The sequence below is a fragment of the Mucilaginibacter sp. PAMB04274 genome (assembly GCF_039634385.2).
In the GTDB taxonomy this organism is placed as follows: domain Bacteria; phylum Bacteroidota; class Bacteroidia; order Sphingobacteriales; family Sphingobacteriaceae; genus Mucilaginibacter.
In genome coordinates this window covers 4,671,111-4,728,781 of record NZ_CP155081.2, presented here as the reverse complement: position 1 = coordinate 4,728,781, position 57,671 = coordinate 4,671,111, and the positions used below count along the sequence as shown (strand labels likewise).

General features: G+C 43.9%; 51 protein-coding genes and 1 tRNA gene (2 of these 52 cut by a window edge). 26 read left to right on the top strand and 26 right to left on the bottom strand.

Annotated elements, in window-relative coordinates; genetic code table 11:
• Together ABDD95_RS20125 and ABDD95_RS20120 are read right to left on the bottom strand one after the other, a co-directional pair.
• Window positions 1–563, bottom strand: partial view of a Crp/Fnr family transcriptional regulator gene (locus tag ABDD95_RS20125; RefSeq protein ID WP_345949147.1) — the 5' portion only. 25 nt of this gene lie to the left of the window's left edge; 563 of the gene's 588 nt are visible here — the first part of the coding sequence; the start codon lies at window positions 561–563; the stop codon falls past the left edge of the window.
• 9 nt (window positions 564–572) lie between these two features.
• On the bottom strand, window positions 573–1,775 hold the full coding sequence (locus ABDD95_RS20120) for an MFS transporter (RefSeq protein WP_345949146.1): 1,203 nt from the start codon (window positions 1,773–1,775) through the stop codon (window positions 573–575).
• A 395-nt stretch (window positions 1,776–2,170) separates the two neighbouring features.
• Between ABDD95_RS20120 and ABDD95_RS20115 the strand changes: the two genes are divergently transcribed.
• From ABDD95_RS20115 to ABDD95_RS20105, 3 genes are all read left to right on the top strand, one after another.
• On the top strand, window positions 2,171–3,658 hold the full coding sequence (locus tag ABDD95_RS20115) for an alpha-amylase (protein WP_345949145.1): 1,488 nt from the start codon (window positions 2,171–2,173) through the stop codon (window positions 3,656–3,658).
• Window positions 3,659–3,764: 106 nt separating this feature from the next.
• Window positions 3,765–4,124 (top strand): response regulator, encoded by a 360-nt coding sequence (locus ABDD95_RS20110; protein WP_345949144.1) that lies wholly within the window; start codon window positions 3,765–3,767, stop codon window positions 4,122–4,124.
• A gap of 322 nt (window positions 4,125–4,446) precedes the next feature.
• Window positions 4,447–6,003, top strand: coding sequence for a recombinase family protein (locus ABDD95_RS20105; protein WP_345952118.1), 1,557 nt, complete (start codon window positions 4,447–4,449; stop codon window positions 6,001–6,003).
• Here the strand turns inward: ABDD95_RS20105 and ABDD95_RS20100 are convergent.
• Window positions 5,963–6,036, bottom strand: a tRNA-Met gene (locus tag ABDD95_RS20100). The two genes, ABDD95_RS20105 and ABDD95_RS20100, sit on opposite strands and share 41 nt — an antisense overlap.
• Window positions 6,037–6,173: 137 nt before the next feature.
• Between ABDD95_RS20100 and ABDD95_RS20095 the strand changes: the two genes are divergently transcribed.
• The 3 genes from ABDD95_RS20095 (at window position 6,174) to ABDD95_RS20085 (ending at window position 9,431) form a co-directional block, all read left to right on the top strand.
• A complete protein-coding gene (locus ABDD95_RS20095) occupies window positions 6,174–6,554 on the top strand; it encodes an START-like domain-containing protein (RefSeq protein WP_345949143.1) in 381 nt (126 codons plus the stop codon).
• A 119-nt stretch (window positions 6,555–6,673) separates the two neighbouring features.
• A complete protein-coding gene (locus tag ABDD95_RS20090) occupies window positions 6,674–8,107 on the top strand; it encodes an LptF/LptG family permease (RefSeq protein ID WP_345949142.1) in 1,434 nt (477 codons plus the stop codon).
• A gap of 118 nt (window positions 8,108–8,225) precedes the next feature.
• A complete protein-coding gene (locus ABDD95_RS20085) occupies window positions 8,226–9,431 on the top strand; it encodes a bifunctional 3,4-dihydroxy-2-butanone-4-phosphate synthase/GTP cyclohydrolase II (protein ID WP_345949141.1) in 1,206 nt (401 codons plus the stop codon).
• Window positions 9,432–9,541: 110 nt separating this feature from the next.
• On the opposite strand, the gene lepB is transcribed toward ABDD95_RS20085, so the two are convergent.
• Genes lepB through ABDD95_RS20060 form a run of 5 tightly spaced genes read right to left on the bottom strand, consistent with a single transcriptional unit; the run spans window position 9,542 to window position 13,895 of the window.
• Window positions 9,542–10,651, bottom strand: coding sequence for a signal peptidase I (lepB, locus tag ABDD95_RS20080; RefSeq protein WP_345949140.1), 1,110 nt, complete (start codon window positions 10,649–10,651; stop codon window positions 9,542–9,544).
• 31 nt (window positions 10,652–10,682) lie between these two features.
• Window positions 10,683–11,435 carry a 4-hydroxy-tetrahydrodipicolinate reductase gene (gene dapB / locus ABDD95_RS20075; protein ID WP_345949139.1) on the bottom strand — a complete coding sequence of 251 codons (753 nt, stop codon included), beginning with the start codon at window positions 11,433–11,435 and terminating at the stop codon, window positions 10,683–10,685.
• Window positions 11,436–11,467: 32 nt separating this feature from the next.
• Window positions 11,468–12,160: a DUF5683 domain-containing protein gene (locus ABDD95_RS20070; RefSeq protein WP_345949138.1), complete on the bottom strand. Its 693-nt coding sequence runs from the start codon at window positions 12,158–12,160 to the stop codon at window positions 11,468–11,470.
• Window positions 12,161–12,162: 2 nt separating this feature from the next.
• Window positions 12,163–13,083, bottom strand: a complete 921-nt coding sequence (locus ABDD95_RS20065) for a ParB/RepB/Spo0J family partition protein (RefSeq protein ID WP_345949137.1) — start codon at window positions 13,081–13,083, stop codon at window positions 12,163–12,165.
• Window positions 13,084–13,091: 8 nt separating this feature from the next.
• On the bottom strand, window positions 13,092–13,895 hold the full coding sequence (locus ABDD95_RS20060; RefSeq protein ID WP_345949136.1) for an AAA family ATPase: 804 nt from the start codon (window positions 13,893–13,895) through the stop codon (window positions 13,092–13,094).
• Window positions 13,896–14,053: 158 nt separating this feature from the next.
• On the opposite strand from ABDD95_RS20060, the gene ABDD95_RS20055 reads away from it, so the two are divergent.
• Entirely contained in the window at window positions 14,054–14,575 is a 522-nt protein-coding gene (locus ABDD95_RS20055) for an NAD(P)H-dependent oxidoreductase (protein ID WP_345949135.1), read from the top strand.
• A gap of 232 nt (window positions 14,576–14,807) precedes the next feature.
• Complete coding sequence (locus ABDD95_RS20050; RefSeq protein ID WP_345949134.1) at window positions 14,808–16,127, top strand: sorbosone dehydrogenase family protein; 1,320 nt, start codon at window positions 14,808–14,810, stop codon at window positions 16,125–16,127.
• Window positions 16,128–16,153: 26 nt separating this feature from the next.
• On the opposite strand, the gene ABDD95_RS20045 is transcribed toward ABDD95_RS20050, so the two are convergent.
• Window positions 16,154–17,380 carry an acyltransferase gene (locus tag ABDD95_RS20045; RefSeq protein ID WP_345949133.1) on the bottom strand — a complete coding sequence of 409 codons (1,227 nt, stop codon included), beginning with the start codon at window positions 17,378–17,380 and terminating at the stop codon, window positions 16,154–16,156.
• 149 nt (window positions 17,381–17,529) lie between these two features.
• On the opposite strand from ABDD95_RS20045, the gene ABDD95_RS20040 reads away from it, so the two are divergent.
• Window positions 17,530–19,614, top strand: coding sequence for a TonB-dependent receptor (locus ABDD95_RS20040; protein ID WP_345949132.1), 2,085 nt, complete (start codon window positions 17,530–17,532; stop codon window positions 19,612–19,614).
• Window positions 19,615–19,754: 140 nt separating this feature from the next.
• On the opposite strand, the gene ABDD95_RS20035 is transcribed toward ABDD95_RS20040, so the two are convergent.
• Window positions 19,755–20,681, bottom strand: coding sequence for a cobalamin-binding protein (locus ABDD95_RS20035; RefSeq protein WP_345949131.1), 927 nt, complete (start codon window positions 20,679–20,681; stop codon window positions 19,755–19,757).
• 99 nt (window positions 20,682–20,780) lie between these two features.
• Here ABDD95_RS20035 and ABDD95_RS20030 point away from each other — a divergent pair, with 99 nt between their 5' ends.
• The 4 genes from ABDD95_RS20030 (at window position 20,781) to ABDD95_RS20015 (ending at window position 25,125) form a co-directional block, all read left to right on the top strand.
• Window positions 20,781–21,434, top strand: coding sequence for a LysE family transporter (locus ABDD95_RS20030; protein WP_345949130.1), 654 nt, complete (start codon window positions 20,781–20,783; stop codon window positions 21,432–21,434).
• Window positions 21,435–21,528: 94 nt separating this feature from the next.
• Window positions 21,529–22,836, top strand: a complete 1,308-nt coding sequence (gene murF, locus ABDD95_RS20025) for a UDP-N-acetylmuramoyl-tripeptide--D-alanyl-D-alanine ligase (protein ID WP_345949129.1) — start codon at window positions 21,529–21,531, stop codon at window positions 22,834–22,836.
• A 43-nt stretch (window positions 22,837–22,879) separates the two neighbouring features.
• Complete coding sequence (nhaA, locus tag ABDD95_RS20020; protein WP_345949128.1) at window positions 22,880–24,199, top strand: Na+/H+ antiporter NhaA; 1,320 nt, start codon at window positions 22,880–22,882, stop codon at window positions 24,197–24,199.
• Window positions 24,200–24,321: 122 nt separating this feature from the next.
• Window positions 24,322–25,125: a phosphatase PAP2 family protein gene (locus ABDD95_RS20015; RefSeq protein WP_345949127.1), complete on the top strand. Its 804-nt coding sequence runs from the start codon at window positions 24,322–24,324 to the stop codon at window positions 25,123–25,125.
• 135 nt (window positions 25,126–25,260) lie between these two features.
• Here ABDD95_RS20015 and ABDD95_RS20010 read toward each other — a convergent pair whose 3' ends face one another.
• Window positions 25,261–25,770, bottom strand: a complete 510-nt coding sequence (locus tag ABDD95_RS20010) for a DinB family protein (protein WP_345949126.1) — start codon at window positions 25,768–25,770, stop codon at window positions 25,261–25,263.
• 65 nt (window positions 25,771–25,835) lie between these two features.
• Window positions 25,836–26,780, bottom strand: a complete 945-nt coding sequence (locus ABDD95_RS20005; RefSeq protein ID WP_345949125.1) for a YafY family protein — start codon at window positions 26,778–26,780, stop codon at window positions 25,836–25,838.
• A 194-nt stretch (window positions 26,781–26,974) separates the two neighbouring features.
• Between ABDD95_RS20005 and ABDD95_RS20000 the strand changes: the two genes are divergently transcribed.
• Together ABDD95_RS20000 and ABDD95_RS19995 are read left to right on the top strand one after the other, a co-directional pair.
• Window positions 26,975–29,722 carry an outer membrane beta-barrel protein gene (locus tag ABDD95_RS20000; RefSeq protein WP_345949124.1) on the top strand — a complete coding sequence of 916 codons (2,748 nt, stop codon included), beginning with the start codon at window positions 26,975–26,977 and terminating at the stop codon, window positions 29,720–29,722.
• 8 nt (window positions 29,723–29,730) lie between these two features.
• Window positions 29,731–30,501: a GLPGLI family protein gene (locus ABDD95_RS19995; protein ID WP_345949123.1), complete on the top strand. Its 771-nt coding sequence runs from the start codon at window positions 29,731–29,733 to the stop codon at window positions 30,499–30,501.
• A gap of 119 nt (window positions 30,502–30,620) precedes the next feature.
• Here the strand turns inward: ABDD95_RS19995 and ABDD95_RS19990 are convergent, their stop codons facing one another.
• Together ABDD95_RS19990 and ABDD95_RS19985 are read right to left on the bottom strand one after the other, a co-directional pair.
• The gene (locus ABDD95_RS19990; protein ID WP_345949122.1) at window positions 30,621–30,893 is read right to left on the bottom strand and encodes a hypothetical protein; all 273 of its coding nucleotides are present in this window, start codon (window positions 30,891–30,893) and stop codon (window positions 30,621–30,623) included.
• Window positions 30,874–31,404: a sigma-70 family RNA polymerase sigma factor gene (locus tag ABDD95_RS19985; protein WP_345949121.1), complete on the bottom strand. Its 531-nt coding sequence runs from the start codon at window positions 31,402–31,404 to the stop codon at window positions 30,874–30,876. The genes ABDD95_RS19990 and ABDD95_RS19985 overlap by 20 nt, the downstream gene beginning before the upstream one ends.
• 160 nt (window positions 31,405–31,564) lie before the next feature.
• On the opposite strand from ABDD95_RS19985, the gene ABDD95_RS19980 reads away from it, so the two are divergent.
• Together ABDD95_RS19980 and ABDD95_RS19975 are read left to right on the top strand one after the other, a co-directional pair.
• Entirely contained in the window at window positions 31,565–34,165 is a 2,601-nt protein-coding gene (locus tag ABDD95_RS19980; protein WP_345949120.1) for a glucosidase, read from the top strand.
• 119 nt (window positions 34,166–34,284) lie between these two features.
• Entirely contained in the window at window positions 34,285–35,055 is a 771-nt protein-coding gene (locus ABDD95_RS19975) for a glucose 1-dehydrogenase (protein WP_345949119.1), read from the top strand.
• A 166-nt stretch (window positions 35,056–35,221) separates the two neighbouring features.
• On the opposite strand, the gene ABDD95_RS19970 is transcribed toward ABDD95_RS19975, so the two are convergent.
• The 9 genes from ABDD95_RS19970 to rpmB all read right to left on the bottom strand — a co-directional run bounded on the left by ABDD95_RS19970 (window position 35,222) and on the right by rpmB (window position 43,465).
• Complete coding sequence (locus ABDD95_RS19970; protein ID WP_345949118.1) at window positions 35,222–35,818, bottom strand: nucleotidyltransferase family protein; 597 nt, start codon at window positions 35,816–35,818, stop codon at window positions 35,222–35,224.
• Complete coding sequence (locus ABDD95_RS19965; protein WP_345949117.1) at window positions 35,815–36,969, bottom strand: XdhC/CoxI family protein; 1,155 nt, start codon at window positions 36,967–36,969, stop codon at window positions 35,815–35,817. Before ABDD95_RS19965 ends, ABDD95_RS19970 begins: the two co-directional genes overlap by 4 nt.
• A 169-nt stretch (window positions 36,970–37,138) precedes the next feature.
• Window positions 37,139–38,218, bottom strand: coding sequence for an Ldh family oxidoreductase (locus tag ABDD95_RS19960; RefSeq protein ID WP_345949116.1), 1,080 nt, complete (start codon window positions 38,216–38,218; stop codon window positions 37,139–37,141).
• A gap of 180 nt (window positions 38,219–38,398) precedes the next feature.
• Window positions 38,399–40,000: a bacillithiol biosynthesis cysteine-adding enzyme BshC gene (gene bshC, locus ABDD95_RS19955; RefSeq protein WP_345949115.1), complete on the bottom strand. Its 1,602-nt coding sequence runs from the start codon at window positions 39,998–40,000 to the stop codon at window positions 38,399–38,401.
• A 47-nt stretch (window positions 40,001–40,047) separates the two neighbouring features.
• On the bottom strand, window positions 40,048–41,382 hold the full coding sequence (gene rimO, locus ABDD95_RS19950) for a 30S ribosomal protein S12 methylthiotransferase RimO (protein WP_345949114.1): 1,335 nt from the start codon (window positions 41,380–41,382) through the stop codon (window positions 40,048–40,050).
• Between the two features lie 127 nt (window positions 41,383–41,509).
• Window positions 41,510–42,478: a signal recognition particle-docking protein FtsY gene (gene ftsY / locus ABDD95_RS19945; protein ID WP_345949113.1), complete on the bottom strand. Its 969-nt coding sequence runs from the start codon at window positions 42,476–42,478 to the stop codon at window positions 41,510–41,512.
• A gap of 240 nt (window positions 42,479–42,718) precedes the next feature.
• Window positions 42,719–42,880 (bottom strand): DUF4295 domain-containing protein, encoded by a 162-nt coding sequence (locus ABDD95_RS19940; RefSeq protein ID WP_345949112.1) that lies wholly within the window; start codon window positions 42,878–42,880, stop codon window positions 42,719–42,721.
• 87 nt (window positions 42,881–42,967) lie between these two features.
• Complete coding sequence (gene rpmG / locus ABDD95_RS19935) at window positions 42,968–43,150, bottom strand: 50S ribosomal protein L33 (RefSeq protein WP_157539955.1); 183 nt, start codon at window positions 43,148–43,150, stop codon at window positions 42,968–42,970.
• Between the two features lie 81 nt (window positions 43,151–43,231).
• Window positions 43,232–43,465, bottom strand: a complete 234-nt coding sequence (gene rpmB / locus ABDD95_RS19930) for a 50S ribosomal protein L28 (RefSeq protein WP_342645947.1) — start codon at window positions 43,463–43,465, stop codon at window positions 43,232–43,234.
• 164 nt (window positions 43,466–43,629) lie between these two features.
• On the opposite strand from rpmB, the gene acs reads away from it, so the two are divergent.
• The 4 genes from acs to ABDD95_RS19910 all read left to right on the top strand — a co-directional run bounded on the left by acs (window position 43,630) and on the right by ABDD95_RS19910 (window position 49,629).
• Window positions 43,630–45,531 carry an acetate--CoA ligase gene (gene acs / locus ABDD95_RS19925; protein ID WP_345949111.1) on the top strand — a complete coding sequence of 634 codons (1,902 nt, stop codon included), beginning with the start codon at window positions 43,630–43,632 and terminating at the stop codon, window positions 45,529–45,531.
• A gap of 544 nt (window positions 45,532–46,075) precedes the next feature.
• Window positions 46,076–47,317 (top strand): hypothetical protein, encoded by a 1,242-nt coding sequence (locus ABDD95_RS19920; RefSeq protein WP_345949110.1) that lies wholly within the window; start codon window positions 46,076–46,078, stop codon window positions 47,315–47,317.
• A 372-nt stretch (window positions 47,318–47,689) separates the two neighbouring features.
• On the top strand, window positions 47,690–47,875 hold the full coding sequence (locus ABDD95_RS19915) for a CsbD family protein (RefSeq protein ID WP_345949109.1): 186 nt from the start codon (window positions 47,690–47,692) through the stop codon (window positions 47,873–47,875).
• 413 nt (window positions 47,876–48,288) lie between these two features.
• On the top strand, window positions 48,289–49,629 hold the full coding sequence (locus ABDD95_RS19910) for a zinc dependent phospholipase C family protein (protein ID WP_345949108.1): 1,341 nt from the start codon (window positions 48,289–48,291) through the stop codon (window positions 49,627–49,629).
• 284 nt (window positions 49,630–49,913) lie between these two features.
• Here the strand turns inward: ABDD95_RS19910 and ABDD95_RS19905 are convergent, their stop codons facing one another.
• Window positions 49,914–50,369, bottom strand: a complete 456-nt coding sequence (locus tag ABDD95_RS19905) for a PA2169 family four-helix-bundle protein (protein WP_345949107.1) — start codon at window positions 50,367–50,369, stop codon at window positions 49,914–49,916.
• Window positions 50,370–50,525: 156 nt separating this feature from the next.
• Here ABDD95_RS19905 and ABDD95_RS19900 point away from each other — a divergent pair, with 156 nt between their 5' ends.
• Both ABDD95_RS19900 and ABDD95_RS19895 read left to right on the top strand, forming a co-directional pair.
• Window positions 50,526–50,693, top strand: coding sequence for a hypothetical protein (locus tag ABDD95_RS19900; protein ID WP_345949106.1), 168 nt, complete (start codon window positions 50,526–50,528; stop codon window positions 50,691–50,693).
• An 82-nt stretch (window positions 50,694–50,775) separates the two neighbouring features.
• Window positions 50,776–51,564 (top strand): DUF4350 domain-containing protein, encoded by a 789-nt coding sequence (locus tag ABDD95_RS19895; RefSeq protein ID WP_345949105.1) that lies wholly within the window; start codon window positions 50,776–50,778, stop codon window positions 51,562–51,564.
• 105 nt (window positions 51,565–51,669) lie between these two features.
• Here ABDD95_RS19895 and ABDD95_RS19890 read toward each other — a convergent pair whose 3' ends face one another.
• On the bottom strand, window positions 51,670–52,500 hold the full coding sequence (locus tag ABDD95_RS19890) for a hypothetical protein (protein ID WP_345949104.1): 831 nt from the start codon (window positions 52,498–52,500) through the stop codon (window positions 51,670–51,672).
• A 64-nt stretch (window positions 52,501–52,564) separates the two neighbouring features.
• Window positions 52,565–54,739: a TonB-dependent receptor gene (locus ABDD95_RS19885; protein WP_345949103.1), complete on the bottom strand. Its 2,175-nt coding sequence runs from the start codon at window positions 54,737–54,739 to the stop codon at window positions 52,565–52,567.
• Between the two features lie 261 nt (window positions 54,740–55,000).
• Between ABDD95_RS19885 and ABDD95_RS19880 the strand changes: the two genes are divergently transcribed.
• From ABDD95_RS19880 to ABDD95_RS19870, 3 genes are all read left to right on the top strand, one after another.
• Window positions 55,001–56,554, top strand: coding sequence for a PAS domain S-box protein (locus tag ABDD95_RS19880; protein WP_345949102.1), 1,554 nt, complete (start codon window positions 55,001–55,003; stop codon window positions 56,552–56,554).
• A complete protein-coding gene (locus ABDD95_RS19875; RefSeq protein WP_345949101.1) occupies window positions 56,547–56,906 on the top strand; it encodes a response regulator transcription factor in 360 nt (119 codons plus the stop codon). The genes ABDD95_RS19880 and ABDD95_RS19875 overlap by 8 nt, the downstream gene beginning before the upstream one ends.
• A gap of 101 nt (window positions 56,907–57,007) precedes the next feature.
• Window positions 57,008–57,671, top strand: partial view of a BNR repeat-containing protein gene (locus tag ABDD95_RS19870; protein ID WP_345949100.1) — the 5' portion only. 680 nt of this gene lie beyond the right edge of the window; the window shows 664 of its 1,344 coding nt (coding positions 1–664); it begins with the start codon at window positions 57,008–57,010; its stop codon lies beyond the right edge, outside the window.

Sequence of the window (57,671 nt, the reverse complement as noted above, 5' to 3'; positions counted from 1 at the left end):
CGGCTCAATGTTTCTGGCGACATGTTCAAGAAGGAAGCTACTATTTTGTTTGATAGGCGTTGAATGACCTTAGGGTTAAAACGCAGTAATTCTTTATAACGCGCTGATGCATCTTTCATGATTTCCCGCTGGTAGATCTTCAAATTGTTCATGTAAGCATATTCCAGGTAGTTTCTAAAGAACTTTTCCCATGCAGGTATAACATTTAGCAAATAATAAAAATCCTGCCTGCTAATTCTTAACAAGTTGGTTTCTTCCAGAGTCTGCAATGCTTCCATGGATGGCTCCCCAGAAATAAAGCTGGCCAGTCCCGTAGCAAATTCATTTTCAAAGGCAATATTACGCGTCATATCCAGTCCGTCTTCCCGAATAAAATAGAAACGTACACAGCCTCTGTCAATGAAATTCATAAACTGGTTTACCCTACCTATTTCTACCAAAACCTCATATTTGAGGTGCCGGCTTGGCTTGAAAAAGCTTAGCACCAACGCTATCTGTTCCTCTGTTAGATAAACGACATTGTTAATATAGGATCTTAGCTGATCCTTGCTTATTGTATTCACTCAACAAAATTAAAGATTGGCTATGACCACAGCTGCTTTATCATTAAAAAATTCACGGGTGGCCAGTACCATACCAATGATCGCTGCGATTCCGCCTAAAAGATAAATGTATTCATAATGTACGCCACCTGCAATAAGACCAGCAATTGGTGCCGTAACGCCCATACCCAGATCAAAGAAGGCGTTATAGGCGGCCATTGCCATCCCCCGGTTATCAGCGGAAACCTTTTTAATGGCTAGTTGCCCGAAGGATGGAAATACTAATGACATGCCACAACCTGTTAGTATGGCCCCTACCATTGCAAATATCCCATTCGGCGCCTGCCAGATCAACAATTGACCAGCAGCCTCGATAGTCAGGCAAAAGATAGCCACTCTTGCCCCGCCAAATTTGTCGGGAAAGTGAGCAAAAAACAGGCGCATAACGATATAGCCTGCTCCAAATGCACTAAGAGCCAGGGAGGCATCTGCCCAGCCCCTTTGCAAAAAGTACAGGGTGATAAATGAAGCTATACCGCTAAAGCCGATGCTGGCCAGCGCCAGTCCGCTTCCGGCTCGCCACACCAGTTTTATAGCTTTATAAAAGGGAAGTCTTTTTTCCAGATCCTGCATGGATATTTTTGGCAGTAAATTCGTTATTAAAAAACTAATGAGAGGCAGAAGCATGATCGCTGCAAAAGAGATGCTCAAGCCCATTTTGGTCTGAAGCAAAATGCCTAAAGGGGCACCAAGCGCCATGCCGCCGTGCATTCCTAAGCCATTCCAAACCATGACCTTACCGGTGTTTTTTTGACCGACCAGTCGGAAACCCCAGGCAAAAATGCCGATGACCAGGTAACTTTCACCTATGCCTAGTAAGATTCTTCCTATCAACAATAATACTAGACTACTTAGGTGGTAGGAATTGAACCATAAAGACAATAGACAAAAAAATCCGGAGAGCGCGGATAAGCCTAAGCCGATAGATACGGTTATTTGACCACCCTTTGTATCTGCGGATTCGCCTGCCAGATGGCGCGTCAGTAAGGTGGCTAAATATTGAAGACCAATAACCAGCCCAACTGTAATGTTATTATAACCTAAGTTACGGTGAACATATTCCGGAAGTGTTCCAAGCGAAACCCCCATGATGAGGAACTCAAAAAATATGATGGAAAATACTATAGCCAGGCATTTGTTAAGTGTAATATTTCTCTGTTGTGTTGACGACATAGGAACCGCTTTTTTTTCGACAAAGTTATCGCAATAGCTTTACCTAAAGATTGATGCAGGTCAATAAATACACATTGATGGCCTATTGATATATTGATCTGATTGTATAATGCTTTATAGGTATTGCTCGCTTCGCAGCGTTTGAGGATCAAGACAGGATACCATTTAATTCTTCCAATTTTCAGTCCTTGGTCTAACATTGTGAAGTTTAATGCTTATAAAATTAAGTTTGCATAATAAGTAACTAAAAAGTCTGTTACGATCTGAGAAGCTATTGAAATATCCGCTATTATTAAAGAGATAATTTCGATGCATCCTCAAAGCATTTACTCATCAAACATTGTACGGCTGTTTGGGTTATTTTGCCATGCCGATAGCAAACGGCACATTCTCCTATGGAAAACTTTACAATGTTGCAGTTCTTCGAATGGTATTACCCGGCAGACGGTAGCTTATGGAAGCAATTTGCAGCGGAAGCGCAGCGCCTGAAAGATATGGGGATCGAATCTGTATGGCTGCCTCCGGCGCATAAAGGTATGGAAGGCAACCAGTCAAACGGGTACGATTCTTATGACCTCTATGACCTGGGCGAGTTTGACCAGAAAGGATCTGTCGCTACCAAATACGGAACCAAACAGGAATTGATTGATGCGGTTGCGGCAGGTAAGCAAGCGGGTTTGCGCGTCTATTGTGATCTGGTGTTGAACCATATGGGTGGTGCTGACGAAAAAGAAACAATCACCGTGCGTAAAGTGGAACCAACCAGTCGTAATGAGTTCATCAGTGAGCCCTACCAGATCGAGGCTTTCACCAAATTTACTTTCCCCGGACGTCAAGGCCAGTATTCGCAGTTCGTATGGGATCATCAGTGCTTCGCAGGTGTAGACTGGGATGCCGGTAATGAAGAAAGCGCCATATTCAGTATTCAGAATCAATATGGTGAAGGCTGGCAGGACGTAATGGATAACGAAAACGGCAATTACGATTACCTGATGCTTTGTGATATCGACTTTCGTAACCCGAATGTGCGGGGAGAGTTCAAGCGCTGGGGTAAATGGTTTTATGATACCGTGCAAATGGATGGGTTCCGACTGGATGCGATCAAGCATATGGATCCGCAGTTCTACAATGAATGGCTGGATTTTATGAGAGCGGAATACGGCAAGGAACTTTTCACGGTAGGTGAATACTGGGCGCCGTACGATCTCCCTTCTATGGTTAGCTATATTGATGCCACTGAAGGGCGGATGTCTTTATTCGACGCACCGCTTCAGGCTAATTTTCACAAAGCATCTAAATCCGGAAACGAATATAACCTGTGCACCATCTTCGATGGTACGCTGGTACAAACCAACCCGATGCTGGCTGTAACGCTCGTGGAGAATCACGACACCCAACCCTTACAGTCACTGGAACAACCGGTAGAAGGCTGGTTCAGGCCACTGGCCTATGCGCTGATCCTGCTGCGGGCTGACGGATATCCCTGTCTGTTTTACTCAGACTTATATGGTTCACATTACCAGGATACCGGCGGCGACGGTGAGGACTATAAGGTAACACTGAATAAGGTTGACGAACTGGAGGCTCTTTTGTATTCCCGGAAAAACCTGGCTTATGGCGAGCAACGGGATTATTTTGATCACCCGAATTGCATTGGCTGGACAAGGAGCGGTGTTGTAGACAGACCCGGATCAGGTTGCGCGGTGCTTATTTCCAACGGAGAAGCCGGCAACAAGTACATGGAGATTGGTAGGGAGTTTGCAGGCAAAAGTATGATTGATCAGCTTGGAAAGATGGCGGAGGATATCGTCGTTAATGAAGACGGCTGGGCAGAATTTAAAGTGAATGCCGGCTCTGTTAGCGTTTGGACCTTAAAAGAATGATGATAGCAACCGTCAAACCATCCGATAAGTATTCTTGGAAAGGCGATATACGATTGTCGTTTCTTTGTAGAATCCGGAGTAAAGTCGAATGCCGCAATGTTTAAATATGACCGGACAAAGAATTTTAATTATAGAAGATAGCCCCGATATCGCAGATGTTCTGAGCTCGATCCTTACCGATGAAGGCTACAAGGTTACTGCAAGAACAGAAGCCAGCGACATCGTTAAGCTCGTGATCGATAATCAACCTGACCTGATCATCACAGATTATATACTTGAGGGCATCAATGGCGGGGAGTACTGCGCCACCCTAAAACGGGATGAACGTACATCGCATATACCCGTCATCATTTTGTCGGGATATGGAAAACTTTTGGAATCATTGGGCGATTACGGCGCTGACAAGATCGTTGATAAACCATTCGACAACGCGCATTTACTGATAACCGTTGCCGGATTGCTGTAGTCATTTGAGAAGAAGAGTTTGCGTACCAAGCTTAAAAATTCAACTTGCATTAAAGTTTTAATGCCCTATAATCCTCTGATAGCTATTCGATTGCTAAAAATGGTTCGGAAAAAAAATTGACTCATCCTGTTTACCTAACGTTTTTGAAAGCTTTGGTCACAAACGGACGGCTAATGTTAAAGAACAGAAAACCACTAACACCTGAGGACGTTATCGAGATTCTTGGAAGTAATGGAGAAATAGTGACCCTGGAAGAAGCAAAGTCAATCTTGGAATTCCTAAAGAACTTAGCTAAATTAGCACTAGAGCAATATTTTGAAAGATGAAGACGGCATATCTATATATCAGGGTTAGTACCGATGAGCAAGCAGATAAAGGATATTCACAACGTTGGCAAGAGGAGACTTTAAGGAGATACTGTTCAATCAATAGTATCCAAATAATGGAAGTTGTGATGGAAGACCACTCTGCCAAAAACTTCATCCGACCTGCTTGGAAACAACTTTTAACTGATTTAAAAAAGAAAAAAGGAAGAATTAATCTTATCCTCTTTACTAAATGGGATCGGTTCAGTAGGAATACCGGTGATGCGTATGGTATGATCAACACCTTAGCCAAATTAGGCATAGAAGCGCAGGCCATCGAGCAACCGTTAGATCTGAGTATTCCTGAAAATAAGATGATGCTCGCCTTTTATCTTGCCGCTCCGGAGGTTGAAAATGACAGAAGGGCGTTGAATACGTTTGTTGGTATGCGACGTGCCAGAAAGGAAGGTCGTTTTATGGGTGTGGCCCCTTTAGGCTTTGTAAATAAGATCACAGGATCCGGGAAAAAATATATTGATATTAAAGAACCCGAAGCTGGCATTATGCGGTGGGTATTTGAACAGTTAGCCGAAGGACAATATGCTGCTGACCATGTCAGAAAGCAAGCTAACAAGAAAGGCCTAAAATGCGGCAGCGCACACTTTTGGAATATCATTCGCAATCCGGTTTATTGCGGAAGAATAGAAGTTGCTCCCTACAAAGATGAAGAGCGTTATTTTGCGCAAGGTCAACATGAAGGTATAATTTCAGAAGATCTATTCTACAGAGTACAGGACGTGCTCAACGGAAGGACAAAGGGCGCTTGGGGGCCTAAAATGGTTTCAGTGGACAAGTTACCATTACGGGGACTAATCATTTGTCCTGAGTGTGGCAGGATGCTTACTGGCAGCTCATCAAAGGGATATAGCACCTATTACACTTATTACCATTGCCAATCCCGTTGTAAAACAAGATACCGTGCAGAAGATGCCAATGACAAGTTTGAGGAAGTCCTGAGAAAGTTAGAAATAAAACCAGGCAGAGCTGAGATTTTTGAAAATGAGCTTTTGGTACTCTATAATGCCCAATACAGGAATGGCAATGGTGCACGAAAACAGGTCCTCGAACAAATCAGTGCCATCAATGTGCGCCTTGGTAACGCTAAAAAGAAATATTATAACGAGGAAACGGATGTAACGGAGTACCGTAAATACAAGGCTGAATGCGAGGCCGAGATAGAGAAACTTGAAGCAAGACTTATGGAACTGGCTAATGGCGCTCAAAAGATAGATTCATTGCTAAAAAAGGCCATTGGCAATCTGCAAAAGCTGATTCTTTATTGGAATGACTTTGATTCGATGGGTAAAAGGCGGTTAGTTAATTCGGTTTTCCCAGGAAAATTAAATTTTGACGGAAGCACTTATCGAACTGCTCGGCTTAACGAAGTGATAGAGCTTATCTACTTAAATACCAGCGACTTACAAGCGAAAAAAAAGCAGGAAAATGAGATATTTTCTCATCTTCCTGCTTCAGTAGCGGGGAGCAGGATCGAACTGCCGACCTTAGGGTTATGAATCCTACGCTCTAACCATCTGAGCTACCCCGCCGTATAGGTTGTATCACTTTCGGGTCAGGCCTAAAAGGACTTCCTAAAAAGGTTTGCAAATATAGGATAAATTACTTTTCTTTAGAAAAAATGTTAAAATTTGAAGTTCAGCCTTCAAACCGCCTGTAAACCTGATATATGTCCGACAAGAAAAAGTTTCACCTGGAGTATGAGATCAAATCATCCCCGCGCATTTTATTTAATTTTTTAAGCGAAGCCAACGGACTTACACAATGGTTTGCCGATAAAGTAAGTTTCAGCAACCAGATTTACACCTTTACTTGGGATGATGAGGAGCAGAAAGCCAAGTTACTAGGCATAAAAGAAAATAAGTTTGTACGTTTCCGCTGGCTGGACGATGATCCGCAGTGCTATTTTGAAATGGAAATTGTACAGGATGAACTTACCAATGATGTGGCCCTCAGCATAACCGATTTTGCCACCGAAGATACTATTGCCGAGCGCAAACTTATTTGGAATAACCAGATAGATTATCTTATCGGCGTAATAGGCGCCTAAAACCAGCCTCTTTATTAAGCACCTTATACCTATAATAATGAACGCCGCTTTAGCGTTTACAGGTACGCCTTTGCCCGTACTGTAGCTAAGTAACTGGTATAAATGCTTAACTTTACACCGTGAAAAAGATACACCTCTTAATTTTAAAGTCCTTCATCAGGCCCTTTATTGTTACCTTTTTCATTGTGATGTTTGTGTTGTTGATGCTGTTTTTGTTTAAATACATCGATGACTTAATAGGTAAAGGGTTTCAGTGGTATATCATTCTCGAACTGATGATGTATGCCTCCATGACCAACGTAGCCATGGCCCTGCCACTTTCTGTACTGTTATCGTCTATCATGACCTACGGTAGCCTGGGCGAAAATTATGAGCTGGTGGCTATTAAATCGGCTGGTATATCACTGGGCCGTGCTATGTATCCTATGATGATTGTGGTGACGCTGCTCAGCATCAGCGCCTTTGTTTTTTCTGACTACATGCTGCCCATCGCTAACTTTAAATACTACTCCTTACTGTACGATGTGCGTCAGCAAAAAACATCATTTCTAATTTCTGAAGGCGTTTTTAATGACAGCTTTCCTGGCTATTCTATTCGCGTAAAAAAGAAAGATCCCGATGGGCAAACCCTCCACGGTGTAATGATTTACGAGAAGAAAGAGGGCATGACAGATATGGCCGTAATTTTTGCAAAAGAGGCCGTAATGTATCGTACGCCGGATGATATGTATCTGGTGCTTAAACTTAAGGAAGGGATACGTTATGAGGAGGAACCGGGAAAATCGAGCTTTAACACCCGGCAGCAATTCAGGCGCATGCGCTTTGCTACTACCGAGCAAAAGTTCGACCTGGGCGGTTTTAAGCTTAAACGTACCGATGCCAATGAGTGGCGGTCCACCATACAAATGATGAATTTGAAACAACTTACAAAGTTTCAGGATTCAACCATTAAAGCCGTTAACAAGGCCAGTAGCGCTAACTATAGCTTAATATCACCATACTTAAAATACTTTTCCGTTCCCCAAAAAATGCCTGCCGGCACCAATGTTACGCCGGTTGCTGCAAGTGCACCTATTAAAAGCACCACGCCCGACAGGCAATTAGCTAGTGCATTAAGCGAGGCTCAATCGGTGCGCGAAACACTGCGCAGTATAGCCGACAGGTATAAAGAAGAATCTAAGGGCATCAGGCGTTACTCTATCGAGTATCAAAAGAAGTTCACCCTTTCGGCCGCTTGCCTGGCATTGTTTTTAATCGGTGCGCCGCTGGGCGCTATCATTCGTAAAGGTGGTTTGGGGCTGCCTGTAGTAGTGTCGGTAATTTTCTTTTTAATTTACTACATTATTGCTACGATTGGTGAAAAATCGGCCAAGGAGGGCAATATTACCCCTTTTACGGGTATGTGGATGGCTATTTTTATTCTAACGCCTATTGGTCTCTTCTTGTCATACAAAGCCGCCAATGATTCTGTTCTGTTTGATGCGGAGGCTTATAAACGATACTTTAACAAGCTATTTAAGGGCCGAAAGAGCAACAAAGCCGTTCAAGGCTGATTTTACAAACTACAGACGAGTTTACTTGCGCTATACCTTAACTTTGCTATATACTTACTGCATATAATACCATTAAGCGCCCATTGACGCGGTTTATTTGCTTGATGCCTTTACACACATGTTAAACACCATACCCGAAGCTGTTGAAGCTATAAAAGCCGGAAAAATCATTATTGTTGTTGATGATGAAGACCGCGAAAACGAAGGTGACTTTTTAGTTGCCGCCCGTTATGCTACACCTGAAGCCATCAACTTTATGGCCCGCTTTGGTCGCGGGCTTATTTGCGCTCCTATTACCCGCCAACGGGCTTTGGAGTTGGAGCTGGCACCGATGGTTAATCAAAATACGGCTACATTAGAAACCAGCTTTACCGTTTCGGTCGATCTGTTGGGGCATGGATGTACAACAGGTATTTCGGCGTCAGACCGCTCTAAAACCACGCTGGCTTTAATTGACCCGGCTACTAAGCCTGCTGATCTGGGTCGCCCTGGGCATGTCTTCCCTTTGATAGCTAAAGATGGCGGTGTATTACGCCGTTCGGGCCATACAGAAGCGGCCATAGATCTGCCTGTGATGGCTGGTTTGGAGCCTGCCGGCGTTATATGTGAAATAATGAAAGAGGATGGCGAAATGGCCCGATTGCCCGAGCTCTTAGAGCTGGCTAAGGAGTTTGATCTCAAAATTATTTCAATTAAAGACCTGATTGCTTACCGCCTGGGCAGCGAAACTTTGATTGACCGCGAGGTTGCCGTTAAAATGCCAACACAGTGGGGCGACTTTGAAATGATTGCCTATACGCAGCGAAATACCGGTGAGCATCACCTGGCCCTTATAAAAGGTAGCTGGGAGCCCGATGAGCCCGTGCTGGTACGTGTACATAGTTCATGTGTTACAGGCGATATTTTTGGCTCGTGCCGGTGCGATTGTGGCCCGCAATTGCACAAAGCAATGGAGCGGGTAAGTGAGGAAGGCAAAGGCGTAATTGTTTATATGAATCAGGAAGGCCGCGGTATAGGTTTAATTAACAAATTAAAGGCCTACCAGCTTCAGGAAAGCGGATTGGATACTGTTGAGGCCAATATTCAGTTAGGCTTTAAAATGGATCAGCGCGATTATGGAGTAGGGGCGCAGATTATACGAGATTTAGGCATCTCCAAAATGCGCCTAATGAGCAACAACCCTACAAAGCGTGCCGGTTTAACAGGCTATGGTATAGAGGTGGTAGAAACAGTGCCTATTGAAATTGTGCCCAACCCGCACAATGAGGCCTACCTGAGAACTAAGCGCGACAAGATGGAGCATGCTATTTTGAAAGATCATTAAGACGCTTTTTCTAACCTTCCTGAGAGATGAGGGGTTTGTAAAATACGTGTTGTATTAATATACATCAACAAAAAAGCCTTAGCAATTTGCTAAGGCTTTTTTGTTGATGCTTAATGGATGCCCATAAATATTCGGCTCCAGCGTATTTTGTTAAGGAAGCTGGCGTTGCTGTCCCAACTCATCCATACAAATAAGGCCTTACCCACAATGTGGTCTTCGGGCACAAAGCCCCAAAAGCGCGAATCATATGAATTATGGCGGTTATCGCCCATCATCCAGTAGTAGTTCATTTTAAAGGTATAGGTGTTGGCTTTTTGGCCGTTGATGTAAATATCAGTACCTTTTACCTCCAGCTTATTGCCTTCGTAAACAGTTATAGCCCGTTTGTAAAAAGGCAGGGTAAGGCTATCTAATTTTACTGTCCAGCCCTTTTTGGGTACTATAATAGGGCCATAATTGTCCTGGTTCCATTTACCGTAGTGAGGGTCGTTTGGAAAAACGGTGCCGCTTTCGTCAATCGAGTCTTTAGGCGTAACATGTGCCTTTACCTTGGTTACATTCTCAAGCCGTTTAAGCGCAGCTGCGGAGCCGGCTGTCATGGTTGGGAAATTGTTGTAAGGAGAAGTAGACGGTGTTATATGTAATTCATCAACCAGTTTGGGGTTTACTTCTGTGCCGTTCGTCTCTACTTCGTAGTTGATTTGACTTTCGGGCGGCGATGGATTAGCCTTGCCGTTTACAAATACCTGTGCGTCGGCAATAGATAGGGTATCACCTGGTGTGGCCTGGCAGCGTTTAATGTAATTCTCGCGCTTATCAACCGGGCGGTAATACGGTGAATCGGCTTCCATGGGGTAATTGAAAACCACTACATCACCCTTTTTAATTTCGCTCAGGCCAGGCAAACGGTAGTAAGGCAGCTTTACGCCATCCCAATATGCTTTGGTACCTATAATAGGCATGGTATGGTGCGCAAACGGAAAAGCGATAGGCGTCATGGGTGTACGTGCGCCATAATTTACCTTGCTTACAAATAAAAAGTCGCCTACCAGCAACGAACGCTCCATTGATTCGGTCGGGATGGTGTAAGCCTCAATAAATAAGGTACGTATTAACGTTGCAGCAATAACAGCGAATAATATAGCGTCAAACCATTCGCGGGTTGCGCTCTTTTTCTTTTTTGTCTGGTTGTTATTTTTATCCCAGAATTTCCAATTCATATTTAATATAATTAAACCTCACCAGCAGGGGTTAGGCGTTAAAGGTAAACATATCTGTTACCTGGTAAAATCCTTTTTTATCTTTAACCCATTCGGCAGCTAACACAGCACCCAGCGCAAAACCATTGCGGTTATGTGCGGTATGCTTAAACTCAATGCTGTCAACTTCAGAGTCATAAAGTACGGTATGTGTTCCCGGTACGCTTTCAATCCGGTGCGATTCTATAAGCAGTTGGTTGTTGTTCAGATTGTCATCTGCTGTTTCGCCGGTATCGCTTACCAAAACGTTTTTCCACTCATTTTTAGCTTCCAGACCGTCCAAAATGCCTTCGGCAATAGTGATGGCCGTACCGCTTGGCGAATCCAGCTTTTGGGTATGATGAATCTCCTCTACCTGTACCTCATAATAAGGATAATTATTCATGATTTTGGCCAAAATACGGTTAACGTGAAAGAAGATATTCACGCCAACGCTATAGTTAGAGCCATATAATAAGGTATTGTTACTCGTAAGGCATTTTTGTTTTACTTCGTCCAGTTGTTCATACCAGCCGGTAGTACCAACCACAATGGGAACGCCTGCCTCAAAGCAACGTTCAATATTGCTGATGGCCGATGCCGGTGTAGTAAACTCAATCATCACGTCGGCCTTTTGCAGGTTCTCGGGGGTGGCCTCGTGCAGGTTGTCTTGGTCTATTTTCAGTACAATTTCGTGCTGGCGATCAGTGGCTATTTTTTCTATGATCTTGCCCATTTTGCCATAACCGAATAATCCTATCTTCATGAAAATTAATAGTATTGACTTATAAATTGAGGTTATTTCATGGTAAAGGTAAGCTTTATAACCGGCATTACCGAAGGCATGGCTCCCGCTGCATAAATAGGCCCCGTTGGCATAATGCCCGGCGTTACCTTAAAGCTCAGGTCGCGGTCCATGGTATACGAGTGGATAAACTTGGCGTCAATATAAGCATCTATCATTTGTATGCCCCAGGCACCCATAACACCCAAAATACTCAATTGAAAATTACGCTGATAACCGTTTACAGCGCCTTCTAATTGCGTAAGATTTGCGTTCTGTGTATTAACGTAAAGATCGGTTATGGTTTTGGACGTTTCAGCATCCGGACGGTCGCCATTGCGGCGCATCTGGTAAACTTTAAGGTATTGCTTATAATACCTGCTATTAAATTCGAGCGCCAATCCTAACGATCCTAAACCAGCGTAAATAAGGGGTACTTTCCACCAGCGGTGATTGTAAATTTGTCCCCATCCAGGTACAAAACCCGAGCGGCGAAATGCCAAACCCGGACTGTGGGTACTATCGGGGTTGTATTTTTTTTTATTCTTTTTAGCTAGTATCTTAGGCAGAACTGGCTTGGAGGCTACTGAATCTCGTACGCGGGTCAAACTATCATTAACGCTTTTAGTTTTCACAGTATCAGGCTTTTGAGCCTTGGCTGCGAATGCAAAAAATGTTAAAAGTGTAATGATAAGTACTTGTTTCATGGCTACCAGTCCAGCATTTCTAAAATACGGGTCAAATCGTCTTGTGATAAAAAGGGGATTTCAATACTGCCTGCGCCTTTGTTGCTCACTTTTAGTTTCACCTTTGTGCTAAATTTAGAAGCCAGGTCATCCTGAATCTTTTGTATCTGAAAGGATACCGGCTCAGGTTTACGTGCCTCTTTCTTTTGGGCGTTACCTTGCTGCAGATCGCGCACCATTTCCTCAACCTTACGAACCGAAAGGCCATGCTGCAAGATTTGCTGGTGCAGGTGTACTTGCTTTATCGGGTCTGTTATCGTAATTAAGGCGCGGGCGTGTCCCATGCTAATATCACCATCGCGAATGGATGCCTGTATGCTGGGCGGTAATTTTAATAAACGCAGGTAGTTGGTAACCGTGCTGCGGTTTTTACTAACGCGCTCGCCTAGTTCTTCCTGTTTAAGGCCGCATTCATCCAGCATACGCTGAAAGCTGAGCGCAACCTCCATGGCATTCAGGTTTTCACGCTGAATGTTTTCTATCAAAGCCATCTCCAGCATTTGCTGGTCGTTAGCGGTGCGTATATAGGCAGGTATGGTATTTAAGCCTGCACGTTTTGATGCACGTAAACGGCGCTCGCCCGATATAAGCTGATAGGAATGTGAATTTACCCGGCGTACGGTAATGGGTTGTATTAAGCCTTGTACCTTAATGGATTCGGCCAGCTCTATTAAAGCCTGCTCATCAAAATCAGTACGGGGTTGAAAAGGATTTATTTCAATTTCGGCTATACGTATTTCATTAACAGAGCCTAATCCGTTGTTGTTGTGGCCTACGCCACCGGTTTCAGGCGCTGTGTAGCTTTTTTGCGAGTTGATGCTGGTTGAGTCGTCCAGCAGGGCGCTCAACCCCTTACCTAATGCTTTCTTCTTGTCTACGCTCATTACTTCAATTAAACTGCGGCAGGTGTAGCCTTACCCGAGGTTTTCGTTAACCCATTTTTACGGATGATTTCACGGGCCAGGTTTAAATAGTTAACGGCACCTTTACAGGTAGCATCGTGCATAATAACCGATACGCCAAAGCTTGGCGCCTCGCTTAACCGGGTGTTGCGCTGTATAATGGTATCAAACACCAGGTCTTCAAAATGTGTGCGTACTTCTTCAACCACCTGATTTGATAAACGAAGGCGTACATCGTACATAGTTAACAATATACCTTCTATATCCAATTGAGGGTTTAAGCGGTTTTGTACAATTTTTATGGTGTTAAGCAATTTGCCTAAACCTTCTAACGCAAAATACTCGCACTGTACCGGTATAATTACCGAATCGGCGGCGGTAAGGGCGTTAATGGTAATTAAACCTAATGATGGCGAACAGTCGATAATGATAAAATCATACTTATCGCGCACCTTATCAAGTATTGCCCGCATCTTGTATTCACGGTCGGTAAGGTTAATCATCTCAATCTCGGCACCAACAAGGTCAATATGAGCAGGCAACAGATCCAAATTAGGCGTTTCGGTCTTTTGTATAGCCTCTGCCGGGTCAATCTGGTTAATAATACACTCGTAAATGCTATTTTTTATGGTACGCGGGTCAAAGCCAATACCCGAGGTAGAGTTTGCCTGCGGATCAGCATCAACCAACAATGTTTTATATTCTAACACAGCTAAACTTGCAGCCAGATTGATTGAAGATGTTGTTTTACCAACTCCCCCTTTCTGATTAGCTAACGCGATAATTTTACTCATTTTTTTCCCTCGATATATAACAACACTTTACCCTGGCACGCTAAGGACAGGTGAAGCTAAAATTTTATACTTTCGCCTGGCATTAACCGGGAGGTAAAGATACGAATTTAAACAATTCTACAGCCCGGCATGTTCCTGTAACTTATAAACACTTTTAAATGATAACTATCATTGCCGCTACCAATCGCCCTGGTAGTTCAACTCTAAAATTAGCTAAATATTATCAGCGCCGGCTCCTAAATAAAGGATTAGAAGTAAAGCTGCTATCGCTCGATGAGTTGCCGCCGAATTTTATACAGACCGACATGTTTGGCAGCCGCAGTGCCGCCTTTGAGCCCATTCAGCAATTAATAACTGATACCGAAAAATTCCTGTTCGTGATACCGGAGTACAACGGTAGTTTTCCGGGCATATTAAAGGCTTTTATCGATGCTTGTACTTTTCCGGATAGCTTTTATGAGAAAAAGGCTGCACTGGTTGGCTTGTCGTCGGGTACTTACGGCAACATACGCGGTATTGAGCATTTTGCCGGAATTTGCAGCTACCTGCATTTACACGTTTTACCGCTGCGCTTGCATATACCGGCGGTACGCAAAGAGATAAATGCAGAAGGCAGTTTATTTGAGGAAAAAACGGTAGGCTTTGTCAATGAGCAGATTGATAAATTTGTAAGGTTTTAAGCAACTATAATTTCAACTGTTTCAGGTGTTTCATCAGGGAAAAGCATTTTGCGGAGTAGTGCTAACTATTAGTGTTGTAAAAGTTTAGCGACAAGGTGACTTCAGCTGAGTAAACATTATCACATCTATTATCTTCTGATATAAAATGTTTAAACAACTACATGTTGTTTGCTGAAACAATCTGTTAAGATAAAGGGTTAGTTCTGTTAGTCTTAACTTGAAGAACTACCTTATGAAAAGCAAGAATTTCCTGTATGTTTCCATACTTGCCGCTGCTGTTTTTAGCAGTTGTCAGCAGAAACAAAAACCCGATCCTGCCCAGGCGGATACCGTTGCTGTAGAAACCGGTGAGAAAGTTGATTTACCGGCGCCGTTTGCCACCAAATCGGCCACTACATTTTGTAAGGTAATAGGTTGGCCTAAAGGTAAAACACCCACAGCGCCGGCCGGCTATAAGGTAAGCCTGTATGCCGAAGAACTTAACAACCCGCGTAATATCTACGTGGCATCAAACGGTGATGTATTTGCTGCCCTGGCAACCACCGAAGCTAAAGCACTGGCTAAAGCTAAATCGGCTTTAAGCGGTAAAACCAAATCGCAAAACATGGGCGAGAGCCCCAATACTATAGTTATTTTCAGAGATACGAATGGCGATGGGGTAGTAGATAATAAAGGTCTGTTCCTTGCCGGCCTCAACCAGCCTTTTGGTATGGCTGCAGTTGGCCGGTGGTTTTATGTGGCTAACACTGATGGCCTGTGGCGATACCCTTATACCTTGGGTGATACCCGCATAACCAAACCCGGACAGCGAGTTTTAAAACTGCCTGCTGGTGGTTATAATAACCACTGGACTCGTAATTTACTGGTTAGTAAAGACAGTACAAAGCTTTATATAACTGTAGGGTCGGGCTCAAACGTAGCTGAGCATGGCATAGCTAACGAGGCTCGACGTGCTAATATTCTGGTTGTTAATTTAGATGGTTCAGACGAGAAGATATATGCCAGCGGTTTGCGTAATCCGGTAGGAGTAGGCTTTCAGCCGGGCACGAACACTATTTGGACAGCTGTAAACGAGCGCGACGAACTTGGAGATGATTTAGTACCAGATTACTTGACCGGTGTTAAAGAAGGTGGCTTTTATGGCTGGCCATATGCCTACTTTGGGCAGCATGAAGATCCACGCCGCAAAGGCGAACGTACTGACCTGGTGAAAAAGACTTTAACTCCAGACGTGCCATTAGGCTCGCATACGGCCTCGCTGGGTTTGGCATTTTACGATGGCGACAAGTTTGGTGCGAAATATAAAAATGCTGCCTTTATTGGTCAGCACGGCTCCTGGAACCGTTCAAAACTGGTTGGATACAAAGTGGTAGCCATTCCGTTTAGTAACGGCAAACCCGGCAAACCCGAAGATTTCCTGACCGGCTTTATTGCCAACGCAGCTAAAAACGAGGTTTACGGCAGGCCGGTTGGTGTAGCCGTTGCTAAAGACGGCGCCCTGTTGGTAGCCGACGACTCAGGCAATAAAATTTGGCGCGTGAGTGCAAATTAAATATGATTGTAATTGTTTAACGGGTGTTAGGACACTGCCAGCGGTTGCACGGCATCACTGGTGGTTGCCGATGCCCTTTTAGTGTTCAGAAAAGGTTTTTCAGCAATTAAGTAAAAGCCGTATGATACCGTTATAATAAAAGCGCCGCCTGCAAAAGTCAGTATAATCAGGTTTGCAATAATTCCCATATTTAAAGGGAGTATGACATAACGCATTACAACTTCTATAAGCGGGGCATGTATTAAATAAATGCTGTAAGCAAATGTGCCTATAGAAACCAGCGGCTTTAACGACAAGAATTTGCGGAAGCCGATTAACTTGTTTGTTGATAGCGCAATGAGCAAACTGGATGCAAATAAACCAGTATATATGGTAGGCAATAAAGAACCCGATGTAAGTAGTGGTCCCTCGATTTTTTGATAGAAGCTATGTGCAAAATGGCCGCTTAAAAACAGCATAAATGTGATTAAAAGTACAACCGGCCAGTACCTGAAGTTTTTAAGAAAAGTTAAACTCTTGTTATTTGAAAAAGAAACATGTGCTGCAAACATTCCTAAGCCAAACAAGCCAATAAAAATTGGGCTTATGAATTTAACATTTAGGTTTTCTTGAAAACGGGATAAAAACACTTGTATTAACGCTGCTATCAATACGGTTGCTAAAGTTGTTTTTACCGCATTAAACTTGCGCCAGAAGAATACAATTATGGGGAATAAAAAATAGATGTACCACTCTACCGCAATAGACCAAAAGCAATAATTAATAGTGCGTGAGGTGTCATAAAAAATATTGTGGATAAGTAAGATATGGGTAATGATGTCTTTGTATGAAACCGGACCCATGCCTTTCCAGTGAGTTGTTGTGTCGTTTCCAACAACGGTATAAAACATAATTAAGGCAAACAACATAGCCAGGTAGTAGGTTGGTAGTATTCGCTTTGCTCTTTTAATTAAAAACTTACCCGTACTGTCTTTTAACTTGCTGTTATTTCTGGCAACGGGAATCATCAAACAAAAACCTGATAGAACAATGAACACGGCAACGCCCGCACCGCCAAATCTGAACGGGTAGGTTACAAGTTTAACGTAAGGATTTGTATTTACTGGTAACTCACGAAAAGCATGGTGTAATACTACATAAAGTGCTGTTATTGCTCTTAAACCATCCAAAAAATTGAGGTGTAAAGCAGGTGAACGCTTCTCACTAATTAATAAAGGCTCAGCTCTCGGGGCAGGGTCTTGTGTTTGGGTCATAAACTTTTAAGCAACAGTATTTTATGTGAGTTAGGGGTTGCTACAAATGTATTTAAAGTAATTGTATTAATACCCATGTATTGGTTGTTTTGTTGAAGAATATTTAAAAAATAAATAAAATAATACATTGTTGGATGTATTCGAGTATTATGATAATTAAATCAACCTTGCTTGCAGCTTTCTTAGTACTATTTGCTTTGCAGGCTACAGCGCAACAGCCTGATGCTGTAAAAACGGATAGCACACAGCGCTTAAGGCCCGTAACCGTTCGGGGCTATTTATCGGAGCAACAAATGCTGCAGGTGCCGGCTTCGGTAGGGGTGTTAAACTCTGCCCAGTTAACTTTACAATCCAATAATTCGATGGTAAGCGCTATGAACACCCTGCCCGGCGTACGCATGGAAGAACGTACGCCGGGTAGCTATCGTTTATCCATCAGGGGGAGTTTACTGCGGTCGCCTTTCGGGGTGCGTAACGTTAAAATTTATTTTGATGAAATACCACTTACCGATGCAGGCGGTAATACTTACCTCAATGCTTTAGACGTAAGCAGCCTGCACAGTATTGAGGTACTGAAAGGCCCCGACGGCAGCTTGTTTGGTGCTAATTCGGGCAGTGTTGTGCTTATAAATCCGGTAAGCCGTTTGCGCGATAGTAGCGTGGTATCGGTTGGTTTTAATGCTGGTTCGTATGGGTTAATCCATCAAAATGCCGCTGTTCATCAACAGTGGGGGAAAAACGACTTAAACGTTAGTCAGGGTTACCAAAGTTACGACGGCTACCGAGACCATAGCTACATGCAACGGCATTATTTGCAAATGGTAAACCGTTACCACTACGGAAAAAGCAACCAATTAAAGCTCATTGGCTTTTACTCAGACCTGCAATACCAAACCCCGGGTGGTTTAAATTTAGCCCAGTTACAGGCCAACCCACGCGCTTCAAGGCCGGCTACGGCTACATTGCCCGGCGCCATTGAGCAGCATATTGGCATAAGCACCAAAATGCTTTTTGGCGGTGTGGTAAACGAGGCCAGATTAAGTAACCGTGTCCGCAACGTGGCGACAGTTTTTGGCAGCCATGTAAATTTTGAAAATCCTTTTATCACCAACTATGAGCAGCGTAATGAGGGTACTTACGGTGCACGCACTTACTTCGAATTAAGCGGACTGGCGGCTGCCTCGTTAGATTGGAAACTGAACTTAGGGGCCGAATGGCAGCAAACCAATGCTGATATTAATAATTACGATAACCTGGCTGGCGTAACAGGCAACCCTCAATCGCTTGATGTGGTGAACACTAATCAGCGTTTTGTATTTACCCGGTATGCAGCTACTTTATACCGCCGTTTAAATATAGAAGCAGCCTTAAGCTTAAACTATTATCAATACAAGTTCAGGAATGCCTATCCGCTTAACCAGGCCGGGTTAAGTACGCGTAACTTTAAGCCCCAGCTTATGCCACGGGTGGCCTTGTCATACGAGATAACCAACAACTTTATCTGGCGGGCGTCGGTTAGCCGCGGTTACTCTACACCAACCATTGCCGAGGTAAGGCCCAGCAATAACCTTATCAATACCGATCTGCAACCCGAAACCGGCTGGAACTATGAAACCGGTTTGCGCTTGCGTAACCGCGATGAAAGCTTGATGCTGGATGCATCTGTGTTTTACTATCGCCTCAACAACACCATTGTAAACCAGCGTTTGGCAAACGAGACAGACTATTTTGTAAATGCAGGCGGCACCAAACAGTTAGGTTTCGAGCTCAATTTTACAGGTTGGATTATGAGGCCTGTAAATAGTGGCACTATCCGTGGCATACAGTTTAACGAAGCGTTTACATATAACCGGTTCAACTTCCGTAGTTATAGTATTAATAATACAGATTACTCGGGCAACCGCCTTACGGGTGTACCAAGGCAGGTAGTGGTAAGTAGTTTGCAATTCAGGTTGCCGCAAGCCGTATATCTGTTTGTTCAGCATAACTACACCGCCCGCATCCCGGTAAATGATGCTAACTCGGTTTATGCGGGTTCTTATCATTTGCTGCAGGCCAAGGCAGGATGGCAGTTTGGCATAGGCGCTAAAACCCGTTTAAATATTTACGCCGGTGCTGATAATTTGCTCAACAAAAATTACAGTTTAGGTAATGATTTAAACGCCGTAGGTAACCGTTATTACAATCCTGCACCGCTCAGAAACTATTATGCGGGGATGAGTATAGGATTTTGAGCGTGGCGTCTATAAATATGTTCTGCTAATTTGTCGTTTTTGATCGTTTGCGGAAAGTCTTTTTTAAGCGATTAGCTTCACAGCCGGGGAAAGACTTCCTATCCTTTAAGATGACATAAAGGCTGTGAAACCCCAACTCTTTACACCTCAAACTTAATCCACCCGTCGCCTTCATATCCAAATATAAATTGCTTAGGGTTAATAATTTCTGCCAGTATTTCTATCGAATCTATAATACGCGGACCGGGGCGGTTAAAATAGTGGTTGCCATCGGCTATGTAAAGGCGTTTGTTTTTAACAGCCTTTAAATCAGAAAAGCCCGGCAATTGCAGTAGCGTATCCACTTCTTTCAACGTGCGTTCTATTGAAAACCCACAGGCCATTAACACAATTACATCAGGGTCTTGCAGGCGCAGGTCTTCCCATTGTATGTAGGGCGACTGCTTGCCTGCTTCGGCCATTACAGGCTCTCCACCGGCAATAGTAACCAGCTCGGGTACCCAATTGCCCGAAACCATAAGCGGATCCAGCCATTCAATACAAGCTACTGTAGGTTTAGCATCAATAAATTTTAGCTTATGGCGTATAATATCTACACGCTCCTGTAGCTCTTCAATTAGGTTTTCGCCTGCTGTTGTAGCGCCCAGCGTACGGGCCACTTCTTCTATATTACTTATAATTTCGGCCAGGCTGTTAGGCTGTAATGAGATGATTTGCGCCGGCTTACCTAATTGGGCCGATAGCGCTTTTTCAACTTCAGGTAAAGAAACCGCACACACTGCACATTGGTCTTGCGTAATGATCACATCGGGCAGTAGCTGCTCGATCAGCTCATTGTTAAGCTCATAAACCGATAGGGCATTGGTGAGTAGTTGCTTAACCTGCTCGTCAATCTGCAAGCTGCTCAGGTTACTGCCTATGCGGTCGTACGAACAAACAGGTAATTGTTTTACCGTCTCCGGGAAATCGCAGGCATGTGAGCGACCAACCAGGCGGTTGTCCAATCCAAGGGCGCAAACAATTTCGGTAGCGGCGGGCAGCAGGGATATAATTCTATCAGCAGGCATTCAGTCTTTCTTGTTAATAAAAATACAAAGAAAGGTTAAATCATGCTAACTACCATAAAATGCTTATCTGATATCCAAAAAACGGTTTACTTTTGAGTAATGATTTTTCTGACGTTCCTCCTGGGACTGGTTGTAAACTTTACAGGTTACATTCCGCCGGGCAATATAAACCTTACACTCACGCAGATAGCTATTAACCGGGGCATGCGTCAGGCCTTGCGTTTTATTACCGCATTTTCGTGCGTTGAGTTCTTTTTTACTTTTTTTATTATGCAGGCGGCCAAGTGGCTGTCGGTACAACCGCATATCGAAACTATTATTGACTGGGTAATGGTAATCCTTTTTGGCACTTTAGGCACTATTACCTGGCTCAACCGTAAAAAGCCACCCAAACAAAAATATTCCGACCGCGAGAGTATTCGTTACGGTGTTTTACTGGGTATTATTAACCCTATGCAAATTCTTTTTTGGATGATTGCCGGTACTTATTTACTCGCCCACCAGTGGATACCGCCCGGCTTTTTTGCTTTAACCGTGTTTAGTTTAGGTTCGGCTATGGGATCTTTTTTATGCTTGTATGCTTATGCAAGGTCGGCCAGGTACATTCAAAGCAAGTTTGCACTGAGCACGCAGTTAATCAATACCAGTATTGCGGTACTGTTTTTCGGGTTTGCGGTTTACCATGTGGTTAAGCAGGTGTGGCTGGTGCTGGGGCATCATTCGCTTGATATTAAGATCGGCTTGGCCTTATAGAATAGGTTATCCAACGGTGTGATTTTACTGTCCGGTTATAAGAAAGGGTGATGTCCAAATAGTATTTAAATCTTTTTCTATTTTATATTTGCGCATGGCCATCGAAGAAATCTACCAGCTATACCTGCAGCATCCTGTCATCAGTACTGATACACGCAAAATTGCACCCGGCAGTTTGTTTTTTGCCCTAAAGGGAGACAAATTTGATGCTAACACCTTTGCCACACAGGCATTGGAAGCCGGTGCGGCCTATGCCATTATTGATGATGCTGTGTACCGATTATCAGACCAGTATATACTGGTGGATGATGTGTTGAGCACCTTGCAGGATTTGGCCCGCTATCATCGCAAGCAATTGCAGATACCGGTAATCGGTTTAACCGGCACCAATGGCAAAACTACCACCAAGGAGTTAATTAACGCTGTTCTGTCGCAGCAATTTAATACGCTGTCTACCCAGGGAAACCTGAACAATCACATTGGTGTGCCGCTCACCATACTATCTATCAATAGCACGCATCAAATGGCGGTTATTGAAATGGGCGCCAATCATCAAAAAGAAATAGGGCTGCTTTGCACTATTGCCCAACCCATACACGGCTTAATTACCAACGTAGGCAAAGCGCACCTGGAAGGCTTTGGTGGTGTGGAAGGTGTAAAAAAAGGGAAGGGGGAATTGTATGATTACCTGAAAGCCACTAACGGTACCGCATTTGTAAATGGCAATAGCAGCGACCTGATGCGCATGCAGCAAGACCGCAATATGGAGAATGTTATCTTTTACGGAAAAGATTATGTTTTAAATACTATTAAGGGCGATTTAACAGGTAATGCTCCATTTCTTTCTTTAAGATGGAGCATAGGTAACTCTGAAGAGCAGTACGAGGTGAGTACGCAGCTTACCGGCGAGTATAATTTGGATAATGTGCTGGCCGCAATTTGCATAGGGCATTACTTTAAGTTAAGCGCTCAGCAAATAAATGCTGGCATATCGGGTTATCAGCCTAAAAATAACAGGTCGCAAATTGTAAAAACAGCCACCAATACACTCATTTGCGATTATTATAATGCTAACCCCAGCAGTATGGTAGTTGCTATTGACAATTTGGATAAAATGCAGGCTGAGCATAAGGTGATGATTTTGGGCGATATGTTTGAAATGGGCCCCGAAGCCGCTGCAGAGCATGAAGCGGTGTTAAAAATTGCATTAAATGTACCTGCTGATGAACACATTTTTGTTGGTCGGGAGTTTTACTTGCAACAGGGCAACTACCCAGCTACGTTTTACGCAACAGCCGAAGAAGCTATGGCGGGGCTGCAAAGCAAGCCTGTAACCAATGCTACGATATTAATTAAGGGTTCGCGCGGCATGGCCTTGGAGCGGCTGGTAGCATTTTTGTAGTTACCCATTTAAGCCATTTGTGCTACTTGACTTTTAAATACTTATGGCTATACATAAATCGCCCATTGATGTACTATTACAGCCGGTAAACCGGTTCATACACCAGGAACATACTAGCGGTATCGTACTTTTTGCCAGTGTAATTTTGGCTATTATATGGGTAAATTCGCCGTTTCAGGAGAGCTATCATCATGTTTGGGATATTAATTTCTCATTCGGTTTTGGTGGAGATGCTTTGAGCCATCCGCTGCACATCTGGATTAATGATGGCCTTATGGCTGTTTTCTTTTTTGTAATTGGGCTGGAGCTTAAACGCGAATTTATGGGCGGTGAGCTGTCCTCGGTAAGTAAAGCGTCGCTGCCTATGGTTGCTGCTTTAGGAGGGATGCTGGTACCTGCCTTTATCTATTTTATAATTAACCGTAATACCGAAGCAGCGCATGGCTGGGGTATCCCTATGGCTACCGATATTGCTTTTGCGCTGGCCCTGGTTTCGGTAGCTGGCAAGCATATACCTTCATCTGTTAAAGTATTTCTTTCGGCCCTGGCCGTGGCCGATGATTTGGGTGCAGTACTGGTAATCGCCTTTTTCTACAGCAGCAATCTGCATTTTATACCATTATTAATAGGTGCTGGTTTTTTACTTGTACTGGTAGCCGGTAACGCATTGGGTATTCGCCGTACGGGTTTTTATATAATAATTGGCTTTGGTGTTTGGGTGGGCTTTTTATTGTCGGGCGTTCATGCTACTATTGCAGGGGTGCTGGTAGCTTTTACCATTCCGGCACGCACTATTATTGATGAACGCGTTTACTCAGCTAAATTGCGCCAACTGGCCGATGATTTTGATAAGGAAATTCCTAATAATAGCACCTTAACCACACCGCTTCAACATGAAACCATTGAGCATATTAAGATGCTTAGCTTAGCTGCACAAACTCCGCTGCAAAAAATTGAATATGCATTACATCCCTGGGTGGCTTTTGTGATTATGCCGCTGTTTGCGCTGGCTAATGCCGGTATAATAATAGGCGCCGATTTCTTTTCGGCATTAATTAACCCGGTAAGTATAGGTGTTATAGCCGGCTTGCTCATTGGTAAATTTGTTGGTGTATTATTATTTACCTGGTTAATGGTTAAAACAGGCATGGCTGTTTTGCCGCAACACGCCACATGGCGGCACATTGTAGGTGTGGCTACTTTAGCCGGCATTGGCTTCACCATGTCGCTGTTTGTATCGGCACTGGCTTTTAAAGATCAAATTATGATAGACGAAGCTAAGTACGGTATTCTGCTGGCTTCGCTCTTAGCTGGTAGCATTGGCTACATAATTTTAAAACGTACATCCGCAAATGCTAGGTAACTTATTACTTAAATCAATTCTTTAACAACTACTTATTTTAGATTTCTGTAAAACATTATAGCAGTTTTGTGAATTTATAGGAACGATTTGTTAATATAAGTTTAACATTAACTGCATATACCTTGAAAAGCTTTTTATATACCTTGCTGTTACTCGTGGCTGTTTTTCCTGTGCGCTTAAGGGCCCAGGTGGTTAAAGACTCTATTAAAACCGATTCTGCTGAACATATTTTGGAAGTGCCAGATACTGTGCCGCACCTGCAGAGCAAGTTCGCTTCCTTTATTCCACCTGCCGTTTTTATTGGGTATGGTTTACTGTCTTTCGAAGTAGATGCCATACGCCGGGTAGATTACCATGTTTACAATAACATTCAACAAAAACACCAGGATTTTCATACACCTGTTGATAACTATTTCCAGTTTGCCCCGGTAGTGGCAGTATATGCTTTGAATTTAGCTGGCGTACCCGGCAAAAACCGTTTTATTGACCGTACCATTCTGTACGCTATGTCTGAAGCCATCAGAGCCGGAACGGTGAGTGTGCTGAAACATACGTCGGACAGGTTGCGGCCAAATTCGGGCGACCGTTTATCTTTTCCATCCGGGCACAGCAGTACAGCATTTGCAGCAGCCGAATTTATGGCGCAGGAGTATGGTGAATTATCGCCTTGGTATGGCGTTGTAGGCTATTCTTTTGCCACAGCTACAGCAATTTTACGCGTGTACAATAACGACCACTGGTTTAGCGATATTATAGCAGGCGCGGGTTTTGGTATCCTGTCTACCAAGGCAGCTTATTTACTATACCCCATTATACGTAACAACTTTTTCCGTAACGATAAAGACAACGACAAGAAAGCAGCTACCATATTTATACCGAGTTATAACAACGGCGTAGCCGGCTTTACCTTTGTAAAGCGGTTTTAAACAGGCATCATTACTACAATAAATGTCATCTCGAGCAGCAGCGAGAGATCTTTTCGAACTAATGAGCTTACCACCTCTGAAAAGACTTCTCACTGCTGCCGGAAATGACAGGTTTAGGTTAGGTTTCCTTTTATATTAGGCCTGCATTGCCAACTCCATTTCATCAGCGCTTGGGCCATAGGGACCGGGGATAGGAATATTAAGCAAGCGCAGGAACACACCCATTTGTGCACGGTGGTGTATCATTTGACCGAACGTTAAACGGATAAATTCATATTTGGTAGCCTGCACATAAATTTGCTTGCCGCTGCGCATGGTCCAGCCTTTTTGCAGTTCTTCTTCAGTTGCCTTTTTAAGGTGTGCTTGGCCATTTTGTACAGAGCGGTCAAAGCAATCGAGCAGTTCGTCGGTGTTGTTTATAACTTCCTCTTTCCAGTCAGCCGTGGCAAAATCCAGTTCATTAGTGGTTAGCGTGAGCGCAATCCAGTTGGGCAGGTCGGCTATGTGGGTGGCAAGGCGGCGTATGGTCATGCTTTTTACATGGGGTTGCCAGTCGTAACGGTCGTTAGGCACACGCTCCAGCATTTGGCGCGTCTTTTCAGTCTCTTCGTTCAGTTCTTTCAGCAGCAGTTCAATAATGTTCATGGTTACTTGTTTTGATGATGCAACAAAGTAACCTGTAGCGAGTGACAGCCCTATGTCAGCAGGGTTTATAACTTCAATAAAAGTTTTTCGCCTATCATTTTAACTCTTTCTCGCAACAAATCGGGCTCTATAATGCGGGCATAATCGCCAAACATCATGTACCAGCGTGCAAAGCCCTCAAAAGAACTGGTAAGAAAGGAAATCTCCACACCGCCGTCTTTCTCCACCTCGCCTATGTAACCGTGGTAATACTTTTGTTCGCCCAGGTGCAGCGCTGCTTCCTTTTCTACAAACAGTTTTACCTGGTGCAGGTTGCGTTCGCGGTAAACGCTGTCCATGTAACTTTTCAGGGTAGGGTGATTGGTAATTACGTCATCATCGGTTAATTGCAGGTTCAGCATGCGGTCGAACCTAAAATCGCGATAGTCATTTTTTACGCGGCAAAAGGCAATCAGGTGCCAGTAATTATCCAGGTAAAAAACGCCAACTGGCTCAACGCAGCGCTGGCTATGCTGCTGCCTATAGTGCGAAAAATAATCAAGACTGATAACTTTTTTCAAGGTAACGGCCTTTAAAATAAGTTGCAGCGGATTAAGGTTGCCGTGCATATGAGGCGACCGTTTGGCCTTGAACACTTCAATGCGGCTATCCATTCCGGCCAGGTAATCTTTTTCGGCATTGCGCAACACGGCCCGTACCTTAAACATGGCCGATTTATAACTGCTGCCATTCACCTCATCAGTCAGGGTTTCAACCAGCTTTTCGGCAGTGATGAAAGCGGTAGCCTCCTCCAGCGTAAAAGCAACAGGCGGCAGGCGGTAGCCCTCAGCCAGGGAATAGCCCATGCCGGCCTCACCTATAATAGGCACGCCGGCCTCTTCAAGTGTGCGCATATCGCGGTACACGGTGCGCAAACTAATGTTAAACCTATCGGCAATAGCCTGAGCCTTAACCACTCTACGTGACTGTAGCTGAATTAATATGGCTGATATACGGTCTATACGGTTCATGCTGTGGTGCAAATTGAGAAAAGCATGTTAAATTATGTTAAAATCTGTAATTATTTGCTGTTTTAACATCTTATTCACTTGATGTACTAAGCATTTAGTTATATCTTTCAACCATAATCCTTATCATGAAACTATTTCTAACCTTGTTAACCGTCTGCTTGGTCACGTCTCTTGCTTTCGCCCAAAATCCGTATATGGTTAAGGGATCCGTGGCCGACACTATTTCGAATGTAAAGCTGAGCAACACGAGTATCTCGGTACTTAATGCCAAAGATTCTACCCTCCGTAAGTTTACCCGTGCGGCAGCCGATGGCAGCTTTAGCATAGGGCAATTGGGAAAGGGCAAATTTATTTTGTTAGCAACTTACCCTAAGTATGCCGACTATGTGGAGGAGTTTACACTCGACTCGGCACACACTACGCACAATGTTGGCCGTATAAGCATGATTCTGAAATCTAAGCTGCTTGAGGGTGTTATTGTAAGGGGAACACGGGCTGCTATCAAAATTAAAGGCGACACTACTGAATTTAATGCATCCAGTTTTACCGTACAGCCTAATGCCAGGGTAGAAGACTTGCTTAAGCAACTGCCCGGTATACAGGTAGATAAGGATGGGAAGATTACTGCCCAGGGACAAACTGTAAATAAGGTTTTAGTTGATGGTGAGGAATTTTTTGGTGATGACCCAACGCTGGTTACCAAAAACTTGCGGGCCGATATGGTAGACAAGGTGCAGCTTTATGATAAGAAAAGCGACCAGGCGACCTTTACAGGTATTGATGACGGTCAGAAAACTAAAACCATTAATATTAAACTGAAAGAAGATAAAAAGAACGGCTACTTTGGTAAGGTAGATGCCGGCATAGGCACTAAAGACTTTTACCAGGAGCAGTTTGCATTTAATAAGTTTTGGGGCAAAAAGAAGTTCTCGGCTTATGGTACACTGGCCAACTCCGGTAAAACAGGTTTAAGCTGGGAAGATAACAGTAAGTACGGCTCGGCCAACAATGTGGAAATGATTGATGGCGGTATTTATATAAGCGGCAGTAGCGGTGATGAATTGGAGTCGTTTGGCGGGCAATATAGTGGTGAGGGTATACCTACGGCCCGCACGGGTGGTTTGCACTTTGATGATAAGTGGGGTGGCGATAAGTATACTCTTAACGGCAATTATAAAATAGGCTCGTTGGGTGTGGTTGGTACCAAGAACATTCAAAATCAAAATAACCTGCCCGGTACAAGCGCAAGCACCAATCAGAACTTTATCAAATCCAACAACGACCAGGATTTCAACAACTACATTTTCAGGCAAAAGCTTGACGCAATGTACCAGGTTAAACTGGACACTACAGCTAACCTTAAAATTACCGTAGACGGAACGTTCAAAAACAACGAAACCCGCAACAACAACTTATCAACCAGCTTACGCGGTAACGATTTATTAATTAACCAGAGCATTCGCCGTATTGATAATGAGGGCGATCAAAAGATGTTCAACGCGACGGGCTTTTACACCAAAAAACTGAAAAAGACAGGTCGTACGATATCTTTAAATGTTACAGAGGCACTCAATCAAAATAATGTTAAAGGCAACCTGTATCAAAAGATTGACTATTACGACGAAACCGGCGCCGTTGACAGCATCAAGCTTGTTGATCAGTACAAGATTAACAATGTGAAAAGCAACGTAGTTAGTACCAATTTTACTTACTCCGAGCCAATTACCAAATACTTTGCAATTGTAGCCAACTATGGCTTTGGCCTAAACAACAGTACGGCCGATAGGAGATCGTTCTCACAATCGGCCCCCTCAGTATATAGCAACCTTATTGATTCACTAAGCAATAATTACCAGCTTAACCAGATCTCACATCAGTTAGGTGCAGTATTTAATTATAAGAAGGAAAAAACGGTACTTAACTTTGGCACCAAGGTAAGAGATGTACGCTTTAGCCAGGAAGACCTGATGTCTGATTACAGGTATAAGCGCCACTTTCTAAACTGGAACCCTTCGGCCAACTATCAGTACCGTTTTTCTCAGCAACGCGCATTTAATTTAAGCTACAGCGGCAGTAATACACAGCCAAGCATTGATCAGGTACAACCCGTTCGTAATAATAACGACGATCTGAACATCACCATAGGTAACCCGAATCTGGAGCCTTCGTTTACCCATCGCTTCAATATGAATTACAACTCTTACAAGGTACTGAGCGATCAGTCTATGTACATCGGCGGTTCCTACAACTTTACCACCAACCCTATAGTTAACAATACCGCTACCGATTCGCTGACGGGCAAGAGCCGTTTGCAGTATATCAACTTAGGTAACAATACACCATCCAACTTTTCGCTCTACTCTTCATACGGGCGCAAGGTGAAATTGCTGGGCGGGGTTAACGTTGGTGTTAATTTAAATGCTAACGGTAACACTTATTTCAATCTTACCAACAACGCATTAAACCGCACACGCTCTTATAATTTTTCTGGCCAGTTAAGGTTATCAAAATACAAGCAAAAAAAGTATGACTTTTACGGCACGTTCGGCCCAACTTACAACACCAGTGTGTCATCATTGGTTAAAAGTGTGAACAATAATGGCGGCGGCTTCACTTCCTATCAGTATGTTGGTATTTACCTGCCCGGTAAAATACAAATTAATGGTGAAGGCAATTATGAATATAGAGCGCCTACGCAGTCTTTTAACGAAAAGCTGAGCCGATACCTGCTTAATGCCAGCGTTAGCAAGGCATTCTTTAAGGATGAAAGCCTGAAACTGGCTGTAAATGCTTACGATTTGCTCAACCAAAATAATGGCTTTAGTCGTAGTGCCAACGGTGGTTCATTAACACAAACACAGTATACTACCATACGTCGTTACTTTATGTTCACCTTAACCTGGGACTTTAACAGAATGGGCGGAGGCGCGCCACAAAAATAATATTCACCATGAAATTGACCACCCTAATCACCACCGGCCTTATAACTTTATGGAGCAGTATGTTACTTGCTCAGAACGCACGATTTACTACATCCGGCACTGTCGAGTACGAGAAGACTGTGAACATGTTTGCCATGCTTAAAAAGCGTATTAATAAAGATAACGAAAGCTATTTGCAACCGGCTTATGACCAGTACCGCCGCTCACAGCCTCAGTTTAAAAAGCTTACCAGTACGCTTACTTTCGACGATAACAAAACCCTGTACACGCCCAATCCAGACAATGGCCCTCAAAACTTTTGGGGTAGCGGCATGGTGCCACAAAACAACACGGTAGCGGCCGATTTAAATGCAGGCACCAGCGTTACCCAAAAGAAAGTTTACGAGGAAACCTTTTTGGTAAGGGACAGCCTGCGTAAAATTAAGTGGAAAATTACCGACGAAACCCGTGAGATAGCCGGATTTGCTTGCCGCCGTGCTAATGCTATTGTAATGGATTCGATTTATGTGGTGGCATTTTATACCGATCAGATCGCCGTATCGGGCGGCCCCGAATCGTTTACCGGTTTGCCAGGAATGATACTGGGCGTAGCCCTGCCACACGAGAATATCAGTTGGTTTGCCACTAAGGTAACCGATGTGCCCGTACCCCCCAATAAGTTGGCCCCGCCAACCAAAGGCAAGCCGCTTGATAATAAAGGTTTACGCGCCACATTGGAAAAAGCTATGGACGATTGGGGCGAATACGCCAAAGATGAGTATAAAGCTTATATGCTTTAACAGGTATTGATACAATCTGTCGTTTCGAGTGCTAAGGGGACTTTTAATTATAAGCTTAAAAGGTTTAAAGAAGTTCTCCCTATCGTTCAAAATGGCAGATTGTAAATTCTAAAAGTACATTAAAGACGATTAAACAACCTCCACACCCTTTGCCTAAACCCACTGTACTCAGGCTGGCTAAACACTTTTTGTTCTGCTTCCTGTATCTGCGCTTTTAACTTTTGCCGGCCGCGTAGCTTAACCAGTTGGTGAACCTTCTGCTGCCAATCTGCTGTTTGCTGTAACTCGGGGCACAGCATAAGTTTGGCATCAAAAACAAGCTTGTCTGCGGGTGGCATTTGGCCTAAAAGGTAGCTGTCTATAAGCCGGGTCTCAGTTGCAGAAGTCTTCATACGTCAGTGATTTTGCTTTAACTGTTTCGCGCACTTTTTCCAGGCACTTGTGCTTCTGTACCGTTGCCGATCGCTCACCCGAAAGTCCGAAGCGTTCGGCTATGTCTTTCATGGGCAATTTATCGTAATAAAAGGCTTGTAGCATGTCCATGCATTTTTGTCCGGCTGTTTCCAGGTAACGTAGTAAGCGCTTGGTAGAGGGCATGGGCGAAACATGCTCATGCAACTCGGTGTAATTCAACACATCCTCATTAACTTTCCCTTTCTGTTTGTGTTGCTGCTGGTACCACAAGTGCTTGGTTATACCCAATATATAAGCCTTTTCGCTATGTGTTAACTGTAGTTTGCCCGCTACTGCTTTCTCATAGTAGATGATCAGGGCATCCTGAAATATGTCTTTAGCCTCGTCCAGGCTGCCGCCTTGCCTGCTAATGTGTTGTGCCACGGCCGGAAAAGCGGTGAGGTAAAGGTTTGTTAACCAGTCTTGCTTCATTTTGTCAACGGTTTCCATAACTACTGCTATATCATACAAAGTGTACAATACTTTAAATATATCACCAAAAATTTTTGATTTTATCTCAGCAATGTCAAAGCTTCACATCTTGATCAATGCCCATAATCATCATTTTAAAAATTAACTATCTTACCCGCATTGTTTTCAACCCCTATTTATGAGCGCCGAACAAAAACGAATTGAACAGCATTACAGCAACCAAACAAACTGGCTTAAATGGGGGCCGTACCTATCCGAGCGCCAATGGGGAACCGTTCGTGAAGATTATAGCGCTGATGGCAACTCCTGGGATTATGTTTCGCATGATGCGGCCCGCAGTAAAGCTTACCGCTGGGGTGAGGAAGGCATGGCCGGTTTAAGTGATGATAAACAGCTATTGTGCCTTGGCCTTGCCTTATGGAATGGCAAAGACGCTATCTTGAAAGAACGCCTTTTCGGCTTAACCAACAACGAAGGCAACCACGGCGAGGATGTAAAGGAACTCTACTATTATCTCGACAGCACGCCTACGCACAGCTACATGAAAATGCTGTACAAGTATCCGCAACAGGCTTTTCCGTATAGTTGGCTGGCCGAAGAAAATCGTCGGCGTGGCAAGCAAGTGCCCGAGTTTGAGCTGATAGATACCGGTACTTTTGATGAGGACAAGTACTTTGATGTATTTACTGAGTATGCTAAACAAAGCGAAGAAGATATACTGATACAGTACACTATTTATAACCGGGGCAGCGAGGATGCACCTATACATGTGCTGCCTCAGTTGTGGTACCGTAATACTTGGTTTAATGGTGGGGCCCGGCCCGAAATATTGTTTCAGGGTCATAACACGATGTATCTCCGGTGTAATCAGCTGGGCGATTACTATTGCTATGCCGATGGTAACCCCGAAGCGCTGTTTACCGACAACGAAACCAACAATGAGCGCTTATACCAGGCAGCTAATGAAGCGCCTTATCTAAAAGATGGCATTAACAACCGGGTGGTGAATGGAGATACTGCTGCTGTTAACCCCAGTCATGAAGGTACAAAGGCTGCTTTCTGGTACCAATACACGGTGCCTGCCAAAGGGAAGGTGGTGATTAGATTGCGGTTAAGCAAAATGAAGAAAAAGACACCTTTCCATGGTTTTGATCAGATGCTGGCTTCGCGCCATGCTGATGCCGATAAATTTTACGCTACCCGCCATACGGCTGGTAGTACTGACGATGAAAAGCTGGTACAACGGCAGGCTTGGGCGGGCATGTTGTGGAGCAAGCAATATTATAATTACAACATTAAACGCTGGCTGGATGGCGATGCAAATGAACCGGTACCGCCAAAAGAGCGACGGCATGGCCGAAATAGCCACTGGAAGCACTTTGTGGCCGAAGATATTTTATCGATGCCTGATAAGTGGGAGTACCCCTGGTTTGCGGCGTGGGATCTGGCTTTTCATTGCATTGCACTGGCCCCGGTTGATGCCGATTTTGCTAAAAATCAGTTGCGCCTGTTGGTTAGCGCTAATTACATACACCCCAACGGGCAGTTACCGGCTTACGAATGGGATTTTAGTGATGTGAACCCGCCTGTACATGCACTGGCCACCTGGATAGTGTTTAATATTGATCGCAAGCGTACGGGTAAGAACGATCTGGTGTTCCTGGAAGAGATATTTCAGAAATTGTTGCTCAATTTTACCTGGTGGGTAAACCGTAAGGATAGCGAGGGTAACAATATTTTTGAGGGCGGCTTTTTAGGCTTGGATAATATAGGTGTTTTTAACCGCAGCGCACCTATACCCGGGGGCGGCTTACTGGAGCAGGCGGATGGTACCAGCTGGATGGCCATGTACTCGCTTAATATGATGCGTATAGCTATGGAGCTTGCCTTGCACAACAAGGCGTATGAAAGTATGGCCGTAAAGTTTGCCGAGCACTTCTTGTACATAGCAGGCTCACTGGCCAACCTGGGCGAAGACTCATTAGGTTTGTGGGATGATGAAGACGGTTTTTACTACGATGTGCTTAGGAAGCCCGATTGCAGCTGGGATCGCCTGCGCCTGCGTACGCTGGTGGGCCTCATTCCTATGTTTGCGGTAATTATTTTTGACGAGGCCAAATGGCAAAACCTCCCCGGCTTAACCGAACGGCTCGACTGGTTTATGAACCAGCGCCCCGACTTGGTTAACTTAGTTAGCCGATGGAAGGATACCAAGGGTACCGAAACGCACTTATTTTCGCTGCTGCGTGGCCATCGCATGAAACTATTATTGCGCCGAATGCTGGATGCCAACGAATTTTTGTCCGATTATGGCATTCGTTCGCTCTCTAAGGTATATGAGCAAACGCCGTATCAGTACATCCTTAACGGGGCCGATTACTCGGTTAAATATACCCCTGCCGAGAGTGACAGCAATATGTTTGGTGGTAACAGCAACTGGCGCGGCCCAATCTGGATGCCCATGAATTACCTGCTCGTTGGTGCACTACATCGTTTTCACGAATATTATACGGATGATTTTAAGGTTGAATACCCGACTGGTTCAGGTCAGTATTTAACGCTGGCCGAGATAGCGCATGCCCTCAGTAAGCGGCTCAAAGGGATATTTTTGCGGAATGAGAAAGGCGAGCGGCCTGTATTTGGCGGACACCCTAAGTTTAACCAAGACGAGCACTTTAAGGATTACATTCTGTTTTACGAATACTTTCATGGTGATACAGGAAAAGGTTTAGGGGCAAGCCACCAAACTGGGTGGACAGGGCTGGTTGCTTTGCTGTAGTAACAACAAGATGAACGTGAGCGCCTCATTTTACAAAATGTCAATTTGTGCAAACTACTTTTAAGGTTGATGCTTATTAAATAAAGCAGACAATTAACAATAAAACGATTACTGAAATTATGAAAGGTTTCGAAAATAAAGTGGCTTTAATTACCGGTAGCAGTCAGGGTATAGGCGCGGCTTGTGCTATCCGTTTAGCGCAGGAGGGCGCAGATATTATTTTGAACGGCCGTGAATTGGATGAGCGGGGCGAAAAGGTATTGCAGCAAATCAGAGAGATGGGGCGCCGGGCTGAGTTCGTTGTAGCCGATGTAAGCAAAGCTCCAGCAGTTATAAAGCTGATTGAGGATGGCATTGCTGCGTTTGGCCGGCTGGACATACTGGTAAATAATGCCGGCGTTGAAAAAAACAACGATTTTTGGAACGTAACCGAAGAGGAATATGATTTTGTAATGGATACCAACTTAAAGGGGGTTTTCTTCGGCATACAAGCATTTGTAAAGTATTGTAAGGATAACCAGCGCGAGGGTGTAGTGGTAAACATGAGCTCGGTGCATGAGGAAATTGTGTTTCCGCATTTTGCAGCTTACTGCGCCAGCAAGGGCGGACTTAAAATGTTAACCCGTAACCTGGCCACCGAGTTGGCCCCGTTAAATATCAGAGTAAACAACGTAGCCCCAGGCGCTATAGCAACACCCATCAACAAAAAGCTGATGGATAATAAAGAGCAATTGGAAAGTGTGTTGGATAATATTCCTATGCGCAAAATGGGTACGCCGGAGGATGTTGCCGGCCTGGTAGCTTTCCTATCCTCAGATGATGCCAAGTACGTTACCGGCTCAACTTACTTTGTAGATGGTGGCTTAACGTATCATTACGAGGAGCAGTAAAAGCAGCTGGTTAAAAACCTGATCACGTTATTGCGAGGAGCTAAACAATCTCTGAACTATGCAGCCAGTTGAATAGGCTGCCGAAGGTATTGCTTCGCTCTTCGCAATAACAATTTTTACTTAACTTCTTTGCTTTCGTTAATTCATCCAGCGCTTATATGAAGCGCTACAAAGGTGAGTTTGCGCCCAGCAACCCATCGTAATCCTCCGGAGAGTCAATGTCAACGGCACCTTTTTCAAATGGTATAGTCACTATCTCTTGCTGATATTTCATCAGTAGCTTTTTAGCCCCTTTCTGCTCCTGTAAGGCAAGTAGTTCATCAAAATGGGTTTTAGCAAACCATACCGGAACACCGATCGTATTCTGATAAGTGCAAGCTACAATGCTGTTATCACCAGTTAAACCGGTTTCTATAAGTTGGTGGAGCAGGGCGGTATCCACAAAAGGCTGATCGCAAAGCATCAGCAGTACGTTATTAAGTGCAGGATAAAGCTCCAGCAGAGCTTTTAGTCCGGCTTTTATAGATGAGCCCATGCCTTGTTCCCAATCAGGGTTGATAACCAGGTCAGCCCGCTTGCTGTCTACATCGGGTATAATAGACAAATTGTTAGCTCCCAGTACCACCACAATTTTAACATCAGTAAGGCGGGCAGCAGCCGTCATAGCCCGCTGTAATAGCGTTTGCCCTTGAAATACCAATTGCTGTTTAGGCTGCCCCATGCGCGAGGAAGAACCAGCTGCCAGTATGATGATCCCCGTCATAAGTTCTCGTGGTTTACTGGTAACGATTCCATATCATTCGAGTGGATCACCGTATGCTTATCACGCAAGGATTTACCTTCGCGCTGCTGTAAAACGGCCTGTATTTCAGATAAAATAGACAGGGCTATCTCCTCGGATGTTTCGGCGCCAATGTCTAAACCGGTAGGTCCATATAGCGCTTGCAATTCACTGCTGGTCATGTTCATGCCATTGTCCAACAGTTCATCCAGCATACGCATTAATTTTTTCTTAGGCCCAAGGCTTCCCACATAAGGCAGTTGCAGCGGCATTAATTGCCGCAGCATGGCCAGGTCATAATTGTAATTATGGGTCATAAGTACCGCCACCGTACGGCTATCAGTTGTAAGAAGCGAAAGGGCCTGATCGGGTTTGGCTACCAGTACCTGCCTCGCTTGCGGAAAACGGCTGCTTACGGCGTAATTGGCACGTCCATCTATTACTGTGGTATGCCAGCCTAATACACTAGCCATTTGCACCAGCGGTATAGCATCATTACCGGCTCCAAAAACCAGTAACGAAACAGCAGGTTTCAGCAATTCCACAAAACCGGTTATTTCGCTATCGGCCAAGTAAGTTTTGGTTGCAGAGCGGCCTGCTTGTAACACCGCTTGTGCATCAGCCCGTAATTGCGCTGCTATCGGCGTGTTACCGCATTTGCTCAGGTATTCATCATTTGTTAAAAACAGGCAGGTACCGAGCTGTGTACCTTTGCGGTTAGCCAGCGAAAACAGGGTTATTACAACTGCATTTTGGCGCTTGCCCAAAAACTTTTTGAATAACTGTATAGGGTGATTAGGTTGGCTGGCAAATATGGGTTCAATTAAAATATGAATGATGCCGTTGCAGCCTAAGCCAACACCCAGTTTGGCGTCGTCATCATCAGTCGTATCATACGTAACCAGCATGGGTTGTTGCTGAGCCATTACTAGTCGTGCTTTGCGCAGAGCATCGCCCTCAAGGCAGCCGCCACTTATGGCGCCGGTTAGCTCTCCATCTTCGGTAACAAGCATACGTGCACCTGCCCGCCGATACGATGAGCCTTCCACCTGCACCACCGTGGCTAATGCAGTTTGCTTGCCGGCCTGCTCTGCCGCATCAAAAGCCTTAATTATATCTTCTAATTCTTTCATGCCAAATGTAAACTTAGGGAATAACACATAGGTTGGATAAAGGTTATTGATGAAACACTTAAGTTAACATTGTAGCGCCGAATAATTAGTAGAGGTATTCGAACGCACCAAGCCGATCTTTCGGAAAAAATTTCCTCTATCACTCAAAAACGAAAATGGCCGGGGAAATTTAAAGCTTCATTAAGCCAAACCTATCTGCCAGTGTATTCAAGTCATCAACAACCGCTTGCACCAATGGGATACCGTTCAATTTTCTATCCTGTTCAGCCTCTAGTTCCGGCTCGCCTGGAATGATAACTTTTTGTGCCGGGTTAGCCGTTTGCGCATTTTTGAAACGCGCTATCCAGTTATCCAAATTGTCTATAAAATCATCTATAGGGCGAAATCCATCTACCCGCATAGCGCCTAAAAAGTGACCAATGCCTTCTCCGGGCGGATTGGCAGATGGTTCCATAAACGCAACAAAAGGCGGCACCCAAGGGCCATAATTAGCGCCGGATAGTACACCAGATAAAATATCGACGGTAGCACTCAACCCAAAACCTTTGTGGCTGCCATGCTCACGGTCGCTGCCAAGGGGCAGGAGGGAGCCGCCACTTTTTAAGGCATGCGGGTCGGTCGTATACTGGCCGCTGGCATCCTGTATCCAGCCTTCGGGCACAGGTTTGCCTGAGCGTTGTGCAATCTCCAGTTTGCCGTTAGCTGCCGCCGATGTAGCCATATCTACAATTAAAGGAGGGTATTTACCAGCCGGAAAAGCATAGCACATAGGATTGGTACCCAGCATGCGCTCGTTGCCAAAAGTTGGCGCCACCAGCGGACTGGCATTCGTCATGGCGAAGCCAATCATGTTCTGCTCAACTGCCATCAGTGCATGGTAACCGGCAATGCCAAAGTGGTTGGAATTGCGTACAGATACCCAGCCTGAGCCATACTGCTCAGCTTTTTGTAAGGCTACCTGCATGGCAAAAGGCGCTACCACCAAACCCAGTCCGGCGTCGCCATCAACGGTAGCTGTGGTAGGCGTTTCGTGCACTACCCGAATGTTTGGCGTGGGATTAATGCGCTGCTTTTCCCATAGGCGCACGTACCCGCTTAGCCGGGCTACCCCGTGCGAATCTATTCCACGTAAATCTGATTTTAGAAGTACATCAGCAGCCAGTTGGGCATGTTCTTCTGAACAGCCTATAGCTGTAAATATATTCTGCGTAAAGATACGTAAGGTCGATTCGGGGAAGATGTTTTGCATGGTTTTGCAAAGCTACAATTTATAAATTATGTAGTATGCTGCCAGTATGCGCTGGTTGAAGACTTAAACACCAGCCCCCCAAAATCTTACTTTTAGTAAAAAGGGAAAGCTTTTCTAAGCAATAGATTGTAATTGAAAAGATCTCTCGCCATCGTTCGAGACAAGCAGTAGCAGCATTAACTACTCAGACAGTACCGTAAATTTAAATTCCAACGGTTCAAAGTTCCGGATAAGCTCGTCGATAAATACCTGCCCCCACTTTACGTAGAAAAGTCCGAAGTTTTCGCTACGTTCTTGCAAGCTGTTTTTAGGGAATATATCTTGCTTAATAGCTTCGATTTGGCGCAGGTGAGTTTCGTGATTGCGTTTTTCGGCTTTAATAAGCTTCCGTTCAAGATTATCAATGGCATGCTTTAAACGTGCCTGCACTGCATTGGTTGAGGGGCCTAAGGTTGGGTCAATTTTGTGTGCCCTCAGCTTAAGCTTCTCAAAAATGCACTGCAGCTCGCGCCACTCGTCTTTCAGCGACAGCTCGTGCTGGGTATGAGCCTTCACCCATTCATTCTTTATAATGTCTGTGTCTTTAAATAACTGTGCAGGCTTAAGCTGCATCTTTCGCACCTTGGCTGTTGTTTCTTTACGGATAACAAGCCCTGAGTTGCGTAAAATAAGTATAGGAAATGGGATGTTGTAATGATCAAAATTGGCTTTCAGTTGAAGCCAGTATACAATTTCGGCACCGCCGCCAATGTAAGTCAGGTTAGGTAAAATGTACTCCTGGTACATAGGGCGCATTACTACATTGGGGCTAAAGCGTTCGGGGTGCGTATCAATTTCCTGTTCCAGCTCCTGTTGGGTAAAACGGATACTGGTGTTTAGTACATGGTAGATATCACTTTCTTGCACAATGCGCTCACGCAGATTGTCCTGAAGATAGAAGAAGTTAATTTCGCGTGGGTTTACCTGTGTATGCACGCCCAGGTTTTGCAACAGATTATTACTGGCCGATATATGCTTAAAGCTGTTCTGCTCAATAATATCCTCTTTAATAATACCCGAAAACTGCTGCTTTAACCGGCTATCGTCGGCATCAATAATTACTAAACCATATTGACCAAATAAAGCGTTTACCAAGTAGCGCATGGCATCGGCCAGGGTGTGATGTGAACCATAGGCTGTTTCAATAATTTGAGCCAGCTCGGTAGCGTGGCCTTCTAATCCTAATACACCTTTATACTGGGTAAGGCATTCACGAAAAGTTTTGATAGCCAAACGGCCGGTAGCACCGCTCACTTGCTCATTCCACTGTATTTTTTTGGAACCGATGTTGGTGTAATTAATTTCGGCAAAATCATGGTCTTCAGAAGCCATCCAGTATACCGGTACAAATTTCTTATCAGGGAATGCTTCTTCCAACTGCCTGCACAGCTTTATGGCTGTTACAATTTTATACAAAAAATACAGCGGACCCGTAAAAACGTTAAGCTGATGGCCAGTAGTTATGGTGTAGGTATGATCAGCTTTCAGCAGTTCAATATTAGCCTGAACGGTTGATGCAAACGGCATTTCAGGATTACCGGCTTTGTTATATTGCTCGGTAAGTACCTGCGCCAGCAAATTGCGGTTGGCGGTTACCTTCTTATGCTCCAGCAGTTCATGAAAGCCTTTTAGAGTAGGACGGTGACTGTAAAACGACTTCAGTTCGGGCACATCCTCCAGGTAATCTATTACGGTTTTGGAGAAGAACCCGGTTTCATGATAATCAATACAGTTAGCGTCCATATCATCAAAAGTAGAAGCATTATTTAAAACGCTCCCATTGCCTTATATTATTTTACAATTTGTCCATAAAGGTCAAAGTCCTCAGCATTGTCAATCTTTACATTAACAAAACTGCCAACAGTAGCGTATTGTTGGGTAGCGTCAATTAAAACTTCATTATCCACTTCGGGCGAGTCGAACTCGGTACGGCCGGTGAGATAGCCGTTGTCAATCTTATCGATCAGTACTTTATACGTATTGCCTACTTTGTCCTGGTTCTTTTCGTAGGATATGCCTTGTTGCAGTTCCATTATGGTTTCAACACGTTCCTGCTTTGTATCCTCAGGTACGTCGTCAATTAAATTATGGGCATGGGTTTTTTCCTCGTGCGAGTAGGTAAAGCAGCCCAGTCTATCAAAACGGGTTCCTTCCACCCAGTCATACATTTCTTCAAAATCCTGCAAGGTTTCGCCGGGGTAACCGGTGATGAGCGTGGTACGCAAAGCAATGCCCGGAACTTTATCACGTATAGTATTTACAAGGTCGATGGTTTTTTGCTTAGTAATGCCACGGCGCATTGACTTCAGCATGTTATCGCTGATGTGCTGCAGCGGCATATCCAGGTATTTGCAAATATTGCTGCGCTCGTTCATGGCATCCAGTATCTCCATCGGGAAGCCCGAAGGGTAGGCGTACTGCAGGCGTATCCATTCAATGCCATCCACATCGCTCAGGCGGCGCATAAGTTCATCCAGGTTACGTTTGCCATAAAGGTCGAGGCCGTAATAGGTTAAATCCTGTGCAATCAGGATCAGTTCGCGCGTGCCTTGTTTAGCCAGAGTTTTAGCCTGATTAACCAGCTGCTCCATTGGAGTGCTTACGTGCTTGCCGCGCATGAGCGGGATAGCGCAAAATGAGCACGGGCGGTTACAGCCTTCAGCTATTTTAAAGTAAGCAAAATGCGATGGAGTGGTGAGCAAGCGCTCGCCCAATAATTCGTATTTATAATTAGCGCCAATAGTTTGCAGTACATCCTGCAGATTATTGGTACCAAAATAAGCATCAACGTTAGGAATCTCGGCTTCAAGCTCGGGCTTGTACCGTTCTGATAAACAGCCTGTAACTATTACTTTACCTATTTTACCCTGCTCTTTCAGTTCACTGTATTGCAGAATAGTGTCAATTGACTCCTGCTTGGCATTATCAATAAAGCCGCAGGTGTTAATTACTACAATATCATTACTGTTCACGTTTTCGGCCTCGTGCACTACATCAAACAGCTGACCTTTCAGCTGGCCCATCAGTACTTCGGAGTCGTATATATTTTTAGAGCAGCCCAAAGTAACCACGTTTACACGGGGCTTGGCAGTTAAAATGGGTTGAGGAATTACTTTTGTCTTCATTTACGCTACGCTTATCTATCTCCACTTCTGTTATTCCGAGGCTAATAAGAAATCTTTTCTAAGCGATTCAAATACGCGTTTGAAAAGAGCTCTCCCTATTATTCGAGATAACATCATTCATTTTATATTATATTTTGTTAAACAGGCTATCTACAAAGGCTTTGCGGTCAAACAGCTGCAAATCGTTCATGCCTTCACCTACACCTATATATTTTACTGGAATTTTAAACTGATCGGATATGCCGATAACTACACCGCCCTTAGCCGTACCATCAAGCTTGGTAAGTGCGAGGGCATTTACCGCCGTGGCTTCGGTGAACTGCTTACATTGTTCAATGGCGTTTTGGCCGGTTGAGGCGTCCAGCACTAGCAATATCTCGTGCGGTGCACCGGGTATTACCTTCTCCATTACATTTTTTATCTTGGTAAGCTCATTCATTAAGCCTACTTTGTTATGTAAACGACCGGCAGTATCAATAATAGCCACGTCCTCACCATTAGCAACAGCCGAACGCAGGGTGTCATACGCTACCGATGCCGGGTCTGAACCCATGGCCTGCGCTACTACGCGTACACCTACACGTTCTCCCCAAAGCTGTATCTGGTCTACTGCGGCAGCACGAAAGGTATCAGCGGCGCCAAGCACCACTTTGTTTCCGGCTTGCTTTAACTGGTGGGCCAACTTACCAATAGTGGTTGTTTTACCTACACCGTTAACGCCCACTACCATAATTACATAAGGTTTGTGGTTACCGTATTCAAATTTTTGAAAATCGTTGCTGTTGTTTTCGGCCAGGAGGTGTTGTATCTCGTCGCGCAGCAGGTTGTTAAGCTCAGAGGTGCTTACATATTTGTCTCGTGCTACCCGGGCTTGTATACGCTCAATAATTTTAAGTGTAGTAGTAACGCCTACGTCAGAGGTAACCAGCACTTCTTCCAGATCATCCAGCACATCATCATCAACCGTTGATTTACCGGCAATTACCTTGGTTATTTTAGAAAAAAAGTTATCCTTGGTTTTTTCTAAACCGGTATCCAGCGCCTCTTGCTGCTGTGGCGTACTTTCTTTCTTTTTAAAAAAATCGAATAATCCCATGTGTCAGATGTGCAGATTAAAAATGTGCAGATGTGCAAATATACGCAAATACCCTCCAACCCCCTAAAGCGTAAGTGCCTGAAAACGGCTAAAGTATTAATTATGAATGTTTAATGATAATGACCGAATTGCCGGCATTTATAAAGTTATGTACTCGGCCTTGGGAGGCTTGGGGCAAATAAAAAAAGCCCTCTTGGCTGGCAAGACGGCTTTTATATATTGTTAGTGTAAAGCTAATAATTATGCTTTAGCTTCAGTGATCGCATCTTTAACGTGATCGTTATGTACGATTTGCTCTTTGAATGAGTAAGCACCTGTTTTGGTTGATTTAACCATGGTAATTACTTTAGAGTACTCTTTACCTTTACCGGTTTTCAGGGTTGCAACTACTTTCTTTGCCATCTCTTTTGTGTGGTTATTGAGTTACTGGTTATCAGTTATTAAGCTAACGGATAACCTAATAACATACTAACTTAATAACTAAGTTAATTACTTAATTTCTTTGTGAGTGGTTACTTTACGTAATACCGGGTTGAATTTTTTCAATTCTAAACGCTCGGTTGTATTTTTCTTGTTCTTGGTAGTAATGTAACGAGACATACCTGGCATACCACTTTCTTTATGCTCGGTGCACTCTAATATTACCTGAACTCTATTGCCTTTCTTTGCCATAATATTTTATGTTGTATGTTGTACGTTATGTTGTAAGAAAGCTAACAGGCAACCCACAACACCACCCACAACGGGGTTCTACTATATATATCCTTTTTTAACAAATTTATTGATACAAGCAGTTATACCATTTTTGCTGATGGTTTTTACGGCCGAAGTAGATACTTTCAAAGTAATCCATTTATCTTCTTCCGGTATATAAAACTTCTTGATTTTTAAGTTAGGATAAAACTTACGGTTAGTCTTAACGTTTGAGTTAGAAACGTTATGGCCGTTCATCGGGCTTTTTCCTGTTAAATCACAAATTCTTGACATGACAAAACTTTTTAATGTGTCTTTTTCTAAAAGAGTGTGCAAATATCAGGAAATTAAGTGAATAATTCAATACCGGCCTCAAAAATTTTCAAAATAATTTGCTGGCATTAATTTGTTCAAAAAATTCTAACTTACCCGCTCCGATTATTAACCATCTTATTGTTATGAAAATAACCTCTTTTGAGCAGTACAAGCAAATATACGAACAAAGCGTAAACCAGCCCGAACAGTTTTGGGACGAGGTCGCCAACACCTTTCAATGGCGCAAAAAATGGGATAAAACGCTGGAATGGAATTTTAAGGAACCCAACATAAAATGGTTTCAGGGCGCAAAACTCAATATTACTGAAAACTGTTTGGACCGCCACCTCGAAACCAACAGCGATACACCGGCTATTATTTGGGAACCTAATGATCCTACTGAGTCGCATCGGGTGCTTACTTATAAGCAACTGCATGATAAAGTTTGCCAGTTTGCCAACGTGCTAAAAAATAACGGTGTGCAAAAAGGCGATCGTATTTGTATTTATATGCCTATGGTACCCGAGCTGTCAATAGCAGTGCTGGCTTGTGCGCGTATAGGTGCAGTACACTCCGTTATATTTGGCGGTTTCTCGGCACAATCAATTGCCGATCGTATTCAGGATGCACAATGCAATGTAGTAATTACGGCCGATGGCGGTTTTCGCGGAGCCAAGGATCTCCCTTTAAAATCGGTGATTGACGATGCACTGGTGCAGTGCCGGTCGGTTAAGCGCGTTATTGTGTTAACCCGCAGCCGTACACCTGTTAGTATGATTAAGGGCCGCGATGTGTGGTGGGAAGATGAGATTAAGAAGGTAGAAACACAGGGTAACCCGGCCTGTCCGGCCGAAGAGATGGATGCAGAAGACATGCTATTCATCTTGTATACATCAGGTTCAACCGGTAAACCTAAAGGCGTGGTACACACCTGCGGCGGCTACATGGTGTATACCGGTTATACTTTTGATACGGCTTTTCAGTATCAGCCTGGTGAGGTATACTTCTGTACAGCCGATATTGGCTGGATAACCGGTCACTCCTATATTGTATATGGTCCGCTATCACAGGGCGCTACGGCACTTATGTTTGAGGGCGTACCTACTTGGCCTGATGCAGGCCGGTTGTGGGATATTGTAGAAAAGTTTAAAGTAAATATTTTATACACCGCACCAACCGCCATCCGCTCGCTGATGAGTTTTGGTGAAGACGTACTGAGCGGTAAAAACTTTAGCTCCTTAACCAAGTTAGGGTCGGTAGGTGAGCCGTTGAACGAAGAGGCCTGGCACTGGTTTGATGAAAAGATAGGACATGGCGACTGCCCTATTGTTGATACGTGGTGGCAAACCGAAACAGGCGGTTTCATGATATCGCCCATAGCCAATGTTACGCCGCTTAAGCCAGGTTATGCCAGCTTACCGCTGCCGGGGGTGCAACCGGTATTAGTTGATGAGAATGGTAAAGAGATTGAAGGCAACGGCGTAAGCGGCAACTTGTGTATCAAGTTCCCTTGGCCGGGCATGCTGCGCACCACTTATGGCGACCATGAGCGCTGCCGCCAAACTTATTTTGCCACCTACGAGAATATGTACTTTACCGGCGACGGCTGTTTGCGCGACAATGATGGCTATTACCGCATAACCGGCCGTGTAGATGATGTGTTAAACGTATCTGGTCACCGCATAGGTACGGCCGAGGTAGAGAACGCCATTAACATGCACAGCAGCGTAGTGGAATCGGCTGTGGTGGGTTACCCGCATGATATTAAAGGGCAGGGTGTATATGCATTCGTTATCAGCCCCGATAAGCATGAGAATGATGAATTGACCCGCAAAGATATTCTGATGACTGTAAGCCGTATTATTGGCCCTATTGCCAAGCCCGATAAAATTCAGTTTGTAAGCGGCCTTCCTAAAACCCGGTCGGGCAAAATTATGCGCCGTATACTACGCAAAATAGCCGAGGGCGACACCAGCAACCTGGGCGATATCTCAACACTGCTAGATCCTGGTGTGGTAGAGGAAATAAAGGCTGGAGCACTGTAATAATAAAGTTATTAGCTCGAACGATAGAGCGAGCTCTTGTTTGGTGCAGAAAACCTGTTCTTTTAACAAGACCTCGCTCTATCGTTCGAGATAACCTCATGAGTTTAAAAGCAGGAATCACGTTGGCCTTATCATTTAGGTATGGATAAGGCTAACGTGATTCCTGCTTTTTGTTGTAGCTCATTTATCTTTATTTCACTCCTCATTATCGTTAATTTAGATTTCATCCCATAAGATCACGCCGGCGCGGTAAATCCAAAATAATAATACTAAGACGCTCGTCTAAATATTTTTTTCAGACGCTGTTGCACAGCAAACTTGCCCTTAACTCTTCACAGGACCACTTTTTCATTACATCTATTTTATAATCTCGTCAATAAGTTTTATTGCAATCGATTGTATTGGTTAAACTTTAGCGTAATTTGGTATTAATCAATAGTTACAAGTCGGGCTGTTAATCATAGTGATTTTGCGTCTTGCAATTCAATACGCTACTTGTGCTACTTAGAATCAACCAATTTATATATACTATAATCTATTTGTTATGAAAAGAAGATTCCTGCTACTATCATTTGTGGGTATTACGGCAATGTTTGTGACTATTGCCATGAGCTGTAAAAAAAACCGCGGAGGAGGTGACCCTGAACCACGCGATTACTCGATGCCGGCTATGCCCTCGTACGCGTCGTTACCTGCAATCACCAAATTGCCCGACCCTTTTACCTTTATGCGGGGTTTCCGGATGGAAAGTAAAGACGAATGGAAATACCGCCGGGCCGAAATAGCCGCCCAAGCCCAGGAGTTTGAGTATGGTTATAAGCCCAATACACCCGCCTCGGCAACAACCGGCTCGTTTGCCAGCAATGCTATTACAGTAAACGTTAATGATAATGGCAAAACCATATCGTTCAACTGTACCATTACCTACCCAACAACTGGCAGCAAACCTTACCCAGCTATTATAGGTATTGGCGGGTCAAACCTTAATAATACAGCGCTGCTTAACCTGGGTGTAGCTATTATTAATTTTCCCAACAATACCGTTGCACAGCAAACCAATACCGGTTCGCGGGGCAAAGGCTTGTTTTTTGACATGTACGGAGCCGATCATTCTGCCTCGGCCACTATGGCCTGGGCCTGGGGAGTAAGCCGTTTAATTGACGCACTCGAAAAAACGCCAGGTGCCGATATTGATGCCACCCGGCTGGGTGTTACGGGGTGTTCTAGAAATGGCAAAGGCGCTTTAACTGTAGGTGCGTTTGATGAACGTATTAAACTAACCATACCTCAGGAACCCGGCGCAGGTGGCGCAGCAAGCTGGCGTATATCTAATGCGCAAACTGCAGCTGGCAAAACTGTGCAAACCTTATCACAAATTGTTACCGAAAACGTTTGGTTCAGAGCTGATTTTTCGCAGTTCAGCAGCACGGCCGATAAGCTTCCTTTTGATCAGCACAGTGTGCTCGCCTTATGTGCACCACGAGCATTGCTGGTTATCGAAAATACGTCTATCGATTGGCTTAGTCCTGTTAGCTCGTGGAATGCCGCTAATGCTGCACATAAGGTATGGGAAGCGCTTGGCGTGCCCGACAAAATGGGCTTTTCGCAAATAGGCAGTCACAACCACTGCTCTATGCCCGATTCGCAATTACCGGAACTGACCGCTTATGTACAAAAATTTTTGATTGGCACCGGCACCGGAAATACTACTATTATGAAAACCGACGGTGGTTTTACGTTCGATGCCTCTGCATGGGTAGACTGGACCGTACCGACCTTAAGATAGTACTTTAACCTAAACCAATACACGCCGGGAACAGAGCAATAGCCGTAAAAGTGCTGTTGTGACCACAAGAAAGTAAGCCTTCAAAGTCTATTAATTTTGGAGGCTATTGTTTCGATAACTTAAAGGTTATTTCTGTGGGTCATTTGAAGTTTAACCGGGCGAGCGCATAGTAGGCGTTTGCGGGCTTTTCATTGTTGGCGTCAATTGTAAAACCAGCTCAAGGCCTGCCGGTGTTTAAAATGTATTTTTTTTGTTAAATGGGCAAAGGCAATTTAGGTATTATATGCTCTTACACTTGTTTTATGTAACATAAACATGATAGCAAACCAAATATACTCGGCGTTGTTGTAATGATAACAAATAGATACAACTATGGATAAGCTAGAGATAAAAGGCGGCTGGAATGAGCTGAAAGGTAAAATTAAACAAGCCTACGGCGATCTTACAGAAGACGATCTGACACACGAAGAAGGCAAAGATGATGAGTTGCTGGGCAAGCTTCAGCAAAAGACCGGCAAAGGCCGGGACGAACTCGTTAAATGGATAAACAGCTTATAAAGCAAAAGCCCGGTGCAAGCCGGGCTTTTTTGTTTTTATGGTTACTGCAGTTGTTGTTTTAATTGCGGTGCCGGCTTAAAGTTCTAACCACCCAGTGTACCAATATTACGCCCGCCAAAATAATCAGTACAAAACCGAGTATGTTTAGCAGCAGCACTAAGCTTTCTGGTAGATTATGTTTGTTTGCTAATACCATAATTTCATTAAATGACCTGCCCCAATTAATCTGAAATAAGGTTTAACTGACTAATTGGATTATCCGTAACTTTTACCAATTTAGTTAAGAGACACTTTAAAATTATAAGCGTTGCATGGAACGCTGCCAATCTTTAAATTAACAAAGCCTTAACTTGCGCAAACAGATTTATTTAAATAGGTGTTGTATCCTTTATTCTTGATACGTACACTGTCATATGCGCTTTAAACGTTATTTTATCTCTTGTTGTCTGCTTTTGCTGGCTATTTTAAGCTGCCCGAGGCCAGGTAAAGCATTTTCTATATTAGCACACGAAGCTATTATAGATGCCGAATGGGACCTGGCTTTAAAACCCATTCTTGTAAAACGATATCCGAATGCAACGCTGGACGAACTGATTAAAGCTCATTCTTATGCCTACGGGGGGAGCCTGGTGGCTGATATTGGGTATATGCCTGGAGGTAATGCCTATTTTACCGACTTGCTTCATTACGTACGCAGCGGCGAATTTATTACCAACCTCTTGGGCGAAGCGCGCGACCTGAACGAGTACGCTTTTGCACTCGGCGCCATGTCGCACTACATAGCCGACCAGTATGGCCATAGTATGGCAACCAATGTTACAGTGCCAGAATTGTATCCCGATTTAAAAAGGAAGTTTGGCAATGTAGTTACATACGAAGAAGACCACACTTCGCACAGTCGCATGGAATTTGCTTACGATGTTGTGCAGGTAGGGCGCAGCAATTACGCCTCTGTAGCTTATCATGATTTTATTGGATTTAATATAACTCCTTACCCGTTGGAGCGGGCATTTTTAAAGACCTACGGACAGCACCTTAATGTAGTCGTACCCAATTTTAAAACCAGCATAGGCAGGATGCGCTGGGGTGTTAAAAATCTTTTTCCGGCGTTAACTAAGGCCGCATGGAATGCTAAAAAAGATGATATTGTAAAAGCGAACGAGAAGGCTACCAAGCGCAGCTTTAGATACAAAATGAGCAAGCGTATGTACACCACCGAGTTTGGCAGCAAAGATAACAAGCCCGATTTTACATCCCGCGCTGTAGCATTTTTAGTTCGCATACTGCCCAAGGTTGGCCCTTTAAAAAACCTGAAGTTTGTTTACCCCGGCCTTGAAGGTGAAAAGCGTTTTGTACAGGTGTTTGATACCATTATCAATAAGTACCATGTAGCGTTAACCGATTGGGATAATAACCGCCTTAAACTAAAAGATATTAACCTTGATGTTGGCGCTGAATTGGCTTGTGGCCAATATATGCTGGCCGATAAGACACATTGTGAACTGGTAACCAACTTGCACAAGGAACAGTTTTCCTGTTTAAGTGAAGATATCCAGGCTCATTTAACAAGCTATTTTAATGGGGTAGGGCTGCATGAATTATACAAAAGTCACCCGGAAGACGAAGGTGCTATGCATATGGCTTTACGCGAAATGAAAAAGCATTCGGCCGTAGCCGACAATTTGAGCGGGCTTGATGCCAGCGTAAAGGTTAGTAGTGTAACTTCACAAAAAACCATTGCAGGCATTAAGTAGCTACCTGCAATGGTTTTTGTTGTTAGTCTTTCTTTTTAGATGTAGACTTTACACAATTAGGTACAGTTTTACCGTTTTTTTCTTTGGTGCCTTCTTTTTTGTATCCGTCCCAGCAGGTGTCTTTTTTTGCTTTAGTTGCCATAGTGTTAGATATTAGTTATGGGTAATTATTCAACTACCGTTCCATCTTATCAAAATACACCTCCAGGTTTTAGTAATATAAACCCAAAATAAAAAAGGGGCTGCTTATTAAAGCAGCCCCTTTTTTATGATGTAGATTAAGCTTATTGGCTGTCGCGCAAAGCTTTAATACGATCATGTGCCTGGCCAATAGCCTGAGCTTGTGTTGACACTAATTGCAGTGCCTCGCCCGATAAGCCGTTCTCTGGCAATAAAGCTTCTTTATAAGCTTTTTTAATGGCATCCTCGCCGCGTTCGCATTCTTGTAAAATAGCTGCACGGTCATGGCCGCTAAATAAAGCTTTTACTTCAATCCAAGCGCGGTGCAGAGTACCGGTTGCACTGTTGCCGGTATCAGTATCGGCGCCGCCCTGGGCTGCAACAGCCGTTAACTCTTGTGCAAACTGGCGGCTTTGATTACTGTACTCTTCAAACAAAGTTTTCAGGTCTAAATCGCCATCGCCTAAGTCTTTCAAAGCACGTTGAAAACCGGCGCTACGGTCATTATTAATTTCTATTAAATCGCTTAATATTTCTGCTGATTTAGCTAAAGTTTCCATAGGATCTGTAATTATGTTAATTGATAGTTACGACAAATAATTTACAGATAAGTTTTGAGGAGGTAAGATATTTAACTCTGTACTTAGAGCTACAAGCTATTTTTAAAACAGGGCGAAGGTGCAGGTGTTGTTAAGGTACAATTAAAAGCCACCGTTATGAAACCAGATAAAAGCCAAACAGAAGAAAGCGCTAAACGTGAAGCAGAATTAGAATCAGAAGTTCCGGCAACTGAGCGCGACGAAGTGAAAAAAGCAGAGAGCCGTACACAAGAACTGCAGAAAGACGCCCAGGATACTGCCGGGACAAAGAAGGATACAAAATAGCACACTAACACAAGTAAATTTATGCAAGAGATGTTATGGAAATGCTTAGTTTAGCATTTCCTGTTATAAACAATTTATTGCTATGAAGATGCTCTACTGCTATAGCTTGGCTTGTGCCTTAAGTTTAACGTCGCTTATTGCCTCTGCGCAAACCGTTACGCTCGATTACCATTTTAACCACGAAACACATAAAGGTAAGAACGGGCAAGCCGAGCGCTTTCATTACCTGTGGGATGAGAAAGCCAGCAGCGGCTATTCTATTTTGGGTGAAACATTCACAAAACAAGGCTTTCAATTAAAATCGTTGGAAGATGCCCCAACTGCGGGTAATTTAAAAGGTACGCAGGTTTACATTATTGTTGATCCTGATAAACCTAAAGAGAATCCTAATCCTAACTATATCAAAAAAGCTGATGTAGATAACATTGCCGCCTGGGTTAAGCAGGGCGGTGTGCTGGTAATGTTAGCTAATGACAGTGCCAACGTGGAGCTGCCGCATTTTAACAAGCTGGCAGGTGTATTCGGTATTCACTTTAATGATGACCTGACTAACCATGTAATAGACGATGCACATTTTGCCGATGGCGGTGTAAGTGTAACAGGTAACCCGGTATTTAAAACCGCCAAGCGTATTTTTATGAAAGATGTATGCTCCATAAGCACTATCGGCAATGCAAAACCTGTGCTTAAAAATAACGCCGGTGCTACATTAATAGCCAGTTCTAAATACGGTAAAGGCACGGTTATCGCTATCAGCGATCCCTGGCTTTATGATGAGTACACCAACGGCCGCTTGCCTGCAGAGTATGAAAATGATAAAGCTGCCTACGATTTGGTAGTTTGGCTAAAGTCACTCGTTCCAAAATCTTAAAATGTTATTAAAAGTAGGGAAATAGGTTGTCATTCGTATTCTTAAACAATACCATGTTGACTCACGTGTGGTAAGCAGTTATGTTAAACGTGTTGTAATGAATAATTAACAGCCTACACTTACATGCATACCCATAACCTTCAATAAGTTTCCCTTTGTAGCCGGTTTGGATAGGTAAAGGGTAGGTTGAGAAACATTATAGTGATTAGTAGTGTCGATGATAAAGTCCGGAATATCATCACCATCTATATCACCCGCAAAGTAAATGTTGGTCATCGTATCATCAAACCTGGAAATTGAAACAAGTTTCTGTTTAACTCGTTCGCCATTAATGATCGCTTCAAGCGTTAATTTGTAAGCTGTAACCGCGTAAGAATCTGCGTTGGGCTTTTCTAGTGTTTTATGACCAGTGGCCGACAAGACGTAAGATACGCTTTTATATCTAAAAGCAATTTGCTCGCCGGGGAGTAGCTGCTTTTTCGGAAGAGGAATGGAATCGATAGGCTGAGCCTGCAAATTTTTTACGCCTGAGATCAGGCAAATAGCAGAGTCTTTTACACTGGGCGTAATGGTCCATCCCGTCTTTTTTTCTTCATTATCCAAAACTGCGTCAAAACTTCTGGCTAAATTGACTTGGGTTGGTGCTAAATAGTAGCCGATATCATTTTTAAAGAGGCCCATCCAAGCATATTCGGCTGATTTCGGGTCCACCTCGTCTTCATGAAAAACCCCGCCCGGAATAATTATTCGTGCATCATAAACAGTATCAGCTGGGTAGTCATGAATCACAGGTGCTTTGTCCAATTCTTTTTGAGTGGTTGATTTGATAGCCACCGTTTCAGTAACGGATGTGTCTTTTCCGGTTTGATTTGTATTTGCGTTTCTTGTGCAGGCGATAAAGCCAAACACAAGGCAGAGTATAAGCGATTTGCGCATACAGGTTGTGATTGTTGCTTTCTAATATAGATAAAATCACAGTATTATTTATAGCCGTATTACCTTAGAACCGAACCTTAATGCCTCCATTTACCACAAAGCCGTCCAGCGGGGCATAGATGTCTCTAAAAGTTGGGTTGGTAATGCTGCCGGTATAAATGGTATCGAACCGGGTTTGGCGGGTATCGGTCAGGTTTTCAAAATTGATGAAGATGGAGAAGCGCTCCCATAGTTTTTCTATCATCAGCCCGGCTGTCCAGTAGCTTTTGCCGGTTGTACCATCGTTCAACTGCTGCTTACTAAAATAGTAGGCCTCGGCACCAATTTTCCATTTGTCTTCAACCTCATACATCAGTACGTTATTTAGCCGATGGCGTGCAACCAGTGGGTAAGGGCTAATTGTGTTTTCTATATGCTGCGTCACATCAGCCAGGGTATAACCCACAAACAGTTTAAAATCGCTGTAAGTAATCTTAATGTTGGTTTCCAGTCCCTTGGTGTTTAAGTCGGCCCGGGGTTGCAGGTATTGCAGGTTGCCGTTGCCCAGAGTGGTAAGCAGGATGGGATTATCGACCCGGGTATAAAATAAAAGCTGATTGATGCTCAAACTTACCTGCCCATCAAATAAACCGGTTTTATAATTTACGTCCAGGTTGGTGCCATAGGAACGTTCGGCCCGGGTATGGTTTACATCAATAGGTAGCACATTTCTAAACTGTATGCGCTCGGCATCCTCTGTAAATACATTGGGTGCTTTATACCCTAATCCCCCGCCCAGGCGCGCGCTCCATTGCGTATTGATCTTCCATAAACCGGAGAGGCGCGGCAGTACAAAGAACCCATACCGGTTATGGTAATCGCCGCGCAGCCCGGTTTCTAAAGTAAATTCCGGTGCGGCATTCCAGGTGTTTTGCACAAATGCGCCCAATGTGTTGTGACTGTAATTGCGCAGCGGGAAAGTGCTTACTGCATCTTCACTGAAATGATCGGTCAGTACATTCAAGCCGGCTACCCAGTCGGCATGTTCGCCATTGCGGCTGTAGTTTGCCTCGCTATAGGTAGAAAGTTGTACACCCGAAAAGCGGTAATCGGGCAGATTAATAGAGCGGTCATAATAGCTAACGCTGTTTTTAAAAGTGAGTTGTTCAGTGTTATTTAATTGATGTGTTAAGCTTAATTGCGTACTGTAACGGCCTGTTTTGTTTTCTTCAAAATAAGAATGCTGGGCATTTCCATTGCCATTTATATAATGTAAATCGCCACCGATACGTTTCTCGGTGGTGGCGTTTATGCCGGCGGTTAGTGTGGTGTGGTCGTTCAGGTAAACAAACAGTTTAGGATTAAGCGTGTAGCGGTTATAACGCGGAATGGCCGTTAAATCAATGTCTGACGGATCATAAGGCGAGCCGTGGTTATATGCCGCATATATGGTTGTGCCCACCTTGCGGAATTTTTGAGCATAAAACAAGCTGGCGTCCAGTCCGGCTGCTGAGGTACCATTCAGCAGCAAATTAAGCTGACGCTCACTGGTTGGCTTTTTCGATACCAGGTTTACCAGTCCGGCAATAGCGCCGCCGCCGTACAGGGTAGATGAAGAACCTTTAATTACCTCCACTTGCTGCAAATCAAGCGGGGCCACCTGTAACAGGCCCAACCCGCCCGAAAAGCCCGAGTACAGCGGGAAGCCGTCGCGAATAATCTGGGTATACTTACCATCCAGGCCCTGAATGCGGATGCTGGAATTACCGCTGGTGGCTGATGTTTGCTGCGTTTGTATACCGGTACTCTCAGCCAGCAGCATGCGGATATCGCCTGGCTTCATGTTGCCTTTCTCATCCAGTTCTTCGCCTGATATAACTTCCACACGGGTAGGTATACTCGCAATAGTACGGCTGCTTCGGGTGGCCGTAACTACGACCTCGTCCAGCTCTTCCTCTTCAGCACTCAATAGTATTTCCAAAAAGCCGTTAGTTGACAGGGGAAAAATAAGCGTGTCCTGCCGTTGGGTATAACCTGTATACCTAAATTTTATGATTTGACGGCCATTGGGTATATTGTTTAAAGCAATGAGTCCTGAGGTATCAGAACTGGTGCTGTTTCCTGTGCCGAGTAGCGTTACTGTAACTCCTGCAAGCGGCTGCTGTGTGCTTGCGTCTTTAACATATATTTTAATTGCATTTTGAGCATAGCAGGTAACGGTGAGCAAAAGGTATAAGGCAAGCGTAGCAATGAACTTCATTACCAGCAAAAATAGAACTTCATTTTATATTAGGTGCCTAATTGGTGTGTATGTTGTACAGGTTCGGTTCTTATGGGTGCTACTTGTATTATTTAAATAGTGATATTGTTGTTTTTACTAAACATTTTATAAGCTTTTTAGTTATTGGATAGTGTTTTTAGCTACCCAAACCTGCTGATACTATTTTATTGATGTGTTTGGTAATTAGTTTATAAAAGCTAATAGCAGTAAACACATGGTATAACTTAATAGATTTAAAAGTTGGATAGCTTAACTAACGGAGAATTTTCTTTTTCGCCCGAGACTCAGCATAGGGACTTTGAGCTGCTTACTCAGGCGCTTGATGCCAGCATTTCGGGTATGATTATTACCGATAATCAACAACCCGACAATCCTATAATTTATTGCAATACCGCTTTTGAGAAGATGACCGGCTATAGCCGAAAGGAAATTATTGGCCGTAACTGCCGCTTACTGCAGGGGGAGGACCGTAGCCAAAAAGAGCGTGATATAATAAAGAACGCCATACAGCAGGGTGAACATTGTGTGGTTGAAATACGAAATTATACTAAAACAGGCGAACTGTTTTGGAACGAGCTGTACGTATCTCCCATAAAAAATGCTACAGGCAACGTTACCCATTTTATAGGCGTGCAGCACGATGTTACCCGCCGTAAAAAAGCCGAACTGGAATTGCTTCATCAGCAGGACGTGATGGAGAAGAAGATTGAGGAACGTACCAAAGTAATTAGGGAAAGCGAGGAGTACCTGGCCAGTATCTATCAAACCGTACGTGAAAGCCTTATTGTTTTAGACCCTGATTTTAAGGTTCTGAGCATAAATTATCATTTTCTGAAAACCTTTAAAGTATCGGTTGGCGAAACTGAGGGGAAAGGTTTATATGAGCTGGGCAACGGGCAATGGAATATCGCTAAATTAAAGGAACTGTTGGAAAGTATTTTGCCAACCAATAACCCTGTGGAGAACTTTGAGGTGGAACATGATTTTCCGCACATTGGCCGCAAGGTAATGTTGCTCAATGCTCATCGCGTAGAATTAGAGGGGCAGTATAAAGACCGCATACTTATCGCCATAGAAGACATAACCGACCGACGCGAAATAGAGCGTCGGAAAGACGACTTTTTATCGATAGCCAGCCACGAGTTAAGAACGCCGCTTACTACTATAAAAGGCTATGTGCAAATGATGATTCGTTTTATGCCCGAAGGGGCAAATGAAAAATTTAAAAACATAGTTGATAAGACAGGCCTTTATGTAGAAAGGCTTAACACATTAATTGCTGAGCTACTGGATGTTTCGCGCATACAAACCGGCAACATAGAACTACACAAAGAGCCGTTTGATTTTGACAAAATGATTTATGAAACGGTTGAAGGCATGCAGACCGCTAATAAAGAGCATCGAATTATTGTGAGAGGCAGATCGACCAACAATTTTACCGGTGATGAATCTCATTTGGTACAGGTGATGAATAATCTCTTGTCAAATGCTATAAAATATGCGCCTGATGCGCGCGAGGTACAGGTTTACTTATCGTTAGTGAGCAATTACCTTAAAGTATCCGTAACCGATTATGGCATGGGTATAAGCAGCGATGATCAGAAACGGATTTTTGAGCGTTTTTATCGTGCAGGCGAAATACAACAGCATTTTCCGGGTATGGGTATAGGGTTATATGTGTGCGATCAGATTATAAAAAACCACGGCGGAATACTTTGGGTAGAGAGTGAGAAAGGGAAGGGCTCTACATTCAGTTTTACACTTCCATTAAATGAAAAGGATAACCATGAATAAAAAAATACTCGTATGTGATGATGATGAGGGTATTCTGGATATGGTGTCCTTTGTGCTCGAGGACAGCGGTTACGATGTAATACCAGAACGTAATAGCCTCAACGTATACAGCCTTATTGAAAAGGAACAACCCGATCTGCTTCTGCTGGATCTATGGATGCCTGTACTTTCGGGTGATCAGGTGCTTCGGGTCTTAAAAAGTAATCCGCAAACCAAAGGGCTGCCGGTTATTGTTATATCGGCCAGTACGGAAGGGAAAAAAATAGCAGAAGAGGCAGGCGCCAGTAGTTTTATTGCTAAACCATTTGATATTGACCAATTGGTGAACCGGGTGCAGCATATGCTGCAATAGCGAACGCCTATGGCCGTATAAGCTTAAATAGCTAGGATAAAGGATAATAATAGGGGGCTGTTGCTATGCAATTGCTATCTTTAGCGCTTAAACCTAAGTACATGACCAAGCTTTATACCTGGTTAAATGCTTGCGCCGTTAGCGTAATCTTCCTTACCGGCATTGAAACAAACAGCTTTGCCCAAAAGAATTCCCCTGTTTCGACAATAGCTGCCGATGGTTGGGCCAACAATTCTGTTAATACGGTTATATTCCGTAAAAATTCGCTGGTAACTTACAAAGAGTGGCAATATGCAGCCTATTATGATAAGAACCAGTATGTGGTGCTGGCTAAACGTAAAGTTGGTACTCAACAATGGCAAGTAGCCAAAACCTCTTTTACTGGTGATGCCGGCGACGCTCATAAATCCATCAGTATTATAGTTGATGGCGCCGGGTATCTGCATGTTGCCTGGGGGCAGCACAATAACCCCCTAAATTATGCCGTAAGCTTAACCCCTGGCTCTTTGCAGTTAGGGCCTAAAGCCAGCATGACCGGCCAAAAAGAAGGTAAAATAAGTTATCCGGAATTTTACAAGCTGGCCAATGGTAATTTGTTGTTCTTGTATCGGGATGGCGGGTCGGGTAATGGCAATTTGCTACTGAATAGTTATGATACAGGCACGCAAAAATGGATGCGCCTGCAAGATAATCTGATTGACGGCGAAGGCAAACGCAACGCGTACTGGCAAATGGCGGTAGATCAGGCAGGTACAATACATCTTT

Coding starts and splice junctions, on each gene's coding strand:
- ABDD95_RS20040 (WP_345949132.1), top strand. CDS start 17,530: ATGATAATTAAATCAACCTTGCTTGCAGCTTTCTTAGTACTATTTGCT.
- ABDD95_RS19895 (WP_345949105.1), top strand. CDS start 50,776: ATGAAGATGCTCTACTGCTATAGCTTGGCTTGTGCCTTAAGTTTAACG.
- ABDD95_RS19975 (WP_345949119.1), top strand. CDS start 34,285: ATGAAAGGTTTCGAAAATAAAGTGGCTTTAATTACCGGTAGCAGTCAG.
- ABDD95_RS20085 (WP_345949141.1), top strand. CDS start 8,226: ATGTTAAACACCATACCCGAAGCTGTTGAAGCTATAAAAGCCGGAAAA.
- dapB (WP_345949139.1), bottom strand. CDS start 11,435: ATGAAGATAGGATTATTCGGTTATGGCAAAATGGGCAAGATCATAGAA.
- ABDD95_RS20115 (WP_345949145.1), top strand. CDS start 2,171: ATGGAAAACTTTACAATGTTGCAGTTCTTCGAATGGTATTACCCGGCA.
- ABDD95_RS19995 (WP_345949123.1), top strand. CDS start 29,731: ATGAAATTGACCACCCTAATCACCACCGGCCTTATAACTTTATGGAGC.
- ABDD95_RS19910 (WP_345949108.1), top strand. CDS start 48,289: ATGCGCTTTAAACGTTATTTTATCTCTTGTTGTCTGCTTTTGCTGGCT.
- ABDD95_RS20045 (WP_345949133.1), bottom strand. CDS start 17,380: ATGACCCAAACACAAGACCCTGCCCCGAGAGCTGAGCCTTTATTAATT.
- ABDD95_RS20055 (WP_345949135.1), top strand. CDS start 14,054: ATGATAACTATCATTGCCGCTACCAATCGCCCTGGTAGTTCAACTCTA.
- ABDD95_RS20110 (WP_345949144.1), top strand. CDS start 3,765: ATGACCGGACAAAGAATTTTAATTATAGAAGATAGCCCCGATATCGCA.
- ABDD95_RS19885 (WP_345949103.1), bottom strand. CDS start 54,739: ATGAAGTTCATTGCTACGCTTGCCTTATACCTTTTGCTCACCGTTACC.
- ABDD95_RS20035 (WP_345949131.1), bottom strand. CDS start 20,681: ATGCCTGCTGATAGAATTATATCCCTGCTGCCCGCCGCTACCGAAATT.
- ftsY (WP_345949113.1), bottom strand. CDS start 42,478: ATGGGATTATTCGATTTTTTTAAAAAGAAAGAAAGTACGCCACAGCAG.
- ABDD95_RS19970 (WP_345949118.1), bottom strand. CDS start 35,818: ATGACGGGGATCATCATACTGGCAGCTGGTTCTTCCTCGCGCATGGGG.
- ABDD95_RS19875 (WP_345949101.1), top strand. CDS start 56,547: ATGAATAAAAAAATACTCGTATGTGATGATGATGAGGGTATTCTGGAT.
- ABDD95_RS19900 (WP_345949106.1), top strand. CDS start 50,526: ATGAAACCAGATAAAAGCCAAACAGAAGAAAGCGCTAAACGTGAAGCA.
- ABDD95_RS19990 (WP_345949122.1), bottom strand. CDS start 30,893: ATGAAGACTTCTGCAACTGAGACCCGGCTTATAGACAGCTACCTTTTA.
- ABDD95_RS20005 (WP_345949125.1), bottom strand. CDS start 26,780: ATGAACCGTATAGACCGTATATCAGCCATATTAATTCAGCTACAGTCA.
- ABDD95_RS20120 (WP_345949146.1), bottom strand. CDS start 1,775: ATGTCGTCAACACAACAGAGAAATATTACACTTAACAAATGCCTGGCT.
- rimO (WP_345949114.1), bottom strand. CDS start 41,382: ATGAAGACAAAAGTAATTCCTCAACCCATTTTAACTGCCAAGCCCCGT.
- rpmG (WP_157539955.1), bottom strand. CDS start 43,150: ATGGCAAAGAAAGGCAATAGAGTTCAGGTAATATTAGAGTGCACCGAG.
- ABDD95_RS19890 (WP_345949104.1), bottom strand. CDS start 52,500: ATGCGCAAATCGCTTATACTCTGCCTTGTGTTTGGCTTTATCGCCTGC.
- ABDD95_RS20030 (WP_345949130.1), top strand. CDS start 20,781: ATGATTTTTCTGACGTTCCTCCTGGGACTGGTTGTAAACTTTACAGGT.
- rpmB (WP_342645947.1), bottom strand. CDS start 43,465: ATGTCAAGAATTTGTGATTTAACAGGAAAAAGCCCGATGAACGGCCAT.
- ABDD95_RS20060 (WP_345949136.1), bottom strand. CDS start 13,895: ATGAGTAAAATTATCGCGTTAGCTAATCAGAAAGGGGGAGTTGGTAAA.
- ABDD95_RS19905 (WP_345949107.1), bottom strand. CDS start 50,369: ATGGAAACTTTAGCTAAATCAGCAGAAATATTAAGCGATTTAATAGAA.
- ABDD95_RS20105 (WP_345952118.1), top strand. CDS start 4,447: ATGAAGACGGCATATCTATATATCAGGGTTAGTACCGATGAGCAAGCA.
- ABDD95_RS19915 (WP_345949109.1), top strand. CDS start 47,690: ATGGATAAGCTAGAGATAAAAGGCGGCTGGAATGAGCTGAAAGGTAAA.
- acs (WP_345949111.1), top strand. CDS start 43,630: ATGAAAATAACCTCTTTTGAGCAGTACAAGCAAATATACGAACAAAGC.
- ABDD95_RS19965 (WP_345949117.1), bottom strand. CDS start 36,969: ATGAAAGAATTAGAAGATATAATTAAGGCTTTTGATGCGGCAGAGCAG.
- ABDD95_RS20095 (WP_345949143.1), top strand. CDS start 6,174: ATGTCCGACAAGAAAAAGTTTCACCTGGAGTATGAGATCAAATCATCC.
- murF (WP_345949129.1), top strand. CDS start 21,529: ATGGCCATCGAAGAAATCTACCAGCTATACCTGCAGCATCCTGTCATC.
- ABDD95_RS19985 (WP_345949121.1), bottom strand. CDS start 31,404: ATGGAAACCGTTGACAAAATGAAGCAAGACTGGTTAACAAACCTTTAC.
- nhaA (WP_345949128.1), top strand. CDS start 22,880: ATGGCTATACATAAATCGCCCATTGATGTACTATTACAGCCGGTAAAC.
- ABDD95_RS20000 (WP_345949124.1), top strand. CDS start 26,975: ATGGTTAAGGGATCCGTGGCCGACACTATTTCGAATGTAAAGCTGAGC.
- ABDD95_RS19920 (WP_345949110.1), top strand. CDS start 46,076: ATGAAAAGAAGATTCCTGCTACTATCATTTGTGGGTATTACGGCAATG.
- lepB (WP_345949140.1), bottom strand. CDS start 10,651: ATGAATTGGAAATTCTGGGATAAAAATAACAACCAGACAAAAAAGAAA.
- ABDD95_RS20070 (WP_345949138.1), bottom strand. CDS start 12,160: ATGAAACAAGTACTTATCATTACACTTTTAACATTTTTTGCATTCGCA.
- ABDD95_RS20010 (WP_345949126.1), bottom strand. CDS start 25,770: ATGAACATTATTGAACTGCTGCTGAAAGAACTGAACGAAGAGACTGAA.
- ABDD95_RS19960 (WP_345949116.1), bottom strand. CDS start 38,218: ATGCAAAACATCTTCCCCGAATCGACCTTACGTATCTTTACGCAGAAT.
- bshC (WP_345949115.1), bottom strand. CDS start 40,000: ATGGACGCTAACTGTATTGATTATCATGAAACCGGGTTCTTCTCCAAA.
- ABDD95_RS20050 (WP_345949134.1), top strand. CDS start 14,808: ATGAAAAGCAAGAATTTCCTGTATGTTTCCATACTTGCCGCTGCTGTT.
- ABDD95_RS20065 (WP_345949137.1), bottom strand. CDS start 13,083: ATGAGCGTAGACAAGAAGAAAGCATTAGGTAAGGGGTTGAGCGCCCTG.
- ABDD95_RS19980 (WP_345949120.1), top strand. CDS start 31,565: ATGAGCGCCGAACAAAAACGAATTGAACAGCATTACAGCAACCAAACA.
- ABDD95_RS19940 (WP_345949112.1), bottom strand. CDS start 42,880: ATGGCAAAGAAAGTAGTTGCAACCCTGAAAACCGGTAAAGGTAAAGAG.